Raw genomic sequence first — 57671 nt, forward strand, 5'->3', positions numbered from 1 at the left:
CCCGGCAGGTCTTCGGCGTGGTGTGGGACGATGCCGGCGAAAAGGGCGTTGATCCGAAGAAGCTGCGGCCCATCACCAAGAGTTTTGAATGCCCGCCGCTGAAGGCGGAGATGCGCCGCTTCATTGACTGGGTTGCCGCCTATACGCTTTCTCCGCCCGGCCTGGTGGCTCGCATGGCGCTGCGTGCGCCCGCCGCCTTCGATCCCGAACCGATGATCGAGGGGTTGCGGCTGACCGAAGGCAGGCCGGAGCGCCTTACCCCCGCCCGCGAGCGGGTGATGGAGCTGGCGGCCGAAGGACACGGCTGGACGAAGAGCGGGCTTGCCCATGCCGCCGGTGTCTCGACCAGCGTCATCGATGGCCTTGTCAAACAGGGCGTGTTTGAGACGGTTTTTCTGCCGGCGCCGCCTGTCGTCGCCGAGCCCGACCCTGACTATGTCGAGCCGCGCCTGGAAGGCCCGCAGAAACAGGCCGCGTCGGAGATACTGGAAGATGTGCGCAAGGGTGGTTTTCACGTCTCGCTCATCGATGGCGTGACCGGTTCGGGCAAGACCGAGGTCTATTTCGAGGCGGTGGCCGAGACGCTGAAGCAGGGCAAGCAGGTCCTCATCCTGTTACCGGAAATTGCTCTGACGGCAGCCTTTCTCGAGCGGTTTCAGGACCGCTTCGGCGCAAAGCCGGCGGAATGGCATTCGGACCTGTCACCGCGCATGCGTGAAAAGGTCTGGCGGCAGGCTGTCACTGGTGAAGTGAAGGTGGTTGCCGGTGCGCGTTCGGCGCTTTTCCTGCCTTTCGACAATCTCGGCCTCATCATCGTCGATGAAGAGCACGACCCGGCCTACAAGCAGGAAGACCGCGTCTTTTATAATGCTCGTGATATGGCCGTCGTCAGGGCGCGGATCGCCGAGTTCCCGGTCGTGCTGGTGTCGGCCACGCCTTCGGTTGAAAGTCAGGTCAACGGCAGTTCGGGACGTTACAATACCATTCACCTGCATACCCGTTTCGGCGATGCGGCGATGCCGGATCTGCATCTGGTCGATATGCGCCGCCATCCGCCGGAAAGGGGAGGATTTCTCTCACCCGTCCTGCTGCGTGGCATCGGCAAGACCATCGAAAAGGGTGAACAGGCGCTGCTCTTCCTCAATCGTCGCGGTTATGCGCCGTTGACGCTCTGCCGTGTCTGCGGCCACCGTTTCCAGTGCCCGCAATGCTCCAGCTGGCTGGTGGAGCACCGCTTCCGCAATCAATTGCAGTGCCACCAGTGCGGCCACAGCGAGCCGACGCCCGATCATTGCCCGGAATGCGGCACCTTCGACCATCTGGTGGCCTGCGGTCCCGGCGTGGAGCGTATCGCCGAGGAGGTGGAGAAACATTTCCCGGAGGCCCGCACCATCGTGCTCTCTTCCGATCTCATGGGCGTCAAGAGGTTGCGTCTGGAGCTGGAGGCGATCGTCAAGGGTGAAGCGGATATCGTCATCGGCACGCAGCTGGTCGCCAAGGGGCACAATTTCCCCCTTATGACGCTCGTCGGAATTGTCGATGCCGATCTCGGACTTGCCAATGGCGATCCGCGTGCGGCGGAGCGAACCTTCCAGCTGCTTTCGCAGGTCACCGGCCGCGCCGGACGTACGGGTTTGAAAAGCCACGGCCTGTTGCAGACCTATCAACCGCAGCATCCCGTCATGCAGGCCATCGTTTCTGGCGATGCCTCGGCCTTCTACGAACGGGAGATCGTGGAGCGGGAAAAGGCTGTTCTGCCGCCGTTCGGGCGCCTTGCCTCGATCATCGTTTCCGCCGATACGCGCGGGGAAGCGGAAACCCATGCACGTGGCTTGAGGGCCGCGGCCCCCCAGGTTACCGGCATCATGCTGCTCGGCCCGGCGGAAGCGCCGCTCGCGCTCATCCGCGGCCGCCACCGTTTCCGCCTCCTGGTGCACGGGCGGCGCAATTCCGACATGCAGTCTTTTCTTCGTACATTGCTGGCCAATGGTCCGAAGGAGCGGGGCAGCGTGCATGTGCAGCTCGATATCGATCCGCAAAGTTTCCTTTGAACTTCGCCGACGAGGCGTTTTCCCGCTGTCATGACCGTGTCATAACGCAGCAGGCAATCAAAATGATTTGGGGAACGAGATGGAGTTTTATTTTCCCGCCGAGTTCGGCGAGCAGCTGGCCTTTGGCGCGGCGGTAGTATCGGCCGTGATGGGCCTTTTTTTCATGTTTGCGCCGGGCATTACGCTGCGTGCCTTCGGTCTGCAGCCGGCCGGTGAGCGCAGGGACGGTTATGCGCTCGTGCGTTCGTCGCTTGCGGGGTTCTATCTCGGTCTGGGCGCCGCCGCCCTGCTTCTGGCACAGCCAATGGTCTATCTCGCCTTTGGTGCGGCATTCGGCCTTAGCGTGTTCGGCGGCATTCTCTCCATACTGTCAGATGGTGGCGCAACCATGCGGAATTTCTTACTTCTGGTTGTACACTTTCTGCTGTCCGCACTCGCGTTGAGCTACGTCTTCGGGCTGGTCTGAGGCGGGCTTTTTGGCTTTTGTGCCGCACCAGAGCCGCATCCTGAGCGAAATCGGAAAATTTAAACGCATTCCCCCTTGCCCAAACGGCGCTTTCCGCTATTACGCGTGTTGCGAGTCCCGGCGTCCTATGCTAGACGGACCGCGAAATTGGGAAAAGGCAGGGGGGAATTCCGGTCTTTTTCGGGGAAATTGAAACGATTTCAAGAATTTGATGCGGTGGAGCCCCATCGCTGATGGTCTTGGACGATTAGCAGGGAAAAAGTGCCCGTGGCAGAGACCTCCCAGGGAACATCCGGTGTAGCGGAAAGGTATGCGTCGTCGCTTTTCGAGCTTGCTTTGGAAGCGGGTGCGGTCGAAGCGGTTCAGGCCGAACTGGACAAGTTTGGCGCACTTCTCGACGAAAGCGACGATTTGAAGCGTCTGGTTGCGAGCCCGGTGTTTTCCGCCGAGGATCAGTTCAAGGCAATCACCGCGATCTGCGAAAAGGTCGGTATCTCCGGTCTCGCTCTGAATTTCCTCAAGGTTGTTGCGAATAACCGCCGTCTCTTTGCCGTTCCCGGCATGATCCGCGCCTACCGCACCATCGCTGCCGCCCACCGCGGCGAAATCACCGCCGAGGTTACCTCGGCACATGCGCTCGACGAGGCGCAGGAAACTGAACTGAAAGCGGCGCTGAAGAGCGTTACCGGCAAGGATGTGACGATTTCCGTTACCGTCGACCCGTCGATCCTCGGCGGCCTGATCGTCAAGGTCGGCTCTCGCCAGATCGATACGTCTCTTCGCACCAAACTTTCCACCCTTAAGCTTGCACTGAAAGAGGTTGGCTGATGGATATCCGCGCCGCGGAAATTTCCGCAATTCTGAAAGATCAAATCAAAAATTTCGGCAACGAGGCGGAAGTCTCCGAAGTCGGTCAGGTGCTGTCCGTCGGTGACGGTATCGCCCGCGTCTATGGCCTCGACAATGTTCAGGCCGGCGAAATGGTCGAGTTTCCCGGCGGCATTCGCGGCATGGCGCTCAACCTCGAAGCCGACAACGTCGGTGTGGTTATCTTCGGTTCGGACCGTGACATCAAGGAAGGCGACACCGTAAAGCGGACTGGCGCTATCGTTGACGTTCCCGTCGGCCCGGAACTGCTCGGCCGCGTCGTTGACGCGCTCGGTAACCCGATCGACGGCAAGGGCCCGATCAATGCCGCCAAGCGTTCGCGCGTGGACGTCAAGGCTCCCGGCATCATTCCGCGCAAGTCGGTCCATGAGCCGATGTCGACCGGCCTCAAGGCTATCGACGCGCTCATCCCGGTTGGCCGCGGCCAGCGCGAGCTCGTCATCGGCGACCGCCAGACCGGCAAGACCGCGATCATTCTCGACACGATCCTGAACCAGAAGGCCATTCACGACAATGGTCCTGACGGCGACAAGCTTTATTGCGTCTACGTTGCTATCGGCCAGAAGCGTTCGACCGTTGCCCAGTTCGTGAAGGTTCTGGAAGAGCGCGGCGCACTGCAGTATTCGATCATCGTTGCTGCGACCGCTTCCGATCCGGCTCCGATGCAGTACCTTGCTCCGTTTGCCGGTTGCGCCATGGGCGAGTACTTCCGTGACAACGGCAAGCACGCTCTCATCGGTTACGACGACCTTTCCAAGCAGGCTGTTGCCTATCGTCAGATGTCGCTTCTGCTGCGTCGTCCTCCGGGCCGCGAAGCTTATCCGGGCGACGTTTTCTACCTTCACTCCCGTCTTCTCGAGCGCGCTGCAAAGCTCTCCGACGAAATGGGCGCAGGTTCGCTGACGGCTCTGCCTGTTATCGAAACCCAGGGTAACGACGTTTCGGCCTTCATTCCGACCAACGTGATCTCGATCACCGACGGCCAGATCTTCCTTGAAACCGACCTGTTCTATCAGGGCATTCGTCCGGCCGTTAACGTCGGTCTGTCGGTTTCGCGCGTTGGCTCCGCCGCCCAGATCAAGGCGATGAAGCAGGTTGCCGGCTCGATCAAGGGTGAACTTGCCCAGTATCGCGAAATGGCCGCCTTCGCCCAGTTCGGTTCGGACCTCGACGCTTCCACGCAGCGCCTGCTCAACCGCGGCGCCCGCCTGACCGAGCTTCTGAAGCAGCCGCAGTTCTCTCCGCTCAAGACGGAAGAACAGGTTGCGGTGATCTTCGCCGGCGTCAACGGTTACCTCGACAAGGTTCCGGTGGCGCAGGTCGGCAAGTTCGAGCAGGGTCTGCTCTCCTACCTCCGGTCGGAAGGCAAGGCGATCCTCGACACCATCCGCACGGAAAAGGCTATCAGCGACGATACCAAGGGCAAGCTTAAGGGCGCTCTTGATAGCTTCGCCAAGTCTTTCTCGTAATCAGGGCTCTTTTACTCGGACGGATAACGGATGCCTTCACTAAAGGATCTGAAAAACCGCATTGCCTCCGTAAAGGCGACGCAGAAGATTACCAAGGCGATGAAAATGGTCGCCGCGGCGAAGCTTCGGCGCGCCCAGGAAGCTGCGGAGGCCGCCCGGCCTTATTCTCAGCGCATGAGCGCCGTTCTTGCCAACATCGCCAAGGCGGTCGAGGCGGACGTTGCTCCGGCGCTGATGACCGGCACCGGCAAGGACGACGTGCACCTGCTCGTCGTCTGCACGGCTGAACGTGGTCTTTGCGGCGGTTTCAACTCGCAAATCGCCCGTTTTGCCCGCGATCACGCCCGCAAGCTGATTTCGGAAGGCAAGACGGTCAAGATCATCACGGTCGGCAAGAAGGGTTACGACAGCCTTCGCCGCGAATTTGCAGCCAACATCATCGAGCGCATCGAACTGCGCGAAGTGAAGAAGGTCGGTTTTGAAAACGCCGACCAGATCGCCAAGAAGGTGATCTCGCTCTTCAACGCGGGTGAGTTCGATGTCTGCACGCTGATCTATTCGGAATTCAAGTCCGTCATCAGCCAGATCCCGACCGGCCTGCAGCTTATTCCCGCCGCAACGCCTGTTGTGGAAGAGGATGCCGCGACGCAGAGCGCCGTCTACGAATATGAGCCGGATGCGGCTTCTATTCTGGAAGACCTTATTCCGCGCAACATTTCGGTTCAGGTTTTCCGGGCTCTGCTCGAAAACGTTGCCGGTGAAATGGGCGCCAAGATGAGCGCGATGGACAATGCAACGCGCAATGCCGGTGAGATGATCAACAAGCTGACGCTTTCCTACAACCGTCAGCGTCAGGCTCAGATCACCAAGGAACTCATTGAAATCATTTCGGGCGCGGAAGCGCTCTGAGGTAAGGAAAGAGGGTAAGGATAATGGCTAAGGCAGCTACCCCCAAGAAAACCGCAGCGGTGAACGGCGCGGGCAAGGTTACCCAGGTTATCGGCGCTGTTGTCGACGTGGCGTTCGAAGGCGAACTGCCTCCGATCCTGAACGCGCTCGAAACCGAGAACAACGGCAACCGCCTCGTTCTGGAAGTCGCGCAGCATCTTGGCGAAAACGTCGTCCGCACGATCGCCATGGACTCGACCGAAGGTCTCGTCCGCGGTCAGCCGGTCAGCAACACGGGCGCTCCGATCGAGGTTCCGGTTGGTCCGGAAACGCTCGGCCGCATCATGAACGTCATCGGCGAGCCGGTTGACGAAGCAGGCCCGATCGTTACGGCCAAGAAGCGCGCCATCCACCAGGATGCGCCGTCTTACGTCGAGCAGTCGACCGAAGCACAGATCCTCGTCACCGGCATCAAGGTCGTCGACCTTCTGGCTCCTTACGCCAAGGGCGGCAAGATCGGCCTGTTCGGCGGCGCCGGCGTTGGCAAGACGGTTCTCATCATGGAACTGATCAACAACGTCGCCAAGGCGCACGGCGGTTACTCGGTATTCGCCGGCGTGGGTGAGCGTACCCGCGAAGGTAACGACCTCTACCACGAAATGATCGAGTCCAACGTCAACAAGCTTGGCGGCGGTGAAGGTTCCAAGGCTGCGCTCGTTTACGGCCAGATGAACGAACCGCCGGGTGCCCGCGCCCGCGTCGCTCTGACCGGTCTGACGATCGCTGAAAACTTCCGTGACGAAGGCCAGGACGTTCTGTTCTTCGTGGACAACATCTTCCGCTTCACGCAGGCTGGTTCGGAAGTGTCGGCTCTGCTCGGCCGTATTCCTTCGGCCGTGGGCTATCAGCCGACGCTCGCAACGGACATGGGCCAGATGCAGGAACGCATCACCACCACGAACAAGGGTTCGATCACCTCGGTTCAGGCGATTTACGTTCCCGCCGACGACTTGACCGACCCGGCTCCGGCCACCTCGTTCGCGCACCTTGACGCAACGACGGTTCTGTCGCGTTCGATCGCTGAAAAGGGTATTTACCCGGCTGTTGACCCGCTCGACTCCACCTCGCGTATGCTCGACCCGATGATTGTCGGTGAAGAACACTACGAGGTTGCCCGTAAGGTTCAGTCGACCCTGCAGCGCTACAAGTCTCTTCAGGATATCATCGCCATCCTCGGCATGGACGAACTGTCGGAAGAAGACAAGCTGACGGTTGCCCGCGCCCGCAAGATCGAGCGCTTCCTGTCGCAGCCGTTCTTCGTCGCTGAAGTCTTCACCGGCTCGCCCGGCAAGCTCGTCGCGCTCGAAGACACGATCAAGGGCTTCAAGGGCCTGGTCAACGGCGAATACGACAACCTGCCGGAAGCTGCCTTCTACATGGTCGGTTCGATGGAAGAAGCCATCGAAAAGGCGAAGAAGCTGGCTGCCGAGGCTGCCTGATCATGAATTGGCGGGCGCGTGGTTCTACCGCGCGCCTTGCCGACAATGGTGGCGAAACCGGAACGGCTTTGCCTACGTTGGAAAAGACAAGTCCGTGACGCCCGCGTAATTGAAAAGAAGTGAATAGCCATGGCTGACAGTTTCAAATTCGATCTCGTTTCCCCGGAGCGTCTGCTCGTTTCCGAAACGGTTACGGAAGTCGTCATCCCGGCTACGCTGGGTGAAATGACCGTTCTGGCCAATCACGCGCCGACGATGACCACGATCAAGCCGGGTCTGGTAACGGTGAAGTTCGCTTCCGGCGAGACCCATAAATATGTGGTTTTCGGTGGTTTTGCCGATATTCTGCCGACCGGCTGCACGCTTCTCGCCGAATCCGCGGTTTCGGCCGATGACATGTCTCCCGACACGCTGCAGAAGCGTATCGATGCGGCCAAGGCCGAAATCGAAGAGGGCAATCATCACCACGAGCATCTGACCAAGCTTGAAAAGCACCTTTACGAACTGACGAACCTGCATGAGGTTCTCGTCGCTGCTTGAAAGCACCGGGCGGGTTCGAAAGAATGACTGCCCACAAAAAATTCAAAACAGAAAGCGGCCGTTTCGGTCGCTTTTTTGTTTTGGGCTAGTGTCTGCCACTTTATCCAAGCGAGAAATGCCCGTTTCCGCGCATGAGCCCGTCCGTCAGCTCGGCTCGGGCTTCGGAATGTTGCTAGCGAATTACGCCGGCGATTCACGGGCAGACAATGGGTAAAGCAGGGATAGTAAAGCGCCTTCAATAGATGCACTCGGAAACCGATTCCGATTTTCGTGGCTATAGGTTAAATGTGGTGGCCGGAAGAAGTGCTGCTTTGGGATCCTTAGCGAGACGAGGCAGATTTTCGTCATGGAGGAGTGATCAGCGTGTCGGCAGAGGCAAGTTACCGAAGGGTCGCAAGAACCGCTCTGCGGGAAGGGGCCATAGTCGAGGGCGAGCGGGCGGTGCCCGAGGAGGTGCCGGTTGCCTTTTCTTATGGCGGCAGCACCCATGCCGTGATGATGGCCAGCCCCGCCGATCTTGTCGATTTCGCAATCGGTTTCAGTCTCACGGAGGGCATCATATCCACCAGGGCGGAAATCCGTTCCATTGAAGTGATTGAGGCCGGGCAGGGTTTCGATGTTCAGGTGGATTTGCAGGATGCCAACGCCGATGCGCTGAGGGCAAGACGACGGCATATGGCGGGCCCGGTCGGATGCGGTCTTTGTGGCATCGAATCCATTGAACAGGCAGTCCGCGTGGTACCGGATCTGAGCGGCGCGGAAGTCTCCGTTGATGGCAATGACATCGTTGCGGCGGTGAAAGCGCTGAACGGGGCGCAAAGCCTCAACCGCGAAACGAGGGCAGTGCACGGCGCGGGTTTTTACAATCCTCAAGGAGGGCTGCTTGCCGCCCGAGAAGATGTCGGCCGCCATAATGCACTCGACAAGCTCGCAGGTGCGGTTATCAACGCGAACCTATCTCCCGATGCGGGCATTGTGGTGGTCACGAGCCGCCTGTCGGTGGAAATGGTCCAGAAGACGGCCATCCTTGGCTGCCCCATTCTGGCAGCGATCTCCGCGCCCACCGCGCTCGCCATTGAAACGGCTGAGAGCTCGGGTATCACGCTTGTGGCGCTGGTGCGGGGTGAGGATTTTGAAATCTTCACCCGGGCGGATCGTATCATTCTATAACGTTGAGGCCGCCGTTTCCCGGCGACCTTCCGGCTTCTGAACGGGCCTAGAATTCCGCCCATTCCGCTGCTGCGTTTCCGTGAGACCTTGGCGCGGCGGCATATCGAGGCTGCGGCGCGGGAAGTCTGGTGACGACGGCAGGCTTTTTGTCCGCCGGGCGGGCGGGTGATGCTGATGCTTCGTGTGATATTCTGAACTGCCGCAGCAACTCGTGCAGATTTTCCGCCTCGGTGGCGAGGCCGTGGCTGGCGGCAGTGGTTTCCTCCACCATGGCGGCGTTTTTCTGGGTGGCCTGATCCATGACGTTGACGGCCTGATTGATTTCCCGCAGACCATTCGCCTGTTCGCGCGAAGCTTCAACGATGGCCGAGACATTGGTGTCGATCTCGCTCATCTGTGACTGGATATCCCGCAGGGCGCCGCCGGTTCTGCCAACCAGATCCACGCCATTGGCGACCTGCTCGCGAGAGGTGTTGATGAGGGATTTGATTTCCTTGGCCGCAACGGCGGACCGTTGGGCGAGTTCCCGGACCTCCTGTGCCACAACGGCGAAACCCTTGCCCGCTTCCCCGGCCCGGGCAGCTTCGACGCCCGCATTCAGGGCCAGAAGATTGGTCTGGAAAGCAATGTCGTCAATGACGCCGATGATGTTGGTGATTTCACCCGAGGACCGAGAAATCGCGTCCATGGCGGAAATTGCCTGCTGGACGATGTCGCCGGAATGTTCGGCATGTTCTCTCGTTCGCAGCACCAGTTTGCCGGCCTCGCCGGCGCGCTGGCTGGCATCGGACACGGTGGTGGTGATTTCCTCCAGTGCGGCTGCGGTTTCTTCCAGCGAGGCCGCCTGCTGTTCGGTGCGTTGCGAGAGTTGATCGGCGGCTATGCGGGTTTCGCCTGAGCCGGGGGCGATTGTCGGGGCAGTGTGGGCAATGGTTTGCATGGTGGTCTGCAGCTTGGCGACGACCTCGTTGAAGTCCGCACGCAGCTTTTCCATGCTGGGCACGAAGCTGTTGTCGAGGCGCTGCACAAGATCACCCTCGGCCAGTGCCCGCAGGGCATCGGCAAGCACGCTGATGGCGCTCATGCGCGGCGTGACGTCCGTGGCGAATTTCACCACTTTCACCACCTTGCCGGCTTCGTCCAGCACCGGATTATAGGCGGCCTGGATCCATATTTCCTTGCCGTTCTTTCCATAGCGAACAAATTCATCCGAGATGAATTCCCCCGCCGCCAGTCGCGGCCAGAAATTGCCATAGGCAGGCGAGGCGGCATAGGCCGGATCGCAGAACATACGGTGGTGCCTGCCCTCGATTTCCTTGACGTCGTAATTCACCGTGGCGCAGAAATTCGGATTGGCGGTGATGATGGTGCCATCGGGCAAAAACTCGATGGTTGCCTGGGAACGGGAGAGCGCCTCCAGCTTGCCGGCATCGTCTACAGCCTTGATCTTCTTGGCGGTGATGTCGGTGGCGATCTTCACGACCTTATAGGGTTTGCCCGAACGGAAAACCGGGTTGTAAGAGGCCTCGATCCAGATAACGGAGCCGTCCTTGCGGATACGGCGATATTCCTTGGCCTGGAACTCGCCACGGGCGAGAGAGGCCCAGAATTCCTGATAGGCCCGCGATGCGGCGAGTTCGCCGTCGCAGAAGATGCGATGATGCTTGCCGACGATCTCGGCGAGATCATAACCCAGCGCCGCGCAGAAATTCTTATTTGCAGTGAGAATGTTACCTTTGAGATCGAATTCTATGACCGCCTGTGATCTCGATATGGCATCGAGCATATTTTTGTTATCTGCGCTTTTTCCTAACCCCAGCATTCCACGTCCCCCAAAATCAGCCCACGGCGCGGCGAGCCGCACAGGACATGCGGTCCACGTCGTATCATGTTGAATAACGAACAGGTTTTGCCGCCGAAGGCAGCAATGCAGGCACTTTTGTCTCTTCGCCTTGGTCAGGTATCGGCCCGCGTGATAGTCGTGCCGGCGCGATAATGATCTACGGCTTTTAATATTAGATATCTATAATATTAAAATGTTCTTATTTAATAAAACAGCGTAAAGGAAAAACAAAACCGCCGGGCGGGTGCTCCGGCGGTCTGGATTGATTGATAGTTTTCCTCTGGCAAGGTCAGCGGAAAAGGCCTGATTAGGCGGCGAGGTCTTCCGCTTCGGTTCCCTTGAACATTTTTGCGAGGTTCAGGAAGCAGATCATGCCGTGTTCGTTGGCAATGATGCCTTCCGAATACGACTTGTCGAAGGAGGCCGAGATCTCCGGAACCGGCTGAACCTGGTTTGCCGGGATCGTCAGAATGTCGGAAACGCGGTCGACCAGCATGCCGATGACCATGTTGTGCACTTCCGCCACCACGATGGCGCTTCTCTCATTGGCGACGGTGCTCTTCATGCCTAGCTTGTGGGCCAGATCGATGATCGGAATGACAGAGCCGCGCAGGTTCATGACGCCGATGACGTCTTTCGGCGCGTGGGGAATGGGCGTTGAAGGCGCCCAGCCGCGAATTTCGCGGATGGTCGTCGTCTTCACGCAGAATTCCTGATCATGCAGGCGGAACGCGATGATTTCGAGCGTCTCACCGCCAAAATTGGTAGAGTTAATCATTGCCATCAGAATTCTTCCCAATGCTCGCTGTGGAGGCCGGCGCAAGTGCACCGACACTTGCATATGCGGATTTGGCGTTCTGCCTGGTGCCTGAACAGCCGGAAAACAATATTTCCGTCTTCAATGGAAGATTCGTAGCATGAGATGGTTTCGCAAACCTAAATGCGAAGCGGCCCTGGAGTGTTTTCGCTTTTCTTCGAATTGCGAAAATACTCTCTTTGATTTTACGCATTGTCCGGACGTAAAACCGCTACGCACTTTTACTGGAAATACTAATATTCCTTCTCGTAAAATATGCCGGCTGCGCCTTCGCCATCGCCGCCCGCTTCCCCGCGCAATTTCACGCCCCGCCCGACATCGAGGTTGATGATGGCTTTTGCGCCGGACTCGCCGCTTTGCTGCAGTTCGAGATAGGTTCTTTCGTTCAGATATTTACCGGCGGAAACGCGGGCCTGCCCCTCGGAGTCGGTCGAAATATCGAGATCGTCGACGCCGAGATTGCTTCTGAGCTTGTCGAACAGTGAGGTGGAGCGTCCGCCTGCCAGCTGGGCGGCGGCATCGGCGAGCCTCGCGATCTGCAGAGCCGAGAGGTTCGACATGGACTGGCCGAAGATCAACTGTGCCATCACCTCGTCCTGCGGCAGGGCGGGCGCCGAGGAGAAAGCAAAGGTCGGATCGTTGGCAGTGCCGGAAACGGACACGGTGATAGTCGTTGAGCCGACCGTCGAGTCCGCCTTCATATCGAGGACCGGAACGAGGCCGCCACCAAAACTGATATTGCCTGTCGTGAAATCGAGGCGGCGAGTGAGGATTTCGAGCCGGCCACGACGCATTTCAAAGCCACCGGAAATGACGGGAACGGCTGCCGTGCCACGGATCGTCAGATTACCCGTGAGTTCCGCATCGATGCCGCGGCCGCGCACGAAGATACCGCTTGGTGCATTCACCTGCAGATCGAGATTGATGGTGGACGAGCTGCCGCTTCCGCCCTGATCAGCCCCGAGCGCTTTGGCCTGCGCGCGCACCTTTGGTGGGGCGTTCTTGTGTTTGACATCGATCTCCGTCAGCGAGGCCGGAAGCTTTTCCGGAATGGTGATGGCGCTTCTGTCCAGCGTCAGATTGCCGCCCAGCACGGGGGAATTCAGCAGCGGGCCTTTCAGCGTCAGCGTGCCGCTTACCACCGTCGTCACCAGCGTGCCGTCATTATAACCGGCGCGATTAAGCGTGATCGATATATCGGCGGGGAAACCCGAACCGCCTGATATGCCGACGCTGCCGGTTCCCGAGATCGTTCCACCGCCCGCCAGCTTGCCCGTCAATCGGGAAATGACGGCGCGGTCGCGGTCGAAGGTGATGGTGGCGCCCAGATCGTTGATGGTCAGGTTCCTGCGCACGTCGGTCAGGCGCGTACCATCGGTGGTGATGCTGCCGGTCACGACGGGCGCGGAAGCGCTGCCGGAAATCTTGACGTCGATGGCGGCGGTGCCATCCACATCGAGGCCCTGCGCTGCGGTTTGTGCCGCGACGGCGGAGAAGGGCAGCCTGCCGGAAAATGCCATGGAAAGTGGACGATTGCCGGCGATGCCGAGCGAGCCGCCGCCGGAAAGCGACATGCCGCCCTGGCCGGACACATTGGTGTCGATCTGCAAGGTGCCGCCGGCAAAACGGCCATTCGCCTTGATACCGAGCGCCGCGAGCCCCGCTGCGCGTGTCTGCGCGACCTCAGCATTGGTCCAGTTCAGATTGTAATCGACCGCCGGATTCGACGCTGCACCCTTGGCGCTCACCGTGCCGGAGATACTGCCTGCCGCATCCAGCCCAGTGGCGAAGGCATTTGCGAGACTGGCGGGCAGCGAACGGATATCGGCATTGATGTCGAGAGTTGACCCGGCGGTGCCGTTGACCTCGACCCGTCCTTCACCCGTGATGATGGTCAGACCGGAGATGCGGGCCGTGCCGTTCTGGATGGCGATGGTGCTCGGTTTTTCAAGCCGTACTGCAATGCCCTTGGGCGCGGCGGAAAAGGCGTCAATCCGCACCGTCATCGGCGAACCACCGGTGTCAGCGCTGCCCTTTACCACCAGCGGCGCGTTGTCGTAACGGCCGTTGACGTCGAACTGGGTTGTCGTGCCGGAATGTCCGATGGTGGCATTCAGGCCAGATATCGCGGCGGCGCCGGCATTGACGCTATCGGCGCTGACCTTGCCATTGATGGCAAGAGCCTGAAGATCATCGATGGAAATATCGGCGGCGAGCTTGGAGATCGTTGTTGTGCCCTGGCGGATGCTGCCGCCATTGGCCTTTATCGTCGCGGCGATCCGCCCATTGGCGTTGCTCAGGGCGATGTCGCCAGCAATATCGCCATCCGCCTGCTGCGCGGCGAGTGCGGCGAGCAGCGCAAGGTCGGGGAAATTGAAGGAAAGACTGCCCGATGGCAGGAACTGCTGCGAGAATTGCAGCTGCCCGTTCAGGATATTCCGGCCCACCGCCACGTGCAGCTCGGGCATCGCCGTGCCGTTTTCGGTCTGCACTACATCGGCATTGGCGTCGATCTTCTGCCGGTCGAGACTGCCGCTGGCGGTGATTTTTGCCTGAGGCGCAGCCGGGTCGGCCTTGCCTGTTGCATTGACCTTCAGCGCTTCCAGCGTGCGTCCGGCAAGGATGGCGCTTTCGGAACTCAGGGTGACGTTGAAATCCGGTGCGGCAAGCGCGCCGCTGGCCTCGATTGCAAAATCGGCGACGCCCTTTGCCTGCGGCGTCAGTTTCTCGAGCGCCGGAAATTTACCCGTCAAGCTGGCGCTTAATGCCTCGTTTTCGAGGCTGACATTGCCCGTGGCTTCGATCGTTCCCGATTTGACGACAAGGTTTTCAACGCTGGTGCGTCCACCGATCGTCAGGTCGATATCGCCCTGGAGGGCGATGGTCGTATCGAATTTTTCCGCGAGCGCCGGTGGAAGGGTAGCGGGCAGTGCGAAGAGCTGAATGCCGGAGGTGAGGCGATTGCCGGCGAGATCGAAACTGCCGTTCAGCGTGCCGCCGACACTGGCGCTTTCCAGCGTCGCGCCGTCGAAGCCGATGGCGGAAGAGGTGAGGCGGAGCGGGGCCTTGCTGGTGAGTGGCGCACGCACCAGCCGGTCGATATCCGGGCTGACGAAGGATGATTGCGCCACGGACAGGACCGTCGCGATCGTGCCACTGCGGTTGGCAACGTTGAGATCGGCGCTTTCGGCCGTCAGCTTGACATCGTCAAGCCGGCCTTGCGGCAGGGAAAGGCTGCGCAGCGATACGGTCGTGTTGAGATGCGCGGCCTCCGCTCCACCCTTGAGGGAAAGATCGAGGCCGTTGATGAGAGCCTGAACCTCGCCATTCTCCAGCGGCCAGCGAAAATCCACGGGCCCGGCGGTGCCGATGAGATTGGCGGCAAGATCATTTTCACCGTTCGGATCGACGGAGCCTGATGCCGTCAGCAGCAACGTGCCGGTCTCCAGCGTGCTGCTACCGATTTCGATGCGGCCCTGCGGCGAAAGGGTCGCATTTGCATCAAGCTTCGTCTCGCCGGCAAAAAGCTGGCGGAAGGCCGGGGGCAGAAGCAGGTCCGGCTGGCCACCGCCCGTAATTTCGATACGGCGTGTGCCATCATCGCCAAGAAGGTGGCGACCGGTCACATTGACGACGGGGTTACCGGCGACATTGCCGCGCAGGGTGCCCGTCCAGTCTGAAAGCGGGCCTTCACCGTTGAGGTCTATCGCCACCGCAGGTGTGCCGGGAAGCGAAAGCAGTGTGGCGAGAAGCCCGCCCTCGGGCTCCTTCATCTCCGCTTTCAGCTTCAGGACGTTCTCATTCGGAAGGAAAGCAACGTCGGCGTTAACCTCCGCATCCGGTGCATTCAGCCGGTGGGCCGTGAGCGACAGCCTGATGTCGTCGCGGGCGGCCTTGAGGCTGCCTTCAGCGGTCAGGTCGAAAGGGCGGCCGAGAAGTGATTGCCCAAGGCTGATATCGGGAAAGCTGAAATTGTCGACGGCGACTTCGATCGGCAGCGAGGAATTGCTGGAGCTCTTGGTCGGCGTCTGCTCTGACGCAAGCGGTTTACGCTCGACATCGATCGATCCGGCCGAGACGCGGTCGGCGTGGAAGGTACCGGCAAGCAACGAAAGCGGCGACCAGTCGACGGCGATCTGGTTCACGCGGGCATAGGGGCCCTGCCGGTCTGAAAGGGTGACATTGTCAAGCCGCAGGCGACCGGTCAAAAGGCCGCTCGGGGGAGAAATCTCGATCACCTGATCGGGCGTGGAAACGAGTGATGAAATCTGCGTTGCGGCGATCCTTGCGCCCATCGGCGTAAGACCGACGAACAGAACCGCGAGCAGCACCAACACCACGCCGAACAAAGCAGCGTAGCCCAGCCATTTCAGCAATCGAATCAACATTTTCATAAAGGGTAATCTACACTCTGTTGCAAGGGTGTTCGACTGCGGCGTTTAAAAAGACTGGCCGATGCCAGCATAAATGCCGAAACTGTTGCCACCATCGTATTTTTCAAGCGGCATGGCGACATCGAGACGCAGAGGCCCGAAGGGCGTCGCGTAACGCAGGCCGATACCGGCGCCAGCCCGGATATCGGAAAAATCGGGTGTCACTTCATCCGAAACAACACCCGCATCGATGAAGGGCACGATGCCGATTGTATCGGTGACCTTGATGCGGGCTTCGATGGAGCCGACCACATAAGAACGGCCGCCCGTTGCGTCGCCAGCGGCATTATACGGCGATATTTCCTGATAGCTATAGCCACGCACCGATCCGCCGCCACCCGCATAAAAGCGCCTTGTGGTGGGAATGTCCTGCAGATCGCTGCCGCCGACGAGCACGCCGCCGGAAAGCTTTCCGGCCATGATCAGCCGGTCTTCGGCGCCAATCCCTTTGTAGCCCGAGATGGAGCCTTCAAAAGAGGAAAAGAAGGTGCCGTTCAGCGCTTCATAGCTAGGCTTGGCGGCCAGCGATGCGCGGAAGCCTTCGGTGGGGTTGAGCTTGTCGTCGCGTGTATCACGAACGAATTCCAGCGGTATGGAGGTGGTGAGGTATTCGTTCTTGCCGAATGCGTCTTCGGTATCGGCCCATTGCACCTCGAGACCGGCTGCCGCAGTGTCAGTGTCGTTCAGCTCGTAGGCGAAACCGGCTGTGCCCGTCACTGTCTTGGCGTCGTATGTATCGGGGTGTTCGGTCTTGGCAATCAGGCTGGTCTTGAAGGTGGTGCGCGGATTGAACATGCCGGGCTTGGTGAAAGTAATACCCGCCGAATAATCCATGCCTTCGACGCTCGATGCTTCGGCGATGCGCGAGACAGAACCTTCGATACGCAGCGATTCTGCCTGTCCGAACAGGTTCCGGTGGCCCCAATAACCCTGAAGGCCGATGCCTTCCGTGGTGGAGTATTGTGCGCCGACGCCGAAATAGCGGTGTTTGCCTTCAGAAACCTCGATGGTGAGCGGAATGGTGCCGTCGCGCGCCAGCGTTCCCGCTTCCTTGATCGTCAGGCTGGAAAAGACGCCCAGCTGGCGCAGCCGGTCGGCGGCCTTGCGCAATTTTTCCGGCGAATAGGGCTCGCCGCCATTGAGGCGCGAATAACGGCGGATGAAATCGCCATCGACGGTTTTTTCACCTGTTACCGTCACCGTGCCAAGGGGCGCCACGGGACCGCCTTCGGCCCCCATGGTGATATCGACCGTGTTCGTCGCGTGGTTGGCGACAGCCTCTCGTTTCGTCAGCTTCGCAAGCGGCCGGCCTTCGGCCTTCAGATCATCGATCAGCTTGTTGCTGGCGCGGATGATGGCCAGAGAACCGGCGTCGCCCCCGGTCGTCAGGCCATATTCCTCAAGGTTGCGGCCGGTCACATCGCCTTCAAGCCTGACATTGCCAAGTTTGAAGACCGGGCCGGGCGTTACCGTGATCACCACGGGCACCGGAGCGGAATGATCGAACAACGGATTTGGCGGCAGGCTATCCACATCCTTGCCGGCGACGGTGACCTTGACGATGCCGCCATAACGGGCGTTTTCATAAAGCGCCGCAATCAGCCTGTCCCTGTCGTCTCTTGCCTTTATCAGAAGGCCAAGATCGCCTGAGGCCGGTTTTTCCTTGTCCGCCAGGAGAAGCGAGCTGTTTTCCAGGCTGTCTTTCAGGGATTTGTCGGCGTCCTGGGCATCAAGCGTGACGGCGTATTTGACCGGATTGATAACCTCGACCTCCGGTTCTTCCGAACCCCAGAGGCGCATGCCGAACAGTTTGAAGGCGAACGCGTCACGGGTAAACGCCGGATACAGGGCGAACGTCACAGCAACCGCGAGAGCGGTGCCGGCTTTCCGATACGCAATACCTGTCTTCGGGTTAGTTCGTGTTCTTCGCATAAGCTGCTTTATGGTTGAGCCTTTATTGTCGCCCTAACCCGTTTCCTGTCCGTTAACATTGCAATTTAATCATAAATAAACGGCTTTGAGGACCCTCCGCCCTGTCTTTTGCCCGCCATAACGCAAAAAGCCCCGGATGACCGGGGCTTCTGTGCAACGGTATTTCGCGAAGCGATTAGCGGCAACGTGCCGTGTAACGCTGACCGTACTGGTCGCGATAATAGCAATAGCCCGGCTCGGAAGCATTGCCGAACAAAGCCCCGCCGACCCCGCCGATCGCTGCGCCAACTGCCGCGCCGCGAACATTACCCGTGATGGCTCCACCAATAACAGCGCCGGAAACGGCACCGATCGAAGCGCCCTTTTCCGTCTGCGTGCAGCTTGCAAGCGACAGGCCGACGAGCGCAAATATGATTGCCTTTTTCATGAAACTCTCTCCAACGTTACAATGAGCTCTTCGGCTCGGTAGGCGTCCCATATTTATCTGCGGCGACTGCTACCTCCGACCGCCACAGATAACTAACAATTCGATGTCGTTTAGGGAAGCCTCATCTTCCAGGCATTCCTGCGAGCGTAAATCGATTGTGTGCCAGACAACGGCGCCACGCGAAAAAGGTTCCAAATCTCGCGGTTTTTTGATGTGAATCAATTTTGTACTTTTCATCAGCGTCTATAAACGGTTTATTGGAATGGTTCAAAACAACGGCGAATTGACGCAGACGTGGTTAAAGCAGCTCGCAAGGGTTGACGGTCCCGGTGTCGAGGCAGAAAAACGATCTGGTCAATTCTGGAGCATGGCATGGACTTCGAGGCATTTTTCACAACGGAACTGCAAAGCCTGCATTCTGAGGGACGCTATCGCGTTTTTGCGGATATCGAACGCCAGCAGGGCAATTTTCCCCGCGCGACACGGTACAACGCCAATGGCGAACGCAAGGACGTAACCGTCTGGTGCTCCAACGACTATCTGGGCATGGGCCAGAACCCGAAGGTCATCGAAGCCATGAAAGCCGCTATCGATCACTGTGGCGCGGGTGCGGGAGGCACCCGGAATATTTCTGGTACCAACCATTATCACGTCCTGCTTGAACAGGAACTTGCCGACCTCCATGGCAAGGAATCGGCGCTGATCTTCACCTCGGGTTATGTGTCCAACTGGGCCACACTCGGCACGCTCGGTCAGAAAATTCCGGGCCTGATCATTTTCTCGGATGCGCTCAACCATGCATCGATGATCGAAGGCATCCGTTATGGCCGTTGCGAGCGGGTTATCTGGAAACACAACGATCTCGAAGATCTCGGAGCCAAGCTCAAGGCTGCCGATCCGAACGCGCCGAAGCTGATCGCTTTCGAATCCGTTTATTCCATGGATGGCGATATCGCGCCGATCAAGGAAATCTGCGATCTGGCCGACCGTTATGGCGCCATGACCTATCTCGATGAAGTTCATGCCGTCGGCATGTACGGCCCGCGCGGCGGCGGCATTGCCGAGCGCGAAGGTCTCATGGATCGCCTGACGATCATCGAAGGAACGCTCGGCAAGGCCTTCGGCGTTATGGGCGGTTATATCACCGGGTCCACGGCGGTCTGCGACTTCATCCGCTCCTTCGCCTCCGGCTTCATCTTCACGACGGCCCTGCCGCCGTCGCTTGCCGCCGGCGCGATCGCATCGATCCAGCATCTGAAGGCAAGCCCCTTCGAGCGCGCCCGCCATCAGGACCGGGTGCGCAAGCTGCGCGGTCTTCTCGATGCACGCGGCATTCCGCATATGGACAATCCCAGCCACATCGTGCCTGTCATGGTGGGTGATGCCGCCAAGTGCAAATGGATTTCGGATATCCTGCTCGACAGTCACGGCGTTTATGTGCAGCCGATCAACTATCCGACCGTGCCGCGCAAGACCGAGCGCCTGCGCATTACCCCGACGCCGCTGCATAGCGATGCCGACATCGAGCATCTCGTCGGCGCGCTGCACCAGCTCTGGTCACATTGTGCACTGGCGCGTGCGGTGGCGGGAGGCCGCAGTTAAGATAAAAGAAGACCGGGCCGCGTTTACGCGGCCTTTTCTTTTGTGGCGATCAATTCACGGGCGTGACGACGGGCTTCCTCATCCGCTGCGAAGACGTCTTCGATGGTCGCGGCAGATCGGCCGTCATGCATGCGGTCCATGACCGTTTCGACGATCTCGGCCATATCGAGAAAACCGATGCCGCCCGCGACGAAGGCGTGAAAGGCGGTCTCTTCGGCGGCATTTAGGGCTGCGCCCTGCAAGCCGCCGCGCTCCAGCGCCGTGCGGGCCACACGGATCGCCGGGAAACGGGCTTCATCCGGCGCTTCGAAATCGAGCCGCGCCAGTTTTGCGAAATCCAGCCGCTCGACATTCAGATTGCCGCGTTGCGGATAGGTGAGGGCATAAGAAATAGCGGTGCGCATGTCGGGAGAGCCGAGTTGGGCGATATAGGAACCATCGGTATAACCCACCATCGAATGGATGATCGACTGGGGGTGGACGATCACCTCCACCTGATCGGGCCTGAGATCGAAGAGATATTTTGCCTCGATCATTTCCAGTCCCTTGTTGAACATCGAGGCGCTGCCGATCGAGACCTTCAGCCCCATCGACCAGTTGGGATGGGCGCGGGCGATATCCGCCGTGACATTGGCCATCTCGTCGCGCGACCAGGTACGGAACGGCCCGCCGGAGGCCGTCAGCACGATGCGCTCCACGGCCTGCTTATGTTCGCCCGTCAGGCACTGGAAGATTGCGCTGTGCTCGCTGTCAACGGGGATCAGCCGGCCGCCGCCCTGCTTGACCGTGCGCAGAAAAACATCACCAGCCGAAACCAGGCATTCCTTGTTGGCGAGGGCTATATCTGCGCCGCGCCGCGCGGCTGTCAGCGTCGGCGCGAGACCGGGGGTTCCGGCAATCGCCGCCATCACCCAGCCGGCATCCATCGATGCCGCTTCTTCGAGGCCGGATTTGCCTGCCGCAACCTCTATGCCGGTGCCGGCAAGGGCCGATTTCAGCGCTTCGTATTTGTCATCTTCAGCCGTGACTGCCAGCCGCGCGCCGAATTCCCGCGCTTGTTCCGCAAGGAGAGCAATGTTGCCCGCGCCGGTCAACGCCGTGATCTCGAACGCGTCGCGGCCACCCAGCTGACGGACCACATCCAGCGTGCTGGTGCCGATCGAACCTGTCGAACCCAATATTGTCAGCTTGCGTGGCATTTCACTGGCATCCGTCATTTTCAGTCCGTCGGTCGTTTCCGGTTCGCACCTCTTGGTGCCTGTCATTCTCCCGAAATCGTTACGCACTTTCGGGCAACATGCATTAGCCTCTACTCGCGAAAACCAGCCATAACAAGGACAAAGCCCGGGCTATTGTTTTTGCGGAGGGCAAAGCCATATGCAAGAAAAACAATGAGAGGATATTGATGCGACGTTTCCTGGTTTCCAGCGGGTGGATTTTTGCGGCAAGCCTTGTGCTGGTCCTGGTCTTCATTCCTTTTGATCCGCGTCTTTCCGAAAGTGCGCAGGCCCTGCCGGGTGGGGTGGTTTCCTTTAACCGCGCGATTACCGATTTCGGAACCTTCAGCTGGATGCTCTATTCCACCGGCCTTCTGGCGATATTGGCCTATGTCGCCGCACGGGTTTTAAAGGCACAGACCTACAATGGACGCCTGAGGACGGCATGGCGGCTTCTGGCTTATTTCTTCCTGACGATCGGAACGGCGAGCATTCTCGTCCATACGCTGAAATTCCTGATCGGGCGGGCGCGGCCGGAGCTTTTTCTGGAAATGGGCGCCTACAGCCTCACTCCTTTCACTGGTGACAATCTCTATGAAAGTTTCCCCTCCGGCCATTCGACAGCCGCCGGGGCGTTTTTCGGCGTTTTCGCCATGTTGATGCCGCGCTTCCGCTGGGCGTTTCTTTTGCTTGCCCTTGTCATCGGTGTTTCGCGTGTCATTGTCGGCGCACATTATCCAAGCGATGTCGCCGCCGGGCTGTTGCTCGGCATGTGGACGGCCATGGCCTTCGCCTTTATCTTTGCCCGGTCCGAAATGCTGTTCCGGTTTGACGCGCAGGGCTGGCCGCAGCCGAAAAATGCAAATCTTCCGGCGGCGGATACACGATAGAGACTTTCAGCGGGACATAGGGGGAAGGTGATGGAAGAGGCGACAAACGCTCCGGAAAATGACGGCAGGTCCGTTCAGCGTATCCGCACGTCCGTCGCCGTGGCCGGCGGCGGGCCGGCGGGCATGATGCTTGGCCTGCTGCTTGCGCGCAGCGGTATCGATGTCGTCGTTGTCGAGAAACACGGGGATTTTCTCCGCGATTTTCGTGGCGACACCATCCATCCCTCAACGCTTGAATTGATGGAGCAACTCGGTTTTGTCGATGAGTTCCTGACCCTGCCGCATACGCGTGCGCCAAGGCTGAATGCGGTCATCGGCGGCGAGCGTGTCACGATAGCGGATTTTTCCCGCCTGCCGGTCCGTCACCGCTTCATCGCCTTTATGCCGCAATGGGATTTTCTCAATTTCATTGTCGGCAAGGCGGGGCAATACGAAAATTTCCGATTGCTGATGAATGCGCCGGTGACCGGCCTGATTGAGAGCGGCGGGCATGTTGGTGGTCTCACGGTCAGCACACCGGAAGGCATCATCGAGATCGAAGCCGATCTGGTGGTGGGAGCGGATGGCCGTAACTCCACCGTTCGCGAGGCGGCGGGGCTGGAGGTGCAGCGTTTCGGCATTCCGACCGAAGTACTGTGGTTGCGTCTTTCGAAACAGCCTGGTGATCCAACGGAAACCATGGGGCATGCCGGCTCGCGGCAGGGTTTCGTCATGATCAACCGGGGCGATTACTGGCAATGCGGTTACGTGGTGCGAAAGGGATTTTTCGCGGACATAAAGCTGCAGGGAATTGAAGCCTTCAGGGACAGGGTTGCGGAAATCTGCCCTTTCCCACGCGAAAGGCTGGATGAGCTCAAGAACTGGGACGATGTGCATCTCCTGACCGTCCGTATCGACCGGCTGAAGCGCTGGTGGAAACCGGGTCTGATCTGCATTGGTGACGCGGCCCATGCCATGTCGCCTGTCGGCGGTGTCGGCATTAATCTGGCCATTCAGGATGCGGTTGCGGCGGCCAATATATTGGTGCCGGTGCTCGTATCCGGCCGCGCCGTTACCGACGACGATCTCGCCGCAATTGAAAAGCGGCGATCTTTCCCGACCAAGGCCACGCAATTTCTGCAGCGGATGATGCGTATCGGCGGCAAAAAGGGACGGGCCGATGCGGAAAAACCGAAAGGACCGCCAGCCTTTGTGCTGGCCATCATGCGGTTTCCGCTCCTTTCACATCTGACCGGCCGGCTGGTGGGGCTGGGTTTCCGCCGGGAAAAGATCGAGACGGTGTGACGCCGCTCAGGCAGTGCCAGCGGCTTCTTTCTCATATTTCAGCCCGATAACGGCGGAACCGATCAGCCCCGGCTCAATGCGGCAGATTGCGGGCACGACTAGAGGGCGATCGAAGCGCCTGAGAATGCGGCTCCTGACCACCTCGTCCAGAGCCGCGAGAAGCGCCTTCGAATTGGAAAGTCCGCCGCCGACCGGCACGATGGTTGCGCCGGTCACGTTGATCACCATCGCCAGAGGCGAGGCGAGAATATCGATGAGGACATCGATGGTTCTCGCGGCCTTCGCATCGCCCGCCTGCCAGGCCGCAATAATGTCCTCGCTGGTCATCTCCTGCCGGTGAAGATGCGAATGCAGTTTTTCCATGCCACGGGCGCTGCCGATTGCGTCGACGCAGCCGGAAAGGCCGCAACCGCATTCGAAACGCGGCAGTGAAACCGGCGGGTTTCCGGCCAATGTCGCGGCCACCGGCCCGTGCCCCCATTCGCCGGCGAAACCGCCGTCGCTGTTGATGAGCTTGCCGTCGATGACAAGGCCACCGCCGACACCCGTTCCGAGGATGACGCCGAAGACCACGCGATGGCCTCGCCCGGAACCGATTTCCGATTCGGCGATCACGAAACAATCCGCATCGTTCGACACGATGACGGGAAGGTGCAGCGCCTTTTCCAGCTCGTCCTTCAATACCCTGCCATGGATGCTCTGAATATTGGCGACAGTGGCCTTGCCGGTGTCGGCGTCGATGACGCCGGCAATCGACAGCGACACGCAGGCGGGTGTGCCGCCGCTATTATCGATGATGGATTTCAGGCCGGCGGCGAAGTCTTCAAAACTGGTCTTGGGCGTCGGGATGCGCGGCACGGGGCGAATATCGTCGGGAGCGTAGGCAATCGCGCCCTTAATGGTCGTTCCGCCTATATCGAAACAAACGATCATGATTCAGGCTCCGGAACGTGCGGCATCGTGGATTTTTTCTCCTGATATCCATGTCGAATGCATCTGAAGGTCGGGTGTCAGCATGACGAAATCCGCATCGAAACCGGGCAGGAGTTTACCTTTGCCGGAGGCGCCGACCGCCTCGGCGGGATAGGCAGAAGCCATTCTCAAGGCCTCTTCCAGCGGTGTGTCCAGCTTTTCATGCATGAAGCGGACGCAGGAGAGCATATCGATATCCGCCCCCGCCAGCGTGCCGTCTTCAAGCGTCAGCCGGCCGCCGTTGCGATAGACGCGCCTGCCATTCAGTTCAAAACCGTCATCGTCCGTGCCGATGGTGGACATGGCGTCGGTAACGAGGAAAATGCGGCCAGGACTATTCTTGGCGCGAAGCGCTATGCCGATCGCGGCGGGATCGACATGGAAACCGTCGGCGATCAGCCCGCAATCCAGCTTCCCGTTAGAAAGTGCCGCTCCCACCAGCCCCGGCTCGCGGTGGCCGAGCGGGCTCATGGCGTTGAAGAGATGTGTCACCATGGATGCACCGGCCTCGGCATAGGCCGTCGCCACGCTGAGGCCCGCATCGGTATGGCCGAGACTGACGACGATTCCGGCCTTGCGCAGCGCCGTAACCTGCTCCTCGGTTACGTTTTCCGGGGCGATGGTTGTCAGCACGAATGGAAGCTTCGCCTTGCAGCCCGTCAGAATCGCAAGATCGGCCGTTTCCATCTTTCGGATCAGCGCCGGATCATGGGTGCCCTTGCGTGCGACGGAAAGATGCGGCCCTTCGAAATGCAGGCCGAGAAAGCCGGGCACCCCAGCCTTGTGGGCGGCGATGCCGGCTTCGGCGGCTCTGGAGGTAATGTCCGGCCGGTCGGTGATGAGTGTGACCATCAGCGCCGTGGTGCCGAATTGTGCATGGGCTGAGCAGATGCGGGCAATGCCTTCCACATCCGGCTCATTGTTGAACATCACGCCGCCGCCGCCATTGACCTGGAGGTCGATGAAGCCCGGCGCAATAAGCAGTCCTTCCGCATCGATAATGTCGGCGTCTGGGGGTACGGACATGCGGTCGGCTATGTCGCCAACACGGCCGTCACCGGTCACCAGCACCTTGCCATCGTGCCACCCGGCGCCATCGAAAATGCGGGCGCCGACAAATGCCTTGCTGCTCATTGGGTTTCCGTCACCTTCTTCAACGCCACGGGCGCATCCGGATTGAAGCCGCGGGCGCGCGACAATTGCTCGATGAAGCCGTAAAACGGCGCGATCAGCAACAGGGCGTCGGTCAGCGGATGATTGGTTTCCACGAAGGGCAGGGGCTTGGCCGGGCTGCCTTTTGTGGAGGTGACGAAAACGCTTGCGCCCTTGCCGGCGAGACCGGCCGCTATATCCGTTACGGAGGTTTCGGCGCGGTCACGCGCGGCAAAAGCGATGACGGGAAATTTCGGCGCGACCAGCGAAACGGGGCCGTGCATGACTTCCGCCGAAGAATAGGCCTCCGCGTGGAGTTCGCAGGTTTCCTTGCATTTCAGGGCGGCTTCCGCGGCAATGGCGAGAGCCGGACCGCGGCCTAGCATATAAAGCGATTCCTCGCCCTTGACTGCTTCGCCGATCTGGCTCCAGTCGAGCGCGATGGCCTTGGCGAAATTCTGCGGCAGGGCGCTGACGGCCTTGGCAAGCAGGCTGTCTTCCGTCCATTCGGCAAGGATCGCGAGGCCGGCGACGATGGAGTTGACGAAAGATTTGGTTGCCGCCACCGCTTTTTCAGGACCGGCCTGGATGTTGATGGCGTGATTTGCCGCTTCGCCGAGCGCGGAGGGCAGGGTGTTGACGAGCGAGAAGGTAAGCGCGCCACCCCTACGGGCGCTTTCCGCCAGAGCGACGATATCTGGGCTTTTACCGGATTGCGAGACGGCGAAGGCCGCCGCCCGGTCCAGCCGCAGTTTCGTCTGGTAGATCGAGGCGAGCGAGGGGCCGAGCGAAGCGACTGGCAGCCCGGTCTGCAATTCGATCGCATATTTCAGGAAATGCGCGGCGTGGTCGGAGGAGCCGCGTGCAATGGTGACGATAACGGCCGGGTCACGGGCCCTCAGGTGAGCGCCGGCTTCCCGGAAGTCGGCATTGGCATTGTCCAGCAGGCGGGCGACTGCATCGGGAATCTCATCGATTTCCTGGCGCATCAGGGTTGTCATCGTTTCATGTCCTTGATCAAGGTTTGTCACTCGGGACCCATCGTCAGTTCGGCGACGAGGTCATAGGCGTCACTGCGGTACAGTGCGCGGGATATTTCCATGAGGCGTCCGCTTTCCAGATAGGCCATTCGCTGAACGGAAAGGGCTGCCGAGCCTGGCGGGACCCCAAGCAGCAATGTTTCCTCATCGGTGAGGTTGCGGGCGGAGATGCGCTGAATGGCGCGCACGGGGCGAATGCCGCTTTTCTCGAGCTCCAGATAAAGCGAGTTTTCAACCAGTTGCGGGTCGGGCAGAATATCGCCCGGCAGGCTCGTGACTTCGAGTGCGATCGGCTGGTCGTTGGCGAGACGCAGACGTGTGAGTCGCGCCACCATGGCGGATTGGGAAAGGCCGAGCGCCATCATCTCGTCGCCGGTCGGGTGGAACAGGCCTCTGTCCAGCCAGCGTGTGCTCGCTGTCATCCCGCGCCGGCGCATGTCCTCGGTAAACGAGGTGAGCTTGGTCAGGGGCTGCTGCATACGGGTGATGGGCTTGACGACAAAAGTGCCCGAACCGTGCCGGCGGACCAGAAGACCATCGCGAACGAGATCATCCACCGCCTTGCGCACCGTGACGCGGCTGACGCAGGCGCTTTCGGCAATATCGCGCTCCGGCGGCAAGGCGTCGCCATGCTTCAGGCGGCCGCCATTGATGGCGTCTTCAATCGTCTGGCGAAGTTTCAGGTAAAGCGGGCCGCCGCCTGATTGCAGGTCATCCAGATTAAGCGCTGCCCCGTTCATCCATAACCTCTGTCACGATCCATGTGGTCGGCGATATGGCCGGCTCTGGCTATATCATATGCCGCGTAATCAGCAATACCAAAATAAAACCATTGTCGGATTTGTACGATTAATCGGTTATTTTTTCGATGTTTTGCCTGATAATAAGGCCATGTGCTTGATATTTTCGCATTAACCAAAAAAAATTTCCCGATAACGGAAATGCTCTGGACGATTGGCATTTTTTTGGTATTGTTTTGTGCGTTGGTGGCCGGCGGCGATCTGTTTCGCACCTGTCTCGACGAAAAAATCGGTTTCCAGCTGGCGGCAGCGTTAGTGAAATCGAATTTAACTTGACCGTCGTGAAAATTAATTTCATCGTGACGGAAAATTATCGCAGATAACTGGATGGCCAGCACAGAAATGGTCGCTTCTGCGAAAATGAATTACGAATGAACAGGGAACAAAGTTCATGAAGGTGGGAATTATCGGACTCGGATTCCGTCTCGGTTATCTGGGCTACGTTTTTCATGAGATCGACAAGGATTTCGAGATCGTCGGTTATGTCGATCCCGCGCCGGCAGGCCTGCCGGGTCTGCAGGAAAAGGGCATTTCGGCCGGCAAGGCTTACGATAGTCCCGAGGCGCTGATCGCAAACGAAAAATTCGATCTGTTGATGATCGGCTCGCCGAACCATATGCATCTTGAACATATCCGCATCGGGCTTGAGGCCGGCTGCACCATCTTCTCTGAAAAACCCATCGTCGTCAGCATCGAGGAAAGCCTCGAACTCGCCCGGTTGCTCAACAAGCACGGTCACGAGCGGCTGCTCGTTGGTCTGGTCCTGCGTTATTCCCCGCTCTACCGCGATCTGCGCGCCGCGCAGGCCGAAGGCAAGCTGGGTGATGTCGTTTCCATCGAGGCCTCGGAACATATTCCGCCCTATCACGGCGCATTCTTCATGCGTGACTGGCGGCGTTACGAGAATTATTCTGGCTCCTTCATGCTGGAAAAATGCTGCCACGACCTCGATCTTTATAATGGCGTGGTCGGTGCGCGGCCGCGTTTCGTATCGAGTTTCGGCGGGCGCAAGAGCTTCACGCCGGCGAACGCGCCGCAGAATGACGGTATCAACGACATGGAGGGTTACCATCGCAAGCCGAGCGGCTGGATGGGCTCCGAAAAGGTCTTCGACAGCGACGGCGACATCATCGATTACCAGACGGCGATCGTCGAATATGAGAACGGCGCGTCGCTGGCCTTCCATACCAATCTCAACGTTCCCGATGATTTCCGCCGCTTCTGCGTGATCGGCGCCAAGGGCATGGCCGAGGGTGATTTTGTTCGCGGCTTCCTGAACGTGCACAATGCCCGGACCAATGAAAAGACCGTTGCCAAGACCTATTCGGCGGCGACCACGCTCTCGCAGCATTATGGTGCGGATGAGCAAATGGCGGAGGACGTCATCGCCCATATTGTCAAGGGTACGCCGCTGCCGGTTTCCGCACTCGATGCGATAGAGGCCGGAATTCTGGCGCTTGCCATGGATGAAGCGCGCCATGGCCGTAAAGTGATCGATCTCAAGCCGGTGTGGGAGGAGTATGATCTGGCGCTACACGGCCAGCCTAAATCCCCCGCCGTGAAATCGGCTTGAGGGGCGCGGCGATGGATGCGAAACGCAGCGCGGTCGTCTTCGCCTGGCTTCTTCTTCTGCCGGCGCTGTTATACATCACGGTTATCGTTGCTTATCCGCTCGTCGATACCTTCATCCTGTCCTTCACCGATGCGTCGCTTAGAAAAACGACGAACTGGGTGGGATTCATCAACTACGAGAAGATTTTCAACGCGACTTTTGCCGAGGTCATCACGCGGACCTTTATCTGGACGTTCTTTTCCGTCTCGATAAAGATGATCATCGGCACATTTGGTGCAGTCCTTCTGAATTCGGCCGTTCCTGGTCGGGCGCTGTTTCGCCTTTTGACCATGCCGCCATGGATCGTGCCTATGGCTATCGGCATCTTCATGTGGGGCTGGATGTATAACGGCCAGTTCGGCATGATTTCCGGTGTCCTTCAGAACGTGGGTCTGGTGGACGGTCCGGTCGCCTTCCTCGCCTATGGCAGCACGGCTTTCTGGGCGACGATCATTACCGATGTGTGGATCGGCGTGCCGATGGTGACGCTTTATCTGCTGGCGGCGATCCAGGCCATTCCGCAGGATCTCTACGAGGCAGCCTGGACGGATGGCGCCAGCCGCGCCTACCGCTTCCGCCGCATCACGTTGCCGCTGATGCTGCCTGCCATGATCACCATGTCGATGATCTCGCTGATTTCGACCTTCAATTCCTTCGACATCATCTGGATCCTGACACAGGGCGGACCGACGGGCCAGACGACGACCATGATCATCGACACCTACAAGACGGCGATCGGTTCCTACAAATACGGTGAGGGCGCGGCGCGTGCAGTGCTGATCTGCATCTTCCTGTCCATATTCACCTACTTCTACTTCCGCATCACCAGCCGTATCTCGCAGGAGACCAGCCGATGACCGACAAAAATGCGATGATCAACCGTTACAGATGGTATGAGATCGTCGGGATTTATTGCGGCATCGCCGTATTCCTGACCTTCGTGCTGGCGCCGTTTGTCGAAGGGTTTCTGGTTTCGCTGAAACCGCTCAGCCTGCTTTTTTCGTCACCGTATAAGTTTTGGCCAGAAAACGGCTCCTTCGAAGCTTACCGGACCATGTGGGTCAGCGTTCCCGGCTTTGCCCGCTACGTCTTCAACTCTTTCTTCATCTCGACAATATCGACCATCATCGTTCTGCTTCTGGTGGTGCCGGCGTCCTATGCTTTCGCGCGGTTCCAGTTTCGCGGTCGCGGGCAATTGCTCGGCGCGTTTCTGGCGATCAACATGTTCTCCGGTGCGGTGCTTTTGATCCCGCTTTACCGGCTGATGCGCAATATGGGCGTGCTGAACACCTATCTGGCGATGATCATTCCCGGCGCCGCCTTTTTGATCCCCACTGCCATCTGGCTTTTGCGAACCTACATGCTGCGTATTCCGCGCGAACTGGAAGAGGCGGCCTATGTGGACGGCGCGAGCTATTTCTATACCTTCCGCCGGGTGATCCTGCCGCTTGCGATGCCTGGCATTGCCGTCGTGTCCATCACCACCTTCATCGGTGCTTATGCGCAGCAGTTCATCTTCGCGCTCACTTTCAATTCCAAGACCGAATATATGCCGCTGCCCATCGGCCTGTTTGCCTATTTCGGTCGTCAGGAAGTCGTCTGGAATGAGTTGATGGCGGCCAGCTTCGTCGGCATTGCGCCGGCCATGGTCGTCATCTTCTTCATGCAACGCTATCTCGTCAGCGGGCTTACCGCCGGCGCGGTGAAATAATCAACAATAGGAACGACCACCAGAAAACGGGAGACTATCTATGGCACTGAAACATTACGGATTGGCGCTTTGCGCCTTCGCATTTGCCGGTTCCACTGCCCTTGGCACGGTGGCGGCACACGCCGCCGACAAGGAGATCAGCTGGATCTATTGCGGCGACAAGATGGACCCCATCCATGAAAAATACATCAAGGAATGGGAAGGCAAGAATGCCGGCTGGAAGGTCGTTCCGGAAGTCGTCGGCTGGGCGCAGTGCCAGGACAAGGCAACCACGCTCGCAGCCGCCGGCACTCCGGTCGCCATGGCCTATGTCGGTTCGCGCACGCTGAAGCAGTTCGCACAGAACGACCTCATCGTTCCGGTGCCGATGACCGAAGACGAAAAGAAGACCTATTATCCTAACATCGTCGACACGGTTACCTTCGAGGATACGCAGTGGGGTGTGCCCGTCGCCTTCTCGACCAAGGCGCTCTATTGGAACAAGGACCTCTTCAAGCAGGCCGGTCTCGATCCGGAAGTGCCGCCGAAGACCTGGGCTGAAGAGATCGCCTTTGCCAAGCAGATCAAGGAAAAGACCGGCGTCGCCGGTTATGGTCTGCCCGCCAAGACCTTCGACAACACCATGCACCAGTTCATGCACTGGGTTTACACCAATAACGGCAAGGTCATCGACGGCGACAAGATCACCGTCGACAGCCCGCAGGTTCTTGCAGCTCTGAAGGCCTACAAGGACATCACGCCTTACTCCGTCGAGGGTCCGACGGCCTACGAGCAGAACGAAATCCGCGCCATCTTCCTCGATGGCAAGGTTGGCATGATCCAGGCGGGATCGGGTGCCGCACCCCGCCTGCAGGAAACCAAGATCAACTGGGGGATCGCAACCCTGCCGCTCGGCCCTGAAGCCAAGGGTCCCGGCACGCTGCTCATCACCGACAGCCTCGCGATCTTCAAGGGAACCGGTGTCGAAGAAAAGGCGACTGAATTCGCCAAGTTCATCACTTCTCCCGGCCCGCAGGGCGAATACGAACTGCAGGGCGGCGCTGGCCTGACCCCGCTTCGTCCGTCGCCGAAGGTTGATGAGTTCATCGCCAAGGACCCCTTCTGGAAGCCGCTGATCGACGGTATCGCCTATGGCGGTCCCGAGCCGCTCTTCACTGACTACAAGGGCTTCCAGGACACGATGATTGAGATGGTGCAGTCTGTCGTTACCGGCAAGGCGACACCGGAAGATGCCGCAAAGAAGGCCTCTGCCGCTCTCGAGCAGTACAAGTAATCCACTTTTATACGGTTGCGGGCGCAGGTCGCCCGCAACCTCATAATTCGTTGCGAGAATACCCGCCGCAATGACGGCAGGAGCTTCTCGTGTGTTTTAACGGTTCCGATAAGGCGCGATTTTTCCGTGTCGCGGAACGTCTCTGAACGCAGCCTGATGTCGGCTGGTGACGGGAGAGGCAAGTTTTGGGTCAGCTTTATCTCAACAACGTCCGCAAGAACTATGGACATTTCGAAGTCATCAAGGGCGTTCAGCTCGACATCAGGGATGGCGAGTTCGTCGTTTTTGTCGGCCCCTCGGGATGCGGTAAATCCACATTGCTGCGCATGATCGCCGGCCTTGAGGATATTTCCGCCGGCGACATCGTCATTAACGGTGTGAAGGTCAATGACTTGCCGCCGGTTAGACGCGGCATCGCCATGGTGTTCCAGTCCTATGCGCTCTATCCGCATATGACAGTTTTTGAAAACATCGCTTTTCCCCTCCGCGTCGAAAAGATGGAAGAGGGCAAGATCAAGGAAAAGGTCGAGGCCGTCGCCAAGATCCTGCAACTCGACCAGCGCCTGCAGCAGCGTCCCGGCATGTTGTCCGGCGGCCAGCGCCAGCGTGTAGCGATCGGTCGCGCCATCGTTCGCGAGCCGAAGATCTTCCTGTTCGACGAGCCGCTTTCCAACCTTGACGCCGCACTTCGCGCCGACATGCGTATCGAGCTCACCAATCTGCATCGGACGCTGAAGGCGACGATGATCTACGTGACGCATGACCAAGTGGAAGCCATGACCATGGCCGACCGCATCGTGGTGCTGAATGCGGGCGAAATCTCCCAGGTCGGCGCGCCGCTGGAACTTTACCACAAGCCCGCAAACCTGTTCGTCGCCGGTTTCATTGGCAATCCGAAAATGAATTTCCTGAAGGTCACCTGCAAATCCGTCAGCGCCGATGGTGTGACCGTGGAGTATGAGGGCCAGACAATCACCGTGCCGGTGGAGCCGCGCGCCGGTCTTGAAGGCACGCAGCTGACGCTCGGCATTCGCCCGGAACATACCGGTCTCGAAACGGCCGACCTGAATATCAAGGTCGCGCCCAGCGTTATCGAGCGGCTGGGTGTAAATACGATCGCTTATGGCGTCGCGCCCACGGGTGAAAATTATTGCGCGCTTCTTTCCGGTTCCGCGCCGGTTGTTGTCGACGAACTCATCGTCACCGGCATTAAGGCGTCGGACTGCCATCTGTTCGATGAAAGCGGCACAGCGCTGGAACGGCGCGTCGATCTCTCCGTCCTCAAGCTGATACAATAAAGGGCAGGAACCGGGCCATGAAATCTGTCTCCCCATGCCCGGTTTTCTCTGACGAGATCCATTTTCGTCGGTTTTCTTCTTCGTCTTCCAGACGAAAAAATAACGCCGGGCTTTCGGCCCGGCGTTCGAAACTGTCTGCCAAGTCCGTTGGATCAGGGCATAGGATTGGGCATGTAGCCGGTGAAACCGCTGATCTTCCAGCGGCCCTCATGCAGCCGGCAATAATAGAGCGTCTGCCATTTCATCACGTCGAAGCTGCCATCGGCCTTGCGAAGCCCGCCGTCGAACTTCTTGCGGACCAGCGCGGTCTCGCCTTCCACTTCGATTTCTTCCAGCGTGGTGGTCGTGAAGATCGCACCCCGCGGGTCTTCGGCGAATTGCTGTGTCTGGAAATCCTGCGCCTGCCGCAACCACTCGTCGCGATAGGCCTCAAGCGATGGGAAGGACAGGCGCCAATTGTCCGGGTTTGCATCCCGGTTGGCGTTGATGCCGAGAAAGCCGTCCTCGACGAAATCATCCGCGACCTTCGACCAGTCGGCAGTAAGGAATGCGTCGATGTCCCGCGTCACCAGCATCTCCCAGATAGAATGGCGGGCGACGTCCGTTGCGGGAAAGGGGTTTTTGAAGGGGTCACGCATGGTTTGGGTCCGTTTTTGAAATTATTTTCAAGATTTGGAGTTTTCTCTGGTGAAGATTGTTGGCATATGCTCATCTATCAATCAACAGAGAAAATAATTTTCAAATCAGAGGTGTCCGTCGTGTCGTCAATGGGACGAAACAGGATCGATTCAGGGGGCTATGCGGTTGACGGGCGCGCTTTATTAGGGTGCATCGGTAACGGAGCCAAGGCTTAAGTTTTGGCGGAACGGAGACCGGTGAACATGGATATTTTCGCAAGGATACAGGAAGACAGGGGGCAGTTCTCGCAATCGGAACGGCGGATCGCCGATATTCTGGTTTCGGACTTCGAATTCGCCGTCAATGCCTCGATCATCGAGCTTGCGGCCCGCGCCGAAGTATCTCCGCCGACGGTGACGCGGTTCTGCCGGCGTCTCGGCTGCCAGAGCTTTTCGGATTTCAAGGTCAGCCTCGCCAAGACGGCCTATGTGGGTATCCGGTATCTTACCTCCGAGCCCTCCAGCGCCGGCCCTTCCGATGTCGCGGAGGAGGTGCTTGCCAAGGCGCAGGAAGCGCTTTTCCTGCTGCACAGGACGCTCGATCCCGCCCTTGCCGATGAAGCGGCGATCAGGATCGCCAATAGCGGCATGATCTACGCCTTCGGCGCGGGCGGCAATTCCTCGATGATAGCTTCGGAAATCCAGAACCGGCTGTTCCGCCTGGGTCTGCGCGTTTCGACCAGCGCCGATCACAGCATGCAGCTGATGATGACCGCCGCTGCGCGCAAGGAAGACGTCATCATCGGTTCGTCCTTTTCCGGCCGCAACATGGAACTGGTGAAATGTTTCAGGCTGGCGCGGGAAATGGGGGTTACCACCATTGCGCTCACCCAGAGCGACACGCCTGTTGCCGCGGCTGCGGATATGGTGGTGGCCGTTAATGTACCCGAGGGAAACAATATCTTCCGCCCCACCTCATCGCGCTACGCCTATCTGGCCGCCGTCGATGTTCTGGCGACGCTTGCTGCCTATCACCAACGGCAACGGTCGATGGTGACGTTGCGTCATATCAAGCAGCAGCTCGTGGAACATCGTGACCCGGATGACAAGCAATTGCTCGGTGATTGAGGGCGGTATGCCGAAAAACACAGGCTGCTTTGCCGGAGACCTCGCTTTGTGGCGGGTCGTAAAGCTTCAAGGGAGTTGTAGGAGATGAAGGACAGGAAAGACCAGCTCGCCGTCGTTACCGGCGCGGCAGGTGATATTGGTCGGGCAATTGCTGCGGCGCTCGCTGAAAGCCATGCAAAGGTAGTGTTGGTCGATATCGATCCCGACGCTCTTTCGGGCGCGCTATCCCTGCTTTCCGGTCCCCGCTTCGTTGCGAAAACCTGCGATGTCACCGATCCGCAGGACCTTGAGAGGCTGGCCGCCGAGGTTGCGGAACTGGGTGATGTCGCGACCCTCGTCAACAATGCGGGTGCCGCAAGGGCGGTCAGCCTGCATGACACGACCGCCGACATATGGCGCAAGGACAATATCCTCAATCTGGAAGCCCCGTTTCTCTGCTTCAGGGCTTTCGAGGAGGCGTTGAAGCGTACCCAGGGGTCGGTGGTCAACATCACCTCCGTCAACGGCATGGCGGTATTCGGCCACCCTGCATATAGCGCGGCAAAGGCCGGGCTGATCCATCTGACCAAGCTGATCGCCGTCGAATACGGCAAATTCGGCATCCGCTCCAACGCCGTTGCGCCGGGCACTGTGCGCACGCAGGCATGGGAGGCGCGGGCCGCCGTCAATCCTCAGGTCTTCGAGGAGGCGAAGCACTGGTATCCGCTGCAGCGGATCGTGCGACCTGAAGATGTGGCCAATGCGGTTGCTTTCTTGGCCGGCCCGCAGGCCGCCGCCATCAGCGGCGTGTGCTTGCCGGTTGATTGTGGTCTCACGGCGGGGCAGGCACCGCTTGCCCGGACTTTCTCGCAATCCGAACACTACTGATTAAAACCGTCTCACCGGTTCCAATGCGCAATAAAGGGGAGCATCATGGCGCTCGCACAATATCGTCTTGAAAATTCTTGGCATCCGCTCGCAGAGTCCGCATCCGGCGGCTTTACCTTCACTCTCGTCAATCTTTCCGGCGCACCGCTGAAGGATTTCCGTATCGTTTACACGTCGCTGACGCGGACGGTGGACAAGCCGGTGTGCGGCAATGCCGTTTACCTGCGCCGCAACGCCAATTTCCATGAATTTGCACCGCCGGCGGGCTTCGTGCTGGAGCCCGGCAAATCCTGGCGCTTCACCGTCGATGGCCTGCTGCGGCCCGCAAGGCATCGCACGGATGGCGCGAAATCCGCCTATGTCAGCCTTGCCGACGGAACGCATCGCGCTGTCGATGTCGGTGACCTGATGCTGGATGGGCGTCACAGCGAGCCGGCACCGGTGCTGCTTCCTGAAGGCAAGCTCGATCTGCCCTTTTCCATCCAGCCCTGGCCTGCCGAAATCGATGCGGAACCGGGCGAAGGCTTCCCCGTCGCGCTCTTCCCCACGGAAGATGCAGGCGCGGAAGAGGTGCTTGCGGTGGAAACCGTGCTTTCGTTGTTCCGCAGGCTTTTTGCCGTCGGGCACGTGCCCTTCAGCCTCGCGCCGGTTCATGAGGGAAAACCGCTTCGTTTCAAGCAGCATAGCGGTCTGGAAGCCGAAGGCTATCGCATCACCTTTTCGAAAGACGCGGTCGTTGTGGAATATTCGGCCGCTGCCGGTCTGCAATATGGCTTGACGGTTCTCGCGCAGCTGCTGCATGGCGCGCGCATCGATCCCAAGTTCCGTTTCCCTGTTGCCGGCACCATCAGCGATGCGCCGCGTTATAGCTGGCGCGGCTGCCATCTGGATGTCTCGCGGCAATTCTATCCGACTGATGATGTCGTGCGGCTGATCGATATTCTCGCATGGCTGCGCATGAACCGGTTCCACTGGCACCTGACGGATGATGAGGCGTGGCGTCTTGAAATCAAGGCCTATCCGCTGCTGACCACAGTCGGCGCGACACGCGGTCCGGATGCGCCACTTCTGCCGCAGCTCGGTAACGGGGCCGAACCGGTGTCCGGCTATTACACGCAGGATGAGGTGCGCATGGTCGTTGCGCATGCGGCCGCGTTGAATGTCGAAATCGTGCCGGAAGTCGATATTCCCGGCCACAGCACGGCGGCTCTTGTCGCCTATCCGGAACTGACGGATGGACAGGAGGCACCGGACAGCTATCGCTCTGTGCAGGGATATCCGAACAACGCGCTCAACCCGGCCATCGAGCCGACCTATGAATTCCTCGGTAAGATATTCGACGAGATGGTTGAGCTCTTTCCGTCGCGGCTGATCCATATTGGCGGCGACGAGGTTGCGGATGGGTCCTGGCTCGCCTCGCCGCTTGCCAAGGCGCTGATGGAAAAGGAGGGGCTGGATGGCACCTTCGGCATCCAGTCCTATTTCATGAAACGTATTCAGGGGATGTTGCACGAGCGCGGCCGCCAGCTTGCCGGCTGGGATGAGGTTTCCCATGGCGGTGGTGTCGATCCAGCCGGAACATTGCTGATGGCATGGCAGAAGCCGGAAGTCGGACTTGAGCTTGCGCGCCAGGGCTACGACGTGGTGATGACGCCGGGTCAGGCCTATTATCTGGACATGGTGCAGGATGAAGCCTGGCAGGAGCCGGGCGCAAGCTGGGCGGGCACCGTTCCGCCTTCGCATACTTATGCCTATGAAGCCGTCGGCGAATTTCCCGAGGGGTTGAAGGAGCGGATGAAGGGCGTTCAGGCCTGCATCTGGTCAGAACACTTCCTCAACCGTGCCTATTTCAACCATCTGGTTTTCCCAAGGCTGCCGGCCATTGCCGAGGCGGCGTGGACACCAAAAGCGCAGAAGGACTGGTTGCGGTTTTCCGCCATCGTCCCCTTGAGCCCGGTTTATTGAGGGGAAACCGACATGCGTATTGCCGTTGGTGGAATTCATACCGAATGCAGCACCTATTCGCCGGTCCTGATGGGGCAGGAAGATTTTCGTGTCTTTCGCGGCGTCGAACTGCTGGAGGCCGAGTATTTCAATTTCCTCGGTGAGGGCAGGGTGGACGTACTGCCGCTTCTGCATGCGCGGGCGGTGCCGGGCGGCCCTGTGTCGCGCGCGACCTATGACGCGTTCAAGCGGGAATTCCTCGAGCGTCTGAAGGCCGCGCTGCCGCTCGACGGGCTTTATCTCGCCATGCATGGAGCGATGAATGTCGAGGGTATGGATGATGCGGAAGGTGACTGGATTTCCAGCGCCCGCGCCGTGGTGGGACCGGATGTGATCGTTTCCGCGAGCTATGATCTGCATGGCAATGTCAGCCAGACGATCATCGATCAGCTCGACATATTTGCCGGCTACCGAACGGCGCCGCATATCGACGTGCGCGAGACGATGGTGCGGGCCTGGACGATGCTGCTGAAGGCCCTGAAGACCGGCGAAAAGCCCGGCGTGGCATGGGCGAAAATTCCGGTTCTGCTGCCAGGTGAGAAGACCTCCACAGAAGATGAGCCTGCCAAAAGCCTTTATGCGGTTCTGCCGGATCATGATGTGCGGCCCGGCATTTGGGATGCGAATTTCATGATCGGCTACGTCTGGGCGGACGAACCCCGTGCAACGGCCTGCGCCGTGGTGACGGGAACGGACAAAGCGGCTGCACAGGCGGTCGCGAGCGAGATCGCGCAATCCTACTGGAATGCCCGGCAGGACTTTCGTTTCGGCCCCGTGACCGAGCCGCTTGAGGCCATTGTGGATATTGCCGAAAACACCGCAACGCGACCGATCATCCTGGCCGACTCGGGAGACAATCCGACCGGTGGTGGGGTTGGCGATCGCGCCGATGTTCTGGCCGCACTGATTGCGCGCAACTGGCAGGGTGCTCTGCTGGGCGGCATCACCGACAGGCCGGCGGTCGAAGCCTGTTTTGCGGCCGGCGAAGGTGCAACACTTTCCCTGAAGATTGGCGGCAGTCTCGATCCGCAAAGCCCATCGGTCACTGTCGAAGCCGAGGTCCTGAAATTGGACGATTCTGGTGCTGCGGACCAGCGGCAGGCGGTGGTCGCCATCGGTGGCATCACGGTCATTCTGGCGGCACGACGCAGGCCTTATCACATGATTTCCGATTTCACCCGTCTCGGCTTCGATCCAAAGGGCGTGCGGCTGCTGGTCGTCAAGTCAGGTTATCTTTCGCCGGAACTTGCACCGATCGCCAATCCCAACCTCATGGCGCTGACGGAAGGGGTTATCAATCAGGATATCGAAAATCTTCCCAATCGCAGCCGGGATGGCGATTTCTACCCATGGAAGCCGCATTTCGACTATACCCCCAAACCCATCCTTTCGGCCCGCTGGCGATGACAGCGGTCCGGTAGCTTTTACCCAGCGATCCGGCGGTGCCGGATCATCTCAGGCGAATCTCCATGCCGTCGGCTCTTTCCATCGTCATCAACAATCCGTCGATCCGCATCGGGGCGCTCGCCATCCTGTTTTTCGGGTTTTCGAATGCGGCGACCGCCCCCTATCAGGCGGTCATCGGCATTCGCGAAATCGGGCTGAGCAACAGCGTCTATTCGCTGTTGATGCTGTTTGCCGCCGTCATCAATGTCAGCGCCAGCGTGTTGATGGGCATCGTCGCCGACAGGCTGGGCGAATATCGCAAGCCAATCCTCTATATCGCGCTCTTTGGCGTCAGCGGTTATCTGCTGGTTTATCTGGCCGGTAACGCCACTGCCTTCGTGGCTGCAAAGCTGGTGCTTCTGCCGATTTTCGGGGCGATGAATTCGCTGATCTTCGCGCATGTGCGTGCGGATGCGCGCAACCTTTCGACAGGTGAAATGATCGCGGTGAACTCGATCATGCGGGCAACCATCTCGCTTTCCTGGGTGCTGGTGCCCGGTATTGTCGGTGTTTTTCTGGTGAATTCCGGCAATATGCTGATGGCTTTTCTGTTTTCGGGCATCTGCGCGCTTGTCTGTTTTCTGCTCGTCGCCTTCTGCCTGCCGCGGGCCGCCACACCGGCATCGGCAAATACCGAAGCGCGGTTCGGCCTGCGCGCCTCGCTTGCGGAAATCGGGTCACGGCGGGTGCTGCTCCGGATCATCGCCATCGCGCTCATCTGCTCGATGCTGCATCTCAACGATTCCGTGCGCTCGCTTATCATAACCGGACAGGCCAAGGGCACGGTGGCGGATATCGGTATTGTTGCGGGTATCGTCGCTGCGCTGGAAATCGTCTTCATTCTCCTCTGGGGCTGGATCGAGAAGAAGGTTCCGCAAACGCTGACACTTGCGGCGGGAGCGGGGCTTTATGCCATCTATCTCATCCTGCAGGGGCTTGCTTCCGCGCCGTGGCATATTTACGCGCAGACGGTCATCAGTGCGCTGGGCGCTGCCGCGATCATCAGCATTCCCATTACCTACCTGCAGGAATTGATCGCGGACCGGCCGGGGCTCGGAAGCTCGCTGATTGCCGTCAATATCTTTCTCGGTGCTGGTCTGGGTGCGCTGATTTTTGCCGTTGGAACCCTGGTCTCCAGCTATTCGGGAACCTCCATATTGGGAGCAATCGTGGGGCTCGGCGGCGTTTATATGCTTTACGCGCTTGATGGAAAGGGCCGCCGCAGGTAACGGCCACCCAAATGAAAGAGGTTACGATGATTCTCGAGATTTGTGTGGACGATGTCGCCGGTCTGGAAGCGGCGGTCAGCGGCGGGGCCGATCGCATCGAGCTCTGTGCGGCGCTGTCGGGCGGCGGTGTGACGCCATCGGCGGGTTTCATGCAACGCGCGGCGTCCTGTGGGCTGCCGGTGAGCGTCATGATCAGGCCGCGCGCCGGTGATTTCGTGTTCACACGCGACGAAGCGGATGTCATGAAACGCGACATCGATGCGGCGCGTGCTGCAGGCCTTTCCGGCGTGGTGCTCGGCGCCTCGCGTGACGATGGTTCGCTCGATATCGTTCTGCTCGAGGAATTGCGCCGTCACGCGGACGGGCTGGATTTGACGCTGCACCGGGCCTTTGATGTCGTGCCTGATATGGAAGAGGCCCTGGAAGCTGCCATCACGTTGGGGTTTCCAAGAATTCTCACTTCCGGCGGCGCGCGTTCGGCGCTTGAGGGGATGGAGGCTCTGGCGCACCTATCCGAGATGGCGACAGGCCGGATCGTCATCATGCCCGGTGCCGGCGTGCGTCCGCAGAGCGTTCAGACATTGCTGGATCGCTTTCCGATCACGGAAATCCACGCATCCTGTTCCGCCGTTCCATCCTTTGATCCGGAAAGCAGGGTGGCGAAGCTCGGTTTCACCGGCGCAGGGCGCAAGGTTACAGATGAGGCGGCGGTTCGCGAGTTGAAGACGATCCTCACCGCTCATCATAAAGGCGGCGCAGCGCTCTAGCCGTTCCGGCCGCGCCATCGAGGTCGAGCGTGATCGTGCCGGGTGCTGGCAAGGCCAGTGCTGCCTTGATGGCATCGGCCATCGGTTGCGCCGAAATATCCTTCTCCTCCAGCACATGCGCCAGCCCCAGCCGCGCCAGTCGTTCGGCACGGGCGCTCTGTTCGGTTTCGCCCCCGGCCGCGAAGGGGATCAGAAGCGAGCGGCATTTTGCCTGAAGAATATCGCAGACGGTATTATAACCGGCCTGTGAAACCGAAAGCCGTGCCCCGGCGAGCAAACTTGCGAAATCCTTGCGGAAACGGAAGACGGACACATTCTCGGCCGCCTGCGCCGAGATCGCATCGAAATCCGCCTGCGGCATGTTCGGACCGGTTACGAGGCACCAGTTCTTGATGCCACCAAGCAGAGGGGCGGCCTCGATAGCAGCCCGTATGAGTGTTGCCCCTACGGCGCCGCCGCCTGCGGAAACCACGATGTCGAATTTCTCCTCCGGTTCCGGCGGCGGAAGGGGGGCGACGAGCCCGGTATAGACGATGCGCTGGCTGATTTCACCGGCGAGGGGAAAGGTGTCTTCCAGCCGGGCGAAATCCGGATCGCCATGGACGAGCACCGCATCGAAATGTTTCTTCACCAGCGACACGGTCTCTTCGTCCCGTCCCGGTTTGGTTTTTTCCTGAAGAATATCGCGCAGCGACGCCATGACGAGCGGGCGCGGTTCGCTGTCCTCAATCTCGTCCAGCAGCGGCAGCAATTCAAAACGCACCTGCCTGCGACCGAAAGGGAAAGCCTCGATGATAACGATATCGGGTTTGGCGCCGTGATAGGCCCCGATCAGCATATCGGTTCTAAGCCTCTTGAAGTCGTCATCCACCGGTTTGCCGGAACTGTCGACCAGGCCGGCAAAGTTGCCGTCGCTAACGGCGATGGGCGGCAATTCGACATGGCAGATGCCCTCGCCCGGAAAGCCCGGGACCGGAGTGCCGCCCGTCACCAGAACCACATCAAAACCGTCCGCCTGAAGGGCTTTGGCAATGCGGCTGGCGCGGGCGATATGGCCGATACCGAGAAGGTGCTGGACGTAAAAGAAGACGCAGGGGCGTTTTTCCGTATCGGTCATGGCGTTTTTTCCCACTCGGTCTCGAACAGGGCCGTCAGTTCGGCAATGCTGGTGCGATGGTCGAAGGCGGTGCGCACACGGTTTTCGGCTGCACTGCCAAGACGCTGGCGCAATTGCGGATCGGTGATGGCCATGCGTAGCGCCTCTGCGAAGGCGGCCGGATTTTCCGGTTCCGTCAATAGGCCGTTTTCACCACTGACGAAGAACTCCGGAATGCCTGATATGTTGGTGGAGATGCAGGTCAAAGCCTGGCTCGCAGCCTCGACCAGCACATTGGGAAGGCCGTCGCGGTCGCCATCGCTGGTGATGCGGCAGGCAAGGGCGAAGAGGTCTGCTTCCCGGTAGTTTTCCAATACCTGTTTCTGGTCCATCGCCCCGGTCCAGACGATCCTGTCGGCAATGCAGAGTTCGTCGGCAAGTTTCTTCAGTGCGGCCAGTTCATCGCCGCCGCCGATATGGGTGAAACGCCAATGGATATTCTGGGGAAGCGAGGCGAGCGCGCGCAGCAGAATATCGATGCCCTTTTTCTTGACGGCTCGGCCGACGCTTAAAATCCTGACAGGATCATCGGCGTTCGATCCGTCCCTTACCGGACGCGGTGTCTCGAAATGCGGGAAGCGGGTGAGATCGAGGCCATGATAGCTCAGATGCACATTCTTCCTGGCTCCGGAAAGTGTCTGCAGATGCTGAAAGCCTCCGGCGGTGCAGGTCACGGCCCAGCGGGCGCTTTGCAGCTTGGCGGCAAGGTCGCGGTCGTTCGAGGTCCAGATGTCCTTCGCGTGCGCCGAGATCGTCCAGGGCGTGCCTGTCATGAGATGGGTATAGGCGGCGACCGAGGCGGGCGTGTGGATGAAGTGGACATGTAGCCATTCCGCATCCGCAGGCCATTCATGTGAGAGCACGGCAGCCTGCCCGAAACGGCGGAAGCGGTTGCGGCTGAGATCATGCGGCAGGTCGCTGAAAAACTGGCGAAGCGCTTTGGTGAAGCCCGGCTTTTTGCGGCAGGCCCATAGCGCCCTCAGAACGCGCAGCGGTTCCTCGTGCAGATACTCCGGCAAATAGGTAACGGGCGCGCGGATTTCATCGTGAACCGGATGGCGCTTCTTGTCCGTGGGTCGGCGCATCGACATGAGTTCAAGCTTCAGGCCGGCCTTTTCCAGCCCGAGAAGCTCCTGAGCGATGAATGTCTCGGACAGGCGCGGATAGCCCTTGAGGAGCACCACGATTTTTTTTGTATCGGTCACGTTGCGCGTGTCTCTTTTGAAGTGATGTTTGTTGGGGAACCGGTCACGCGGTCAGCGTGATCGGCGCCTTGTCGCCCTCGGGCGGCAGCCATTCAGCGATCCGGCGCGAAATGTTTTCCAGACCATCCAGCTTCAGTCCGCGCGCATTGACGGAAGGGGGCGCGCGGTTTGGCAGGGCTTTTAGAGCCGCGGCCATTTTTGCGGGGTTCTCCGCATCCTCCGGCAGAAGCATGTCGAAAAGGCCAAGTTCCGAGGCGCGGCTGGCGCGGATAAGCTGCTCTTCGCGCGGCACGGTGCGCGGCACGACGAGGGCGGGTTTGTCGAAGGACAATATCTCGCAGACGGTGTTGTAACCGCCCATGGAGACGACGGCCTGCGCGCCGGCGACGAGATCTTCCATGCGATTGTCAAACTCGATGATCTCGATATGCGGAATATCGGCGACGCTGTTCATGAAGCGCTGACGCTGATCCGCCGGCATATAGGGGCCGAGCACCACCAGCGCCTTATGCGTCAGTTCGCTGTCATGGCGATAGGCGTTGATGACGTCATCGATCAATTCGCTGCCATCGCCGCCGCCGCCGGTAGTGACGAGAAGATAGTCGCCTTCCGGCCGGTGCGATACGGTTTCTGCCTGCGTCTTGGACCTTTGCAGGAAACCGACAAAATCCATCTTATCGCGAACGGTGTGCGGAACATCGAGCCCCGTCAGCGGATCATGGAAATCCGGCGGGCCATAGATCCAGACATGGTCATAGAACTGGCCGATCTTGGTCATGACATTGTTACGCTTCCACTCGGCTTCGAGCAGCTGCGGCGCATCCATGACATCGCGCAGGCCGATGACGAGCTTGGTGCCCTGTCCCTTGAGATAAGCGAGCGTTTCCTCCACCTCGCCGCGCAGGCCCATGGGTTCCTTGTCGACGATGAAGATATCCGGCTGGAAGCTTTCTGCGGTGTGATAGATGATGGAGCGGCGCATCTTCAGCGTTTCCTGAAGATCGATATGTCTGTCCATCGAGGTATATTCGCCGTTGCGCAGCTTGATGACGCTCGGGATTTTCACGAAATCGACACGGGCGCGATAATCGAAGGCGCCGGCAATCGTCGCACCTGAAATGATGAGGACGTTGAGGCCGCGATAATCCTCCACCAGAGCATGCGCAATCGTGCGACACCGCCGCAGATGGCCGAGGCCGAAGGAATCATGGCTGTACATGAGAATGCGCGCGTCGTTCAAACGGGAGCTCATGGGCCAGACCTCTTTTTGCCTTTCACGATGAAGGCGGCGTCGGAAGGGCAGTGTATCAAGACGTATTCCATTTTATTTGAAGGGGTCCGCAGCATCACGTAGTCCGTCACCGAAGAAATTAAAGGCCAGAATGACGAGAACGACCGGGATCGTCGGTATGAGAAGCCACGGATATAGCGCAATGACGCTGACGCTGCGCGCCTCCGTGAGCAGAATTCCCCAACTTGTGATCGGTGGTCTGAGACCAAGCCCGAGAAAGCTCAGTGCGGTCTCGCCCAGGATCATGCCTGGAATCGTCAATGTGGCAGAGGCGATCAGGTGTGACATGAAGCCGGGAATAAGGTGTCTGCCGATGATGCGCGGCGTGCCCGCGCCCATCAATTGTGCAGACAAAACATAGTCTTCTTCGCGAAGCGCCAGCAGTTTTGAGCGCACGGCGCGCGCCAGCCCCGTCCAGTCCAGCATGCCGAGAATGATGGTGATGCCGAGATAGACGAGGATAGGGCTCCAGGTCACCGGCATGATGGCTGCAAGCGCCAGCCACAGCGGAATGCTGGGGATGGATTGCAGCACCTCGATGATGCGCTGGACGATCAGGTCGAAGGTGCCGCCGCGATAACCCGCCAGACCACCGATCACAATGCCGAGAACGAAGCTCATGGCGACGCCGAGAAGGCCGATGGTCAGCGAAATACGGGCGCCATAGATGATACGGGAGAGTACGTCACGGCCGAGACGATCCGTGCCGAGCAGGAACATTTCACCGCCTTCGGCCGGGCAAACGAGATGGGTTCTGCCCTCGAACAGGCCCCAGAAGTGATAGGTATCGCCCTTGCAGAAGAAACGCAGCGGCTGGATATCCGTCGGCACGTCCCGATAGACCCGTCTCAGATTGTCCATGTCGAGCGTCATTTCCCGGCCGTAAACGAAGGGGCCGACAAATTTTCCGTCATTGAACAGGTGAATGGCCTGCGGTGGCGCGTAGATGTGCTCGATATTGCGGGTATGGAGGTTATAGGGCGCGAGGAATTCGCTGATCAGGATCGAAAGGTAAAGCACCACCAGAAAAGCGCCGGACCAGACCGCGATCTTGTGCTGACGGAACTGCCACCACATGAGACGCAGCTGCGAGGCCTTGCTGAAGGCCGCCATTCCTGACGTGTTGGGTTCGATCAGCGACGGGTCGAAGGGCGCGGTCGAGACATAGTGGGGCAGCGCTTCGCCGGGGTTCGGAATGGATGAAGTCATTTGACGTTACCACCTCCGAAGCGGATTCGCGGGTCGAGTATGGCAAGGGCGATATCCGACACCAGAACGCCGATCACCGTCAGGAAAGCAAGGAACATCAGGAACGAACCGGCCAGATACATGTCCTGGCTCTGCAGCGCTCTGATGAGCATGGGGCCGGTGGTTTCGAGCGACAGGACGACTGCGGTGATTTCCGCGCCTGATATGATCGCAGGCAGGATCGAGCCGATATCCGAGATGAAGAAATTCAGCGCCATGCGCAGCGGATATTTGGTCAGCACCTTGAAGGGATGAAGCCCCTTGGCCCGGGCCGTCACCACATACTGCTTCTGCAATTCGTCGAGCAGATTGGCGCGCAGGCGGCGTATCATGCCGGCCGTACCCGCTGTTCCGATGATGAGGACGGGAATCCAGATATGTTCGAGGATCGATTTGAGCTTCGCCCAGCTCATCGCCTGGCTCAGATATTCCCGGTCCATCAGGTGGCCGATGGAGATGCCGAACCAGATATTGGCGAAATACATCAGGATCAACGCCAGCATGAAATTGGGAATGGCGATGCCGAGCAGGCCGAGGAAGGTGAGCCCGTAGTCACCCCAGCTGTATTTGTGCGTGGCGGAATAGATGCCGATTGGAAAAGCGAGGATCCAGGTGACGATGATGGTGACGAAGGACACCAGAACCGTCAGCCACAGGCGGTCTCCAACCACATCGCTGACCGGCAGCTGATATTCGAAGGAATAACCGAAATCACCGACGAGCATGCCGGTCGCCCAGCGGAAATAGCGGATCGGTGCCGGTTGATCGAAGCCATAGCGGACGCGCAACTCCTCGATTTCGGCAAGGTTCGCCGTTTCGCCCATGGCACGCAGCTCTGCGACGTAGCTTTCGAAATAATCGCCCGGCGGTAGTTCGATGATGGTGAAGACCAGCATCGAGATCAGGATCAGCGTGGGGATCATGACGAGGATGCGCTTTAAAATATACCGCAGCATATCAGGCGTCTCCGTCATACCAGAAGGCATCCGGCATGTAGACGCCGAGATAAGATGTGGGTTCGTAACCGAAGAGCGCTTTGTCCGGCACGTTTCGCATGCGTTTGACATGGACGACAGGTTGCAGCGCGCCGTTGACGATACCGATGGAAAACACCTGCTGCGTATAAATCCCGAGCATCTCCAGCCAGATGGCCTGACGTTCTTCCTCGGTGACGCTTCTGCGCCATTTTTTCAGGAGATCGAGCAGGTGCGCCGCTTCCGGCAGGTCAGGTTCCTTGCCCTCGCGGCCGCCGGAAAGATAATGGATGCCCCAGACTGGCCATTGCAGCTGGTCGTCACCGGTGGGCGCAAGGCCGGATGGCAGCATGTCCGGCGTCGGCACACCATTGTCCATGCCCATCCATACCGACATCAGCACCTCGCCGCCCATGGCGCGTTTGCGGAAGACATCGCGCTGGGTGGGGCGCACGGAAACAGCAATGCCGATATGCCGCCAGTGATCCGTCACCAGCTCCATCACGTCGGTTTCGAGCGTGCTTTCGCCTGTCGTCTCGACGATGATATAGGCCGGACGCCCATCCGGCAGGAGCCGGAGGCCAGCGCTGTCGCGCCTGTCGAGACCGGCTTCATCGAGCAGCCTGTTGGCGGTTGCGCGGTCGAAGGCGCTCCAGGCGTCCGCAAATTCCTGCCGGTAAAGCGGGCTTTCCGGCAGAACGGTATCGGCGCTCTCCTTCGCCAGCCCGTAAAAACAGACCATGTTGATTTCGTGCCGGTTGATCGCAAGGGACAAAGCACGGCGCACGCGTACGTCCTGAAAAGCGCTGCGCCAGACCGGATCGGCGCAATTCAGGTTGGGCAGAAGCGCGATGCGTGAACCCTGGGAGCGCTTGTAGAGGTTCACCTTCAGAGGAAAACGCTTTTCCGCATCCTTCAAAAAGGTGTAGTCGGCGAAATCGAGGCCAAAATATTGCAGATCGCTGTCGCCGGAGGCCGTCTTGGCCGAGATGATATCGGACGAGGTGACGTTCAGCAGGAACCGGTCGAGATAGGGCAGTTGCAGGCCGTTTTCATCGACGCGATGATAATAGGGGTTGCGTTCGAACACGAACTGTTCGGCTGGCGGCGCGGTTGTGTTGCGCCAGGCATCCAGTGTCGGCAAAGCAGGATTTTCCGGGCGCACCTGCCGCGACATCTTGATATGCAGCCCGCTCCAGTCATCCGCCTTGTTTTTCTTGATGAGTTTGGCGAGATTTTCCGCAGTCTGATATTTGACGTGGAACTGCTTCATGTAGGCGGCGGGAAGGAACAGCCGCGCCGGTGAGGCGGCTGCGAGCTTCGCCAGAAAATCCGGGTTGGGGCCGTCCCAGCTGTAACGTACCGTCAGCAGGTCAATGACCTCGATCAGGGGTGGTTTGTTGTTGACCAGAAGTTCGATCGGAGGACCGCCCTTGTGGATTTCCTTGTTGAGGGCGACATCCTCCCAGAAATAGCGGAAATCCTCAGAGGTGAAGTCGCTGCCATCGGACCATTTGTGGCCCTCGCGCAGCTTGAAGGTGAAGATGCGTTCGTCCTGAACGTCGTAGCTTTCCAGAATATCCGGATGAAGCTCGAATTTTTCGTCATAACCGACGAGGCGGGCATAGCTGCTGATCGGCATCAGCCTGATATCACGCTGGCCGCCAATGAGCATGCGCACCGAGCCGCCATGTTTTCCTGGCTCACGGCCAAGCGCTTTCATGTCGATGACACGCGGGTTTTTCGGCAGCCGTTCGGCTACGTCGGGCAATTCGCCCTTTTCCCGTTTTTCCTTGAAATAGGCGGGGTCGGTATAGGCGGCTCGCGCATAGGCCGGCAGGAAAACGGAGGCCAACAGGGCAAGGGTGGTGCGGCGCGTGATCAAGGGCGAAGCTCCCGGATGTCGGCATTGCCGTTTGCGAGAACGAAATGGCCGTCGCCCAGATCGGCGGAGATCATGTCGCCATCACCCTCATCGCGGAACTGCTTGCCCCAGTCGAATTTGCCCGTCGCGCTGATCTTGCCGATGGTGCGGAAATCAAGCGGGCGGTCGAGATCGGGGAAAGGCACGGCTGCCAGCAGCGATTTGGTATAGGGGTGAACCGGAGAGCGCATCATGATTTCCCGCGGCGCCAGCTCGACGATGCGGCCCTCGCACATCACGGCCACGCGGTCGGCCATGTAATCCACCACCGCCAGATTGTGCGAGATGAAGAGATAGGTAAGCCCGAGGTCTTTTTGCAAATCCTTGAGCAGATTGAGGATTTGCGCCTGCACGGAGACATCGAGGGCGGAAACGGGTTCATCGCAGATCAGCAGTTCGGGTCCGAGCGCCAGGGCTCTGGCGATACCGATACGCTGCCTTTGGCCGCCCGAAAAACTGTGCGGATAACGATTAAGCGCGCTTTCTCCAAGCCCGATAGCCCTGACGAGATTGCGGACTTTCTCCGCGCGGTACTTCGCATCGCCCCGTCCGTGGATTTCGAGCGGCTCGCTCAGAATATTGCCCACCGTCATACGTGGAGACAGCGACGATATCGGGTCCTGGAAGACCATCTGTATCTTCGACCGCAGCTCCTTGAGGTCGCCGTCCTTCGCATTGAGGACATCGATATCGCCCTGCGGGCGATGAAAGGTCACCGAGCCTTCATCCGGGCGCACGGCGCGCATGAGGATTTTGCTGACGGTGGTTTTGCCGCTGCCGCTTTCGCCGACCAGGCCGAGGCATTCTCCGCGGCGGATTTCAAAACTGACGCTGTTGACCGCTTTTGTGGCGTTGGCGTCACCCTTGCGGAACCAGCTGGATTTGCGGGTTGTGAAGGTCTTGCTGATATTGTCCACGGTCAGAAGCGGGCCGGGAGTTTTATTGACCGCGGCGGTCTTTTTGCCGACAAGGCTTTCGTGGTCAATGTTGATTTCACGCAGCGCCTTCAGCCTTTCGCCGGGCTTCATGTCGAAATGCGGCACGGCGGCCATCAGGCCCTTGAGATAGGGATGGCTTGGCGACTTGAAAATGTCATCGACCGTGCCCGCCTCCATGATCTCGCCCTGATAGATCACGGCGACCTCGTCGGCGATATTGGCCACTACACCGAGATCGTGGGTGATGAGCAGCATGCTCATGTTCAGCCGGCTCTGGAGATCGCGCAGGAGCTTCAGGATCTGCGCCTGTATCGTCACATCAAGCGCCGTCGTCGGCTCGTCGGCGATCAGGAGCGCGGGGCGACAGATCAGCGCCATGGCGATCATGGCACGCTGGCGCATGCCGCCCGACAATTCGAAGGGATACATGTTCACGACCTTCTTGGGTTTGGAAAACCCAACGAGATCGAGCGTTTCATACATTTTTTCCGCACGTTCGGCCGGCGACAGGATGCTGTGGATTCTGAGCGCCTCATCGATCTGGTTGCCGATCGTATGCAGCGGCGAGAAGGACGTCATAGGCTCCTGAAAAATCAGGCCGATGCGGTTTCCGCGTATTGAACGGATTTCCCGCCCGTCCTTAGGCAATTGCAGCATATCGATAGGGCCGGCTGCGGCATTTTCCGGATCGGTGAACAACACGCGGCCGTTCACGCGCGCCGTCTTGGGATGAATGCCCATGATGGTCTGGCCGATGACGGACTTTCCCGAGCCGGACTCGCCAACGAGAGCAGTGACTTTTCCCGGAAGAATGCGAAGGCTGGTACCCCTGACGGCATCGATGGTGCCGCCCATCAGAGAAAACGAAACCCGCAGATTTTCAATACGGAGCAAATCTGCGCCTGCGCTCATGCCAAAGGGTTCCTTGCCGTCTCTTTATTGTTACGTTGTGACAATTGCTCAGGAGGGCTTAAATCCACGTTATCGCAGGGTTTGTTGTCTGTCTATGCCTCTGAAACATCGAATTGTTTAGCAAATTCAAAGCCGGCTTCCGAAATAGGGCGGCTTGCCTGACAGCTCCTGTTTCGTGATATGTTAACGGGTGCTTTTGAATGAGGATCCATGTCCGACAAGAAATATTATGACGCTGAGCTCGATAAAGCCCGGCAGTTGCAAAATGACGGCCGATATGTGGAAGCCGACGCGCTTCTCTTATCGCTGGTTGCAGCAAAAGACGGACATCTGATGGGCGAACGGACGGTGCTCGGTCTGCCGCGCAGACTGCATGCCGCGCGGCTGCGTCTCGCCAAGGCCGAGGGCGATATGGTCGCCAGGATCGGCTATCAATATACGCTGGTTCCGCCGCCACAGGTGCTGCAGAAATATGCGCGGTTTTCCACGGAAGAACGTCGCATCATCAGTCTCAAAAGCCGTGAAGACGTGCCAAGGCTTATCCACCAGATATGGATCGGGGAAAAAGCCCCGCCGGTATCGGTTGAGGCATGGGCCGCCCACGCTTCGAACCATCGTTACGACTATCGCCTCTGGCGGGAGGCTGATCTTGAGCGGGAAGGCGTGTTTTCGAACGGCATCTTCAAAACCATGCTGGACAAAGGCGATTATCCGGGCGCGGTGGATGTGGCCCGTTATATCCTGCTGGAGCGATTTGGCGGCATCTATCTCGATTGTGACTGGTATCCGGCGCGGGACGATGTGAGCTTCGATACATTCCTGCCCTTGGCGGGGCTGGCAGTGGTTGACGAAAAAACGCCGCGTGACACGGGGCAGGGCAGCATGCTGCTTGCCAATTCCTTCATCGCTGCGCCTGCCGGACATCCGGTCTTTGGCAAGATGCTGGAGGCCTTTCCCGGGATCATCGAAGACATGCCGCGCGCGCCTGCCTGGTGGTCGACCGGTCCTTTGATATTCACCGTTATCGCCCGGGCCGGAAGCATCAGCCTCGCGCCGGCGTCGTTCGTCGCCGCGTCTCTTCCCGACCGCGCAGCTTTCGATGAGGTGGAAGCGGTCAGGCGGAAACTTTCCACTGAGGCGGGCGGGTTGCTGATCGCCTGGAAATCATGGTGAGATTTCGTCGACAAGGTCCTTGGAAGAACGCCAGCGGGCGGCGGGATGTTCGGCGGTCACTTCGAAAAGCCGTCTCAGGAAGCGCCAGACATTGTCGTCATGCACGAGATGATGGGTAAGGACGCCTGTGACGCCGCCATTTTCGGCGGCCCTCAGGATGCGGGCGGCGGTCTCGGAAAACAGGATGCCGTCGTCACGGCCACCGCGGCTGCCGTGCCAGTCGATCACGTCGACATGGGTGTTCAGGCAGGGCGGCAGGGTGCTTTTCTCCGGGCCGAAAACGGACAAGGCGCGATATCCGAGGCCGGCCAACTCCTTCACGATACCGGCATCTATGCGGTTCCATGGCGGCACGAGCATAGGTACCAAGCGCCCACCATGCAGGTCGTGGAGTTTATCCAGCCCGGATTGCAACTCATCGAGAACGATGGCCGGATCGCGATGTGATCCGAGCTCCTGCTTCTTTTCTTTCTCCCCGGCATAATTCGCATGGGACCAGCCATGGACGGCGACCTGGGCGATATCAGACGTATCCAGATGCTGTGCGAGCCTGTCTGTCGTCATCTCGGGAATGACCGCGAGCGTGACCGGAGCGGAAAAGCCGGCGCAAAGATCGAGCAGCGTGTCGAGGGCCAGTGTCGGCTCCACCGCATCGTCGTCCCTGAGCCAGAGATCGGCCTTTATGCCGCGCCGCTCACATTCGTCCAGTGCCGCAACGAGTGTTTCCAGACTCATGATCTTCGCGCCTTTGCTTGCAGCAGGATATGGTTCCGCTCTTTTGCGGCGTTTTCCAAAGACCGTTCGTTCCTGACGAATTGCCGGGCCGCCCTTGCCAGTTCTTCACGCCTGTTGTCATCACCGATCAGGGTTTTAATCGCGTCGGCATAGGCGGCTGTATCATTCTCCGGTGTCAGTAATCCTGTGGTGCCGGATTTTACCACTTCGGGAACGCCCGCCACCTTTTCGGCCACGACGGGTAGGCCGGCGGCCTGCGCTTCGAGATAGGCAAGCCCATAGGCCTCGCCATGGCCCGGCCAGACGTAGAGCGACGCTTTCGAAAGAAGCATGGCGATCTCGGACGCGGTTTTTTCCCCGTGCCAGACAAGGCGCTGATCCGGAAAAGCGCTGAACATGGCTTGTACGGCCGCGCGTTCCGGCCCATCGCCGACGATATCCAGCGTCCAGTTGATATCCTGCGGCAAAAGGGCGAGCGCTTCGGCAAGGGCGCGATAGCTGTCGAGCTTGTCACCCGCCCGCATCATGGCGACGGCAATCAGCTTTGCCGGGGTCGGATTGGGCGTGTTTTTGAGAAAGGCCTCGGCATCGATAAAGGGCGGCAACATGGCCCATCGAAGGGCGGGCGAGGCCCGCACAAGCCCCTCGCGATCCCGCGCAGTGAGGCAGATATTGATCGATGTGGCATTCAATGCGGCCAGCAACCGGTCTTGAACCACCTGCCAGCCCATCCCGTTGCGCTTGGGCGAATAGGATGCCTCGGCGGTGACGTAGGGAATATCGAAGCGTCTGGCCAATTCCGGCCCAAGCAAATCGAGGGCCTTGTAATAGGGGTGATAACAAAACCAGAGGTCCGGTGCGCCCTCCAGCTGCCAGCGCTGCGTGATGGTCTCGATTTCGCGCTCAGCCGTTTCGGCAAGCGAAGTCCGCGCGGGTTCATCCGGCTGTTTCAGGAAGCTGCGCAGTTCGGAGGCGACTGAAACCTCATGGCCCCCCATCGTCATCGCTCTCATCAGCAAACGGGCCATCAGCCGGTCGCCGGAGGGAACGGGATGGTTGGGTGATTTGAGCGGCGCATAAAAGGCGATCTTCATGGCGATGGTTGTGCGTTGCCGGCGGCTTGGGCGTCAACCGGAATTTGAAAGGCCCGAGCCTTGACAGGTCAGTCATTCTTGCCCAACTGAAAGGCATCTTTTGCACATGCGCGGAGCGTGACACGCTTTGACTTCCCCAGATATTTCCCAGAACCTGCTTTCCAGCATTGAAAACAGAAGCGCCAAAGCGGGGGTGATCGGCCTCGGCTATGTCGGTCTGCCGCTTGCCATGACGATCGCCAAGGGCGGTTTCGAGGTTGTCGGTTTCGATATCGATCCCGGCAAAATTACCGCGATCGAGGCCGGACACAGCTATATCGAGGCCGTTTCGGACGAGGTGCTGGCAAGTGTGAGGCAGGATGACGGCTTTGTCGCCACCTCGGATTTCTCCAGGCTGGCCGAATGTGATGTCATCGCCATCTGCGTGCCCACGCCCCTGACCAAATATCGCGAGCCGGATCTCTCCTATGTCGAAAAGACCTGCCGGGATATTGCCGCGCATCTGCGCAAGGGGCAGCTCGTGGTTCTGGAATCGACCACCTATCCCGGCACCACCGACGGGGTGGTGAAGACCATTCTGGAAAGCACCGGGTTTGTCTCCGGCGTCGATTTCTTCCTTGGCTTTTCGCCCGAGCGGGAAGATCCCGGCAATCGCGATTTCGAGACCTCGACCATTCCGAAGGTTGTCGCTGGCGATGGTGAGGCCGCTGGAAAGCTGATGGAGGCTTTTTACGGTTCGGTGGTCAAAAAAATCGTTCCGGTTTCGACCAATGCCACGGCGGAAGCGGTGAAAATCACCGAAAACGTCTTCCGTGCCGTCAATATCGCCCTCGTCAATGAACTCAAGGTCGTCTACGAGGCGATGGGTATCGACATATGGGAAGTGATCGATGCGGCGAAAACCAAGCCGTTTGGTTTCATGCCCTTTTATCCCGGTCCGGGTCTTGGCGGCCACTGCATACCGATCGACCCGTTCTATCTCACCTGGAAATCGCGGGAATATGAATTGCCAACGCGGTTCATCGAACTTGCCGGGGAGATCAATACCGGTATGCCGCGTCACGTCATCGGACGGGTTGCGGAGGCGCTCGATATTCATTCCGGCAAGGCGCTCAGCCGCTCAAAGGTGCTGGTTGTCGGTCTCGCCTACAAAAAGAACGTGCCTGACATTCGCGAAAGCCCCTCACTGAAGCTCATCGAGCTTATTCAGGAGCGCGGCGGCGAAGCGGCCTATTTCGATCCCTACGTGGCTGAAATCCCGAAAACACGGGAATATAGCCACCTCATGGGCATGAAATCCGTGCCGTGGGACAGGCAGGCGATCGGCGCCTTCGACGCCGTTCTCGTTGCGACTGACCATGACAATGTGGATTATGCCGCTCTAAGCGAATGGGCGCCGCTTATCATCGACACACGCAATGTTTTCGCGCGTCGGGATATAGCCGCAAAACACATCATCAAGGCCTGATAAAATGAGCAGACTCGATAGTTTCATTCGCCGGTTGACCGCGCAGCGGGATATCCTCAACCATGTCGCGGCCAATCTCGATCTGCCGGGTGAAGGGGCGCTTATGGAAATCGGCCTTGGAAACGGGCGCACCTTCAATCACCTGCGAGAGCTGTTCCCCAACCGCCGCATCATCGCTTTCGACAGGGCCATGGGTGCACATGCCTCCTCGGTTCCGGCGCAGGAGGATCTGGTGATCGGTGAAATATCGCAAACCGCTCCGGCTTTCATCGGCACGGAAGCGGCTTTCGTGCATGCCGATATCGGCACGGGCTATCCGGAAAAGGATGCGGTTACCCTTACATGGTTGCCCGATCTTGCTGCGGGCATGCTGGCAAAAGGCGGCCTCGCGGTCAGCGGGCTGCCTCTGGATCATCCCATGCTGAAGCCGCTGCCGGTGCCGGCAAGTGTGCCGACGGACCGTTATTTTCTCTATCGCAAGATTTGAGATCGGACGCCCCGACAGGTTTGTCGGGGCTACTTCATAAATAGCGCTCGCTCTCTTCCTTCGAGAGCAGGAAGACCCTCATCTGCGAGTTTCGGCCGCGAATGGCGATTTCTTCGCTCCTGAGATCGGCAATCTCCTGTCCCGCCTGAATGATGGCCGGTTCGGAAACGACGATGGCGGCGCCGAACTCCTTGGCCTTGGATTCGAGCCTGCTTGCCACGTTGACGGTATCGCCTATGGCCGTCAGGGTTTTTGCCGCGCCATATCCCATCACACCGACGATGCTCGGGCCGGAGTGAATGCCGACCACCACTTCCAGGCGGACGGCGAATTGTTTCTCCAACCCCTCGTTCAGGATGGCGATATCCCGCAATATGGTTGCGGCTGCCTTCATGGCGTTGCGACAGGCACGGTCCGCATCCTCGCCAAGTCCAAAAAGGGCCATGGCGCCATCGCCAATGAATTTGTCGAGATGACCTCCGGCGTGTTCGACGGCTTGGCCGACGATGGTGAAATAGCGGTTGAGAAGGAAGACGACATCATAGGGCAGCTTCGCTTCGGACAGCGTGGTGAAGTTACGCAGATCGCAGAAGAGGATGGCGATTTCTTCTTCACGGCCGGGTCGGGCCGGCTGTGCATCCGCGGGCAGATCGCTCTGCTGGGGCGGTGAAACGAGAAGCGCGATGTTGAGATCGCTCGTAGGGCGCAGCTGACAACCGAGCCGCACATCCGAATCGGCATGGATGCGCCTCAAGGTGGTCTGCTCTATCTCCCCGGGTGCCGGAAGCGGGCCCTTGCTGTTCAGAACCTTGACGCGACAGGTTGAGCAGCGTCCCTTGCCGCCACAGACGGAGTAGTGCGGGATGCCCGCGAGCCTGCTGGCTTCGAGAATGCTGAAGCCGGCCGGGATGCGTGCTTGTGCGCCCTGTTCATAGTGGATTTCGATGGCGGTCAACCGTTGCCGGAAGCTGCGCACGCCGCGCAATACGAAGACCAGCATGACCGCGCCGGCAAAAAGCGCTTCGGTCGTGCTGGTAATGAACCGGATTCGCGTTTCCATCTCCCTTTGCAGCGGGAGCTCGTCTCTCTGGATGGCGTAATCCGAGAGCCCGGGAGGAAGCGCGTATTTCCGATCGACTTCCTCCAGCCAGCGGCCCGCATCGCTGAAACCCAGCAAGGCCAGAAGCGGCAGCATCACTGCCACCGTCATGAAGAGCCCGGCGATTTTCGGATACCAGTCGCGATAACGCAGCCAGAAATAAAGGCCGATGCATCCGTGGATCCAGATCACGATCAATGCAAGGCTCTGCCATGCGCCGCTGACAGGATTATTGATCCACAGGCGGCGGATAACCGAATAATAACCGACGTCGATGCCATAGAGCATGTGCGATACGCGGATATTCACGGCATGGCCGATGATCAGAAACGGGATCGACAGGCCGAAAATGACCTGAAGCGCTTCGCGAAGCGGCATGCGCAGCGTTCTGCGCTGATAAAGCGAGCGCAGAACAAGGCAGACATGCACGACAACCGACCCATAAAAAAGCAGGCTGCTGACGGGATTGAGCCAGATCAGGCTGAACCATTTTCGCGCCCGTTCGGCGGTATCGATGGAGATGAGCGCGAGGGAGTGATTGAAAAGATGGGAAAATACGAAAGCAAATATGATGAGACCGGATAAAATCCGGGCGCGTCTCAAATTGGTCTCCGAAAAGAAACGGATCATGCAAA

The 57671-nt window shown here is 59.2% G+C and carries 47 protein-coding genes (1 of these 47 running past the window's edge); 25 read left to right on the forward strand and 22 right to left on the reverse strand.

Annotated elements, in window-relative coordinates; translation table 11 throughout:
- From ASB65_RS22370 to fdhD, 8 genes are all read left to right on the forward strand, one after another.
- A protein-coding gene (locus ASB65_RS22370; protein WP_060725472.1) for a primosomal protein N' crosses the window boundary here: on the forward strand, nt 1-2051 show its 3' portion. Its footprint begins 166 nt before the window's first position; 2051 of the gene's 2217 nt are visible here — the last part of the coding sequence; its start codon lies off the left edge, out of view; its stop codon occupies nt 2049-2051.
- A gap of 79 nt (nt 2052-2130) precedes the next feature.
- Complete coding sequence (locus ASB65_RS22375; protein ID WP_003504963.1) at nt 2131-2517, forward strand: phage infection protein; 387 nt, start codon at nt 2131-2133, stop codon at nt 2515-2517.
- Nucleotides 2518-2778: 261 nt separating this feature from the next.
- Entirely contained in the window at nt 2779-3345 is a 567-nt protein-coding gene (locus tag ASB65_RS22380) for a F0F1 ATP synthase subunit delta (protein ID WP_173992188.1), read from the forward strand.
- Nucleotides 3345-4874, forward strand: a complete 1530-nt coding sequence (gene atpA / locus ASB65_RS22385; RefSeq protein WP_004443771.1) for a F0F1 ATP synthase subunit alpha — start codon at nt 3345-3347, stop codon at nt 4872-4874. Before ASB65_RS22380 ends, atpA begins: the two co-directional genes overlap by 1 nt.
- A gap of 30 nt (nt 4875-4904) precedes the next feature.
- The gene (locus ASB65_RS22390; protein ID WP_003504958.1) at nt 4905-5783 is read left to right on the forward strand and encodes a F0F1 ATP synthase subunit gamma; all 879 of its coding nucleotides are present in this window, start codon (nt 4905-4907) and stop codon (nt 5781-5783) included.
- A gap of 23 nt (nt 5784-5806) precedes the next feature.
- Nucleotides 5807-7261 (forward strand): F0F1 ATP synthase subunit beta, encoded by a 1455-nt coding sequence (gene atpD, locus ASB65_RS22395; RefSeq protein WP_003504956.1) that lies wholly within the window; start codon nt 5807-5809, stop codon nt 7259-7261.
- A 129-nt stretch (nt 7262-7390) separates the two neighbouring features.
- Nucleotides 7391-7801: a F0F1 ATP synthase subunit epsilon gene (locus tag ASB65_RS22400; RefSeq protein ID WP_003492358.1), complete on the forward strand. Its 411-nt coding sequence runs from the start codon at nt 7391-7393 to the stop codon at nt 7799-7801.
- A 354-nt stretch (nt 7802-8155) separates the two neighbouring features.
- Nucleotides 8156-8971, forward strand: a complete 816-nt coding sequence (fdhD, locus tag ASB65_RS22405; protein WP_080868362.1) for a formate dehydrogenase accessory sulfurtransferase FdhD — start codon at nt 8156-8158, stop codon at nt 8969-8971.
- Between the two features lie 46 nt (nt 8972-9017).
- Here the strand turns inward: fdhD and ASB65_RS22410 are convergent, their stop codons facing one another.
- From ASB65_RS22410 to ASB65_RS22430, 5 genes are all read right to left on the reverse strand, one after another.
- Nucleotides 9018-10793 (reverse strand): methyl-accepting chemotaxis protein, encoded by a 1776-nt coding sequence (locus tag ASB65_RS22410; protein WP_081088462.1) that lies wholly within the window; start codon nt 10791-10793, stop codon nt 9018-9020.
- 328 nt (nt 10794-11121) lie between these two features.
- A complete protein-coding gene (locus tag ASB65_RS22415; protein ID WP_003504949.1) occupies nt 11122-11598 on the reverse strand; it encodes a chemotaxis protein CheW in 477 nt (158 codons plus the stop codon).
- A 266-nt stretch (nt 11599-11864) separates the two neighbouring features.
- A complete protein-coding gene (locus ASB65_RS22420; RefSeq protein WP_060725412.1) occupies nt 11865-16025 on the reverse strand; it encodes a translocation/assembly module TamB domain-containing protein in 4161 nt (1386 codons plus the stop codon).
- 45 nt (nt 16026-16070) lie between these two features.
- Nucleotides 16071-17996, reverse strand: coding sequence for an autotransporter assembly complex protein TamA (locus ASB65_RS22425; RefSeq protein WP_080868361.1), 1926 nt, complete (start codon nt 17994-17996; stop codon nt 16071-16073).
- A 175-nt stretch (nt 17997-18171) separates the two neighbouring features.
- Nucleotides 18172-18423: a YMGG-like glycine zipper-containing protein gene (locus tag ASB65_RS22430; protein ID WP_060725414.1), complete on the reverse strand. Its 252-nt coding sequence runs from the start codon at nt 18421-18423 to the stop codon at nt 18172-18174.
- Between the two features lie 372 nt (nt 18424-18795).
- On the opposite strand from ASB65_RS22430, the gene hemA reads away from it, so the two are divergent.
- Nucleotides 18796-20025 (forward strand): 5-aminolevulinate synthase, encoded by a 1230-nt coding sequence (gene hemA, locus ASB65_RS22435; protein ID WP_060725415.1) that lies wholly within the window; start codon nt 18796-18798, stop codon nt 20023-20025.
- Nucleotides 20026-20048: 23 nt separating this feature from the next.
- Here hemA and dxr read toward each other — a convergent pair whose 3' ends face one another.
- Nucleotides 20049-21242 carry a 1-deoxy-D-xylulose-5-phosphate reductoisomerase gene (gene dxr, locus ASB65_RS22440; RefSeq protein WP_060725473.1) on the reverse strand — a complete coding sequence of 398 codons (1194 nt, stop codon included), beginning with the start codon at nt 21240-21242 and terminating at the stop codon, nt 20049-20051.
- Nucleotides 21243-21430: 188 nt separating this feature from the next.
- Here dxr and ASB65_RS22445 point away from each other — a divergent pair, with 188 nt between their 5' ends.
- Both ASB65_RS22445 and ASB65_RS22450 read left to right on the forward strand, forming a co-directional pair.
- Nucleotides 21431-22132, forward strand: coding sequence for a phosphatase PAP2 family protein (locus tag ASB65_RS22445; protein WP_060725416.1), 702 nt, complete (start codon nt 21431-21433; stop codon nt 22130-22132).
- A gap of 30 nt (nt 22133-22162) precedes the next feature.
- The gene (locus ASB65_RS22450) at nt 22163-23416 is read left to right on the forward strand and encodes an FAD-dependent oxidoreductase (protein WP_060725417.1); all 1254 of its coding nucleotides are present in this window, start codon (nt 22163-22165) and stop codon (nt 23414-23416) included.
- A 6-nt stretch (nt 23417-23422) separates the two neighbouring features.
- On the opposite strand, the gene ASB65_RS22455 is transcribed toward ASB65_RS22450, so the two are convergent.
- From ASB65_RS22455 to ASB65_RS28355, 5 genes are read right to left on the reverse strand one after another with little or no spacing between them, the layout of a single operon-like run.
- Entirely contained in the window at nt 23423-24349 is a 927-nt protein-coding gene (locus tag ASB65_RS22455) for an ROK family protein (RefSeq protein WP_003504929.1), read from the reverse strand.
- Nucleotides 24350-24352: 3 nt separating this feature from the next.
- On the reverse strand, nt 24353-25522 hold the full coding sequence (nagA, locus tag ASB65_RS22460; RefSeq protein WP_060725418.1) for an N-acetylglucosamine-6-phosphate deacetylase: 1170 nt from the start codon (nt 25520-25522) through the stop codon (nt 24353-24355).
- Nucleotides 25519-26541, reverse strand: a complete 1023-nt coding sequence (locus ASB65_RS22465; protein ID WP_060725419.1) for an SIS domain-containing protein — start codon at nt 26539-26541, stop codon at nt 25519-25521. Before ASB65_RS22465 ends, nagA begins: the two co-directional genes overlap by 4 nt.
- 26 nt (nt 26542-26567) lie before the next feature.
- On the reverse strand, nt 26568-27320 hold the full coding sequence (locus ASB65_RS22470) for a GntR family transcriptional regulator (protein ID WP_003504923.1): 753 nt from the start codon (nt 27318-27320) through the stop codon (nt 26568-26570).
- Complete coding sequence (locus tag ASB65_RS28355) at nt 27317-27718, reverse strand: hypothetical protein (protein ID WP_153463647.1); 402 nt, start codon at nt 27716-27718, stop codon at nt 27317-27319. Before ASB65_RS28355 ends, ASB65_RS22470 begins: the two co-directional genes overlap by 4 nt.
- Before the next feature lie 53 nt (nt 27719-27771).
- Between ASB65_RS28355 and ASB65_RS22480 the strand changes: the two genes are divergently transcribed.
- From ASB65_RS22480 to ASB65_RS22500, 5 genes are all read left to right on the forward strand, one after another.
- Complete coding sequence (locus ASB65_RS22480; protein ID WP_060725420.1) at nt 27772-28953, forward strand: Gfo/Idh/MocA family protein; 1182 nt, start codon at nt 27772-27774, stop codon at nt 28951-28953.
- Nucleotides 28954-28964: 11 nt separating this feature from the next.
- Nucleotides 28965-29849, forward strand: a complete 885-nt coding sequence (locus ASB65_RS22485; protein WP_060725421.1) for a carbohydrate ABC transporter permease — start codon at nt 28965-28967, stop codon at nt 29847-29849.
- A complete protein-coding gene (locus tag ASB65_RS22490; protein ID WP_003516772.1) occupies nt 29846-30703 on the forward strand; it encodes a carbohydrate ABC transporter permease in 858 nt (285 codons plus the stop codon). Before ASB65_RS22485 ends, ASB65_RS22490 begins: the two co-directional genes overlap by 4 nt.
- 40 nt (nt 30704-30743) lie before the next feature.
- On the forward strand, nt 30744-31976 hold the full coding sequence (locus tag ASB65_RS22495; RefSeq protein ID WP_060725422.1) for an extracellular solute-binding protein: 1233 nt from the start codon (nt 30744-30746) through the stop codon (nt 31974-31976).
- 185 nt (nt 31977-32161) lie between these two features.
- Nucleotides 32162-33274, forward strand: coding sequence for an ABC transporter ATP-binding protein (locus ASB65_RS22500; protein WP_060725423.1), 1113 nt, complete (start codon nt 32162-32164; stop codon nt 33272-33274).
- A gap of 152 nt (nt 33275-33426) precedes the next feature.
- On the opposite strand, the gene ASB65_RS22505 is transcribed toward ASB65_RS22500, so the two are convergent.
- On the reverse strand, nt 33427-33912 hold the full coding sequence (locus tag ASB65_RS22505; RefSeq protein ID WP_060725424.1) for a hypothetical protein: 486 nt from the start codon (nt 33910-33912) through the stop codon (nt 33427-33429).
- Between the two features lie 243 nt (nt 33913-34155).
- Here ASB65_RS22505 and ASB65_RS22510 point away from each other — a divergent pair, with 243 nt between their 5' ends.
- The 6 genes from ASB65_RS22510 to ASB65_RS22535 all read left to right on the forward strand — a co-directional run bounded on the left by ASB65_RS22510 (nt 34156) and on the right by ASB65_RS22535 (nt 41332).
- Nucleotides 34156-35019: a MurR/RpiR family transcriptional regulator gene (locus ASB65_RS22510; RefSeq protein ID WP_060725425.1), complete on the forward strand. Its 864-nt coding sequence runs from the start codon at nt 34156-34158 to the stop codon at nt 35017-35019.
- A gap of 84 nt (nt 35020-35103) precedes the next feature.
- Nucleotides 35104-35886, forward strand: a complete 783-nt coding sequence (locus ASB65_RS22515; protein WP_003504903.1) for an SDR family oxidoreductase — start codon at nt 35104-35106, stop codon at nt 35884-35886.
- 45 nt (nt 35887-35931) lie between these two features.
- The gene (locus ASB65_RS22520; RefSeq protein WP_060725426.1) at nt 35932-37851 is read left to right on the forward strand and encodes a beta-N-acetylhexosaminidase; all 1920 of its coding nucleotides are present in this window, start codon (nt 35932-35934) and stop codon (nt 37849-37851) included.
- A gap of 12 nt (nt 37852-37863) precedes the next feature.
- Nucleotides 37864-39297 carry a M81 family metallopeptidase gene (locus tag ASB65_RS22525; protein ID WP_060725427.1) on the forward strand — a complete coding sequence of 478 codons (1434 nt, stop codon included), beginning with the start codon at nt 37864-37866 and terminating at the stop codon, nt 39295-39297.
- Nucleotides 39298-39359: 62 nt separating this feature from the next.
- Complete coding sequence (locus ASB65_RS22530; RefSeq protein ID WP_060725428.1) at nt 39360-40565, forward strand: MFS transporter; 1206 nt, start codon at nt 39360-39362, stop codon at nt 40563-40565.
- 26 nt (nt 40566-40591) lie between these two features.
- Nucleotides 40592-41332, forward strand: coding sequence for a copper homeostasis protein CutC (locus tag ASB65_RS22535; RefSeq protein WP_060725474.1), 741 nt, complete (start codon nt 40592-40594; stop codon nt 41330-41332).
- Here the strand turns inward: ASB65_RS22535 and ASB65_RS22540 are convergent.
- The 7 genes from ASB65_RS22540 to ASB65_RS22570 all read right to left on the reverse strand — a co-directional run bounded on the left by ASB65_RS22540 (nt 41298) and on the right by ASB65_RS22570 (nt 50980).
- Nucleotides 41298-42449, reverse strand: a complete 1152-nt coding sequence (locus ASB65_RS22540) for a glycosyltransferase family protein (RefSeq protein WP_060725429.1) — start codon at nt 42447-42449, stop codon at nt 41298-41300. The genes ASB65_RS22535 and ASB65_RS22540 overlap by 35 nt on opposite strands.
- Entirely contained in the window at nt 42446-43693 is a 1248-nt protein-coding gene (locus tag ASB65_RS22545; protein WP_060725430.1) for a glycosyltransferase, read from the reverse strand. Before ASB65_RS22545 ends, ASB65_RS22540 begins: the two co-directional genes overlap by 4 nt.
- Before the next feature lie 43 nt (nt 43694-43736).
- Nucleotides 43737-44945 carry a glycosyltransferase family protein gene (locus ASB65_RS22550; RefSeq protein ID WP_003504889.1) on the reverse strand — a complete coding sequence of 403 codons (1209 nt, stop codon included), beginning with the start codon at nt 44943-44945 and terminating at the stop codon, nt 43737-43739.
- 72 nt (nt 44946-45017) lie between these two features.
- Nucleotides 45018-46193 carry an ABC transporter permease gene (locus ASB65_RS22555; protein ID WP_003504888.1) on the reverse strand — a complete coding sequence of 392 codons (1176 nt, stop codon included), beginning with the start codon at nt 46191-46193 and terminating at the stop codon, nt 45018-45020.
- The gene (locus ASB65_RS22560; protein WP_003504887.1) at nt 46190-47188 is read right to left on the reverse strand and encodes an ABC transporter permease; all 999 of its coding nucleotides are present in this window, start codon (nt 47186-47188) and stop codon (nt 46190-46192) included. Before ASB65_RS22560 ends, ASB65_RS22555 begins: the two co-directional genes overlap by 4 nt.
- Nucleotide 47189: 1 nt before the next feature.
- Nucleotides 47190-49091 (reverse strand): ABC transporter substrate-binding protein, encoded by a 1902-nt coding sequence (locus ASB65_RS22565; protein ID WP_060725431.1) that lies wholly within the window; start codon nt 49089-49091, stop codon nt 47190-47192.
- A complete protein-coding gene (locus ASB65_RS22570; protein WP_060725432.1) occupies nt 49088-50980 on the reverse strand; it encodes an ABC transporter ATP-binding protein in 1893 nt (630 codons plus the stop codon). The genes ASB65_RS22565 and ASB65_RS22570 overlap by 4 nt, the downstream gene beginning before the upstream one ends.
- Before the next feature lie 210 nt (nt 50981-51190).
- Here ASB65_RS22570 and ASB65_RS22575 point away from each other — a divergent pair, with 210 nt between their 5' ends.
- A complete protein-coding gene (locus ASB65_RS22575; RefSeq protein WP_060725433.1) occupies nt 51191-52153 on the forward strand; it encodes a glycosyltransferase family 32 protein in 963 nt (320 codons plus the stop codon).
- Here ASB65_RS22575 and ASB65_RS22580 read toward each other — a convergent pair.
- Together ASB65_RS22580 and ASB65_RS22585 are read right to left on the reverse strand one after the other, a co-directional pair.
- The gene (locus tag ASB65_RS22580) at nt 52145-52888 is read right to left on the reverse strand and encodes a polysaccharide deacetylase family protein (protein WP_060725434.1); all 744 of its coding nucleotides are present in this window, start codon (nt 52886-52888) and stop codon (nt 52145-52147) included. The two genes, ASB65_RS22575 and ASB65_RS22580, sit on opposite strands and share 9 nt — an antisense overlap.
- Nucleotides 52885-53982, reverse strand: coding sequence for a glycosyltransferase family 4 protein (locus tag ASB65_RS22585; protein ID WP_060725435.1), 1098 nt, complete (start codon nt 53980-53982; stop codon nt 52885-52887). The genes ASB65_RS22580 and ASB65_RS22585 overlap by 4 nt, the downstream gene beginning before the upstream one ends.
- A 127-nt stretch (nt 53983-54109) precedes the next feature.
- Between ASB65_RS22585 and ASB65_RS22590 the strand changes: the two genes are divergently transcribed.
- On the forward strand, nt 54110-55450 hold the full coding sequence (locus tag ASB65_RS22590; protein ID WP_060725436.1) for a nucleotide sugar dehydrogenase: 1341 nt from the start codon (nt 54110-54112) through the stop codon (nt 55448-55450).
- A gap of 4 nt (nt 55451-55454) precedes the next feature.
- Complete coding sequence (locus ASB65_RS22595; protein ID WP_003504873.1) at nt 55455-55937, forward strand: class I SAM-dependent methyltransferase; 483 nt, start codon at nt 55455-55457, stop codon at nt 55935-55937.
- Nucleotides 55938-55971: 34 nt separating this feature from the next.
- Here the strand turns inward: ASB65_RS22595 and ASB65_RS22600 are convergent, their stop codons facing one another.
- Nucleotides 55972-57666, reverse strand: a complete 1695-nt coding sequence (locus ASB65_RS22600; protein WP_060725437.1) for an adenylate/guanylate cyclase domain-containing protein — start codon at nt 57664-57666, stop codon at nt 55972-55974.
- Nucleotides 57667-57671: the final 5 nt, after the last annotated feature.

Source organism: Agrobacterium tumefaciens str. B6 (assembly GCF_001541315.1).
Lineage (GTDB): Bacteria > Pseudomonadota > Alphaproteobacteria > Rhizobiales > Rhizobiaceae > Agrobacterium > Agrobacterium radiobacter.

Bases quoted from the DNA above. Each gene is read 5' to 3' on its own strand.
- ASB65_RS22375 (WP_003504963.1), top strand. From the start codon at position 2,131: ATGGAGTTTTATTTTCCCGCCGAGTTCGGCGAGCAGCTGGCCTTTGGC.
- atpA (WP_004443771.1), top strand. From the start codon at position 3,345: ATGGATATCCGCGCCGCGGAAATTTCCGCAATTCTGAAAGATCAAATC.
- ASB65_RS22390 (WP_003504958.1), top strand. From the start codon at position 4,905: ATGCCTTCACTAAAGGATCTGAAAAACCGCATTGCCTCCGTAAAGGCG.
- atpD (WP_003504956.1), top strand. From the start codon at position 5,807: ATGGCTAAGGCAGCTACCCCCAAGAAAACCGCAGCGGTGAACGGCGCG.
- ASB65_RS22400 (WP_003492358.1), top strand. From the start codon at position 7,391: ATGGCTGACAGTTTCAAATTCGATCTCGTTTCCCCGGAGCGTCTGCTC.
- ASB65_RS22410 (WP_081088462.1), bottom strand. From the start codon at position 10,793: ATGCTGGGGTTAGGAAAAAGCGCAGATAACAAAAATATGCTCGATGCC.
- ASB65_RS22415 (WP_003504949.1), bottom strand. From the start codon at position 11,598: ATGGCAATGATTAACTCTACCAATTTTGGCGGTGAGACGCTCGAAATC.
- ASB65_RS22420 (WP_060725412.1), bottom strand. From the start codon at position 16,025: ATGAAAATGTTGATTCGATTGCTGAAATGGCTGGGCTACGCTGCTTTG.
- ASB65_RS22425 (WP_080868361.1), bottom strand. From the start codon at position 17,996: ATGCGAAGAACACGAACTAACCCGAAGACAGGTATTGCGTATCGGAAA.
- ASB65_RS22430 (WP_060725414.1), bottom strand. From the start codon at position 18,423: ATGAAAAAGGCAATCATATTTGCGCTCGTCGGCCTGTCGCTTGCAAGC.
- hemA (WP_060725415.1), top strand. From the start codon at position 18,796: ATGGACTTCGAGGCATTTTTCACAACGGAACTGCAAAGCCTGCATTCT.
- dxr (WP_060725473.1), bottom strand. From the start codon at position 21,242: ATGACGGATGCCAGTGAAATGCCACGCAAGCTGACAATATTGGGTTCG.
- ASB65_RS22445 (WP_060725416.1), top strand. From the start codon at position 21,431: ATGCGACGTTTCCTGGTTTCCAGCGGGTGGATTTTTGCGGCAAGCCTT.
- ASB65_RS22450 (WP_060725417.1), top strand. From the start codon at position 22,163: ATGGAAGAGGCGACAAACGCTCCGGAAAATGACGGCAGGTCCGTTCAG.
- ASB65_RS22455 (WP_003504929.1), bottom strand. From the start codon at position 24,349: ATGATCGTTTGTTTCGATATAGGCGGAACGACCATTAAGGGCGCGATT.
- nagA (WP_060725418.1), bottom strand. From the start codon at position 25,522: ATGAGCAGCAAGGCATTTGTCGGCGCCCGCATTTTCGATGGCGCCGGG.
- ASB65_RS22465 (WP_060725419.1), bottom strand. From the start codon at position 26,541: ATGACAACCCTGATGCGCCAGGAAATCGATGAGATTCCCGATGCAGTC.
- ASB65_RS22470 (WP_003504923.1), bottom strand. From the start codon at position 27,320: ATGAACGGGGCAGCGCTTAATCTGGATGACCTGCAATCAGGCGGCGGC.
- ASB65_RS22480 (WP_060725420.1), top strand. From the start codon at position 27,772: ATGAAGGTGGGAATTATCGGACTCGGATTCCGTCTCGGTTATCTGGGC.
- ASB65_RS22485 (WP_060725421.1), top strand. From the start codon at position 28,965: ATGGATGCGAAACGCAGCGCGGTCGTCTTCGCCTGGCTTCTTCTTCTG.
- ASB65_RS22490 (WP_003516772.1), top strand. From the start codon at position 29,846: ATGACCGACAAAAATGCGATGATCAACCGTTACAGATGGTATGAGATC.
- ASB65_RS22495 (WP_060725422.1), top strand. From the start codon at position 30,744: ATGGCACTGAAACATTACGGATTGGCGCTTTGCGCCTTCGCATTTGCC.
- ASB65_RS22505 (WP_060725424.1), bottom strand. From the start codon at position 33,912: ATGCGTGACCCCTTCAAAAACCCCTTTCCCGCAACGGACGTCGCCCGC.
- ASB65_RS22510 (WP_060725425.1), top strand. From the start codon at position 34,156: ATGGATATTTTCGCAAGGATACAGGAAGACAGGGGGCAGTTCTCGCAA.
- ASB65_RS22515 (WP_003504903.1), top strand. From the start codon at position 35,104: ATGAAGGACAGGAAAGACCAGCTCGCCGTCGTTACCGGCGCGGCAGGT.
- ASB65_RS22520 (WP_060725426.1), top strand. From the start codon at position 35,932: ATGGCGCTCGCACAATATCGTCTTGAAAATTCTTGGCATCCGCTCGCA.
- ASB65_RS22525 (WP_060725427.1), top strand. From the start codon at position 37,864: ATGCGTATTGCCGTTGGTGGAATTCATACCGAATGCAGCACCTATTCG.
- ASB65_RS22530 (WP_060725428.1), top strand. From the start codon at position 39,360: ATGCCGTCGGCTCTTTCCATCGTCATCAACAATCCGTCGATCCGCATC.
- ASB65_RS22535 (WP_060725474.1), top strand. From the start codon at position 40,592: ATGATTCTCGAGATTTGTGTGGACGATGTCGCCGGTCTGGAAGCGGCG.
- ASB65_RS22540 (WP_060725429.1), bottom strand. From the start codon at position 42,449: ATGACCGATACGGAAAAACGCCCCTGCGTCTTCTTTTACGTCCAGCAC.
- ASB65_RS22550 (WP_003504889.1), bottom strand. From the start codon at position 44,945: ATGAGCTCCCGTTTGAACGACGCGCGCATTCTCATGTACAGCCATGAT.
- ASB65_RS22555 (WP_003504888.1), bottom strand. From the start codon at position 46,193: ATGACTTCATCCATTCCGAACCCCGGCGAAGCGCTGCCCCACTATGTC.
- ASB65_RS22560 (WP_003504887.1), bottom strand. From the start codon at position 47,188: ATGCTGCGGTATATTTTAAAGCGCATCCTCGTCATGATCCCCACGCTG.
- ASB65_RS22570 (WP_060725432.1), bottom strand. From the start codon at position 50,980: ATGAGCGCAGGCGCAGATTTGCTCCGTATTGAAAATCTGCGGGTTTCG.
- ASB65_RS22575 (WP_060725433.1), top strand. From the start codon at position 51,191: ATGTCCGACAAGAAATATTATGACGCTGAGCTCGATAAAGCCCGGCAG.
- ASB65_RS22580 (WP_060725434.1), bottom strand. From the start codon at position 52,888: ATGAGTCTGGAAACACTCGTTGCGGCACTGGACGAATGTGAGCGGCGC.
- ASB65_RS22585 (WP_060725435.1), bottom strand. From the start codon at position 53,982: ATGAAGATCGCCTTTTATGCGCCGCTCAAATCACCCAACCATCCCGTT.
- ASB65_RS22595 (WP_003504873.1), top strand. From the start codon at position 55,455: ATGAGCAGACTCGATAGTTTCATTCGCCGGTTGACCGCGCAGCGGGAT.
- ASB65_RS22600 (WP_060725437.1), bottom strand. From the start codon at position 57,666: ATGATCCGTTTCTTTTCGGAGACCAATTTGAGACGCGCCCGGATTTTA.